The organism is Pseudomonas sp. URMO17WK12:I11 (genome assembly GCF_007677725.1).
Taxonomy (GTDB): Bacteria; Pseudomonadota; Gammaproteobacteria; order Pseudomonadales; family Pseudomonadaceae; genus Aquipseudomonas.
This window is the reverse complement of the sequence record NZ_VEDF01000008.1, coordinates 1-53,438: the sequence shown is the minus strand read 5'-3', so window position 1 is coordinate 53,438 and position 53,438 is coordinate 1. Positions and strand designations below refer to the sequence as shown.

Annotated in this window: 66 protein-coding genes, 1 tRNA gene and 1 pseudogene (1 of these 68 running past the window's edge); 13 read left to right on the top strand and 55 right to left on the bottom strand. The window is 62.0% G+C overall.

What is annotated here, in order from left to right; genetic code table 11:
* Together ispA and dxs are read left to right on the top strand one after the other, a co-directional pair.
* A protein-coding gene (gene ispA, locus FS665_RS16115) for a (2E,6E)-farnesyl diphosphate synthase (protein ID WP_145190400.1) crosses the window boundary here: on the top strand, positions 1 to 121 show its 3' portion. It extends 767 nt beyond the left edge of the window; the window shows 121 of its 888 coding nt (coding positions 768-888); the start codon falls outside the window, past its left edge; it ends in the stop codon at positions 119 to 121.
* Positions 122 to 228: 107 nt separating this feature from the next.
* Positions 229 to 2,124, top strand: a complete 1,896-nt coding sequence (gene dxs, locus FS665_RS16110; protein WP_145190397.1) for a 1-deoxy-D-xylulose-5-phosphate synthase — start codon at positions 229 to 231, stop codon at positions 2,122 to 2,124.
* Between the two features lie 238 nt (positions 2,125 to 2,362).
* Here dxs and FS665_RS16105 read toward each other — a convergent pair whose 3' ends face one another.
* The 11 genes from FS665_RS16105 to nrdR all read right to left on the bottom strand — a co-directional run bounded on the left by FS665_RS16105 (position 2,363) and on the right by nrdR (position 10,711).
* Positions 2,363 to 3,169 (bottom strand): cobalamin-binding protein, encoded by an 807-nt coding sequence (locus FS665_RS16105; RefSeq protein WP_145190880.1) that lies wholly within the window; start codon positions 3,167 to 3,169, stop codon positions 2,363 to 2,365.
* Positions 3,170 to 3,216: 47 nt separating this feature from the next.
* A complete protein-coding gene (gene ribA, locus FS665_RS16100; RefSeq protein ID WP_145190394.1) occupies positions 3,217 to 3,834 on the bottom strand; it encodes a GTP cyclohydrolase II in 618 nt (205 codons plus the stop codon).
* A gap of 141 nt (positions 3,835 to 3,975) precedes the next feature.
* Positions 3,976 to 4,719 carry an ABC transporter substrate-binding protein gene (locus FS665_RS16095; RefSeq protein ID WP_145190391.1) on the bottom strand — a complete coding sequence of 248 codons (744 nt, stop codon included), beginning with the start codon at positions 4,717 to 4,719 and terminating at the stop codon, positions 3,976 to 3,978.
* A gap of 15 nt (positions 4,720 to 4,734) precedes the next feature.
* Positions 4,735 to 5,238, bottom strand: a complete 504-nt coding sequence (locus FS665_RS16090; protein WP_145190388.1) for a phosphatidylglycerophosphatase A — start codon at positions 5,236 to 5,238, stop codon at positions 4,735 to 4,737.
* Entirely contained in the window at positions 5,235 to 6,212 is a 978-nt protein-coding gene (gene thiL / locus FS665_RS16085) for a thiamine-phosphate kinase (protein ID WP_145190385.1), read from the bottom strand. The genes FS665_RS16090 and thiL overlap by 4 nt, the downstream gene beginning before the upstream one ends.
* Positions 6,213 to 6,230: 18 nt before the next feature.
* Positions 6,231 to 6,731: a transcription antitermination factor NusB gene (nusB, locus tag FS665_RS16080; RefSeq protein ID WP_145190382.1), complete on the bottom strand. Its 501-nt coding sequence runs from the start codon at positions 6,729 to 6,731 to the stop codon at positions 6,231 to 6,233.
* A complete protein-coding gene (ribE, locus tag FS665_RS16075; protein WP_027917814.1) occupies positions 6,728 to 7,204 on the bottom strand; it encodes a 6,7-dimethyl-8-ribityllumazine synthase in 477 nt (158 codons plus the stop codon). The genes nusB and ribE overlap by 4 nt, the downstream gene beginning before the upstream one ends.
* A gap of 92 nt (positions 7,205 to 7,296) precedes the next feature.
* The gene (gene ribBA / locus FS665_RS16070; RefSeq protein ID WP_145190379.1) at positions 7,297 to 8,388 is read right to left on the bottom strand and encodes a bifunctional 3,4-dihydroxy-2-butanone-4-phosphate synthase/GTP cyclohydrolase II; all 1,092 of its coding nucleotides are present in this window, start codon (positions 8,386 to 8,388) and stop codon (positions 7,297 to 7,299) included.
* Between the two features lie 18 nt (positions 8,389 to 8,406).
* Entirely contained in the window at positions 8,407 to 9,072 is a 666-nt protein-coding gene (locus FS665_RS16065) for a riboflavin synthase (RefSeq protein WP_145190376.1), read from the bottom strand.
* 41 nt (positions 9,073 to 9,113) lie between these two features.
* Positions 9,114 to 10,244 (bottom strand): bifunctional diaminohydroxyphosphoribosylaminopyrimidine deaminase/5-amino-6-(5-phosphoribosylamino)uracil reductase RibD, encoded by a 1,131-nt coding sequence (ribD, locus tag FS665_RS16060; protein ID WP_145190373.1) that lies wholly within the window; start codon positions 10,242 to 10,244, stop codon positions 9,114 to 9,116.
* A gap of 2 nt (positions 10,245 to 10,246) precedes the next feature.
* Positions 10,247 to 10,711: a transcriptional regulator NrdR gene (nrdR, locus tag FS665_RS16055; protein WP_016393425.1), complete on the bottom strand. Its 465-nt coding sequence runs from the start codon at positions 10,709 to 10,711 to the stop codon at positions 10,247 to 10,249.
* A 105-nt stretch (positions 10,712 to 10,816) separates the two neighbouring features.
* On the opposite strand from nrdR, the gene FS665_RS16050 reads away from it, so the two are divergent.
* From FS665_RS16050 to trxA, 3 genes are read left to right on the top strand one after another with little or no spacing between them, the layout of a single operon-like run.
* The gene (locus FS665_RS16050) at positions 10,817 to 11,272 is read left to right on the top strand and encodes a YbaY family lipoprotein (protein ID WP_145190370.1); all 456 of its coding nucleotides are present in this window, start codon (positions 10,817 to 10,819) and stop codon (positions 11,270 to 11,272) included.
* Complete coding sequence (locus tag FS665_RS16045; RefSeq protein WP_145190366.1) at positions 11,273 to 11,932, top strand: methyltransferase; 660 nt, start codon at positions 11,273 to 11,275, stop codon at positions 11,930 to 11,932. It abuts the gene before it with no gap.
* Between the two features lie 31 nt (positions 11,933 to 11,963).
* Positions 11,964 to 12,836: a thioredoxin gene (trxA, locus tag FS665_RS16040; protein ID WP_145190363.1), complete on the top strand. Its 873-nt coding sequence runs from the start codon at positions 11,964 to 11,966 to the stop codon at positions 12,834 to 12,836.
* Positions 12,837 to 12,893: 57 nt separating this feature from the next.
* Here the strand turns inward: trxA and FS665_RS16035 are convergent, their stop codons facing one another.
* Complete coding sequence (locus tag FS665_RS16035) at positions 12,894 to 13,235, bottom strand: hypothetical protein (protein WP_145190878.1); 342 nt, start codon at positions 13,233 to 13,235, stop codon at positions 12,894 to 12,896.
* 129 nt (positions 13,236 to 13,364) lie between these two features.
* Here FS665_RS16035 and FS665_RS16030 point away from each other — a divergent pair, with 129 nt between their 5' ends.
* The 5 genes from FS665_RS16030 to FS665_RS16010 all read left to right on the top strand — a co-directional run bounded on the left by FS665_RS16030 (position 13,365) and on the right by FS665_RS16010 (position 17,267).
* Entirely contained in the window at positions 13,365 to 13,934 is a 570-nt protein-coding gene (locus tag FS665_RS16030; protein WP_145190360.1) for a DUF2796 domain-containing protein, read from the top strand.
* Position 13,935: 1 nt separating this feature from the next.
* Positions 13,936 to 14,646 (top strand): ABC transporter ATP-binding protein, encoded by a 711-nt coding sequence (locus tag FS665_RS16025; protein WP_145190357.1) that lies wholly within the window; start codon positions 13,936 to 13,938, stop codon positions 14,644 to 14,646.
* A complete protein-coding gene (locus FS665_RS16020) occupies positions 14,646 to 15,911 on the top strand; it encodes an FtsX-like permease family protein (RefSeq protein ID WP_145190354.1) in 1,266 nt (421 codons plus the stop codon). The genes FS665_RS16025 and FS665_RS16020 overlap by 1 nt, the downstream gene beginning before the upstream one ends.
* A gap of 11 nt (positions 15,912 to 15,922) precedes the next feature.
* Entirely contained in the window at positions 15,923 to 16,474 is a 552-nt protein-coding gene (locus FS665_RS16015) for a DUF3299 domain-containing protein (RefSeq protein WP_256675106.1), read from the top strand.
* A 109-nt stretch (positions 16,475 to 16,583) separates the two neighbouring features.
* Positions 16,584 to 17,267 carry an OmpW family protein gene (locus FS665_RS16010; protein WP_145190351.1) on the top strand — a complete coding sequence of 228 codons (684 nt, stop codon included), beginning with the start codon at positions 16,584 to 16,586 and terminating at the stop codon, positions 17,265 to 17,267.
* Between the two features lie 74 nt (positions 17,268 to 17,341).
* Here the strand turns inward: FS665_RS16010 and FS665_RS16005 are convergent, their stop codons facing one another.
* The 3 genes from FS665_RS16005 to FS665_RS15995 form a co-directional block, all read right to left on the bottom strand.
* Positions 17,342 to 18,274: an NAD-dependent epimerase/dehydratase family protein gene (locus FS665_RS16005; RefSeq protein WP_145190348.1), complete on the bottom strand. Its 933-nt coding sequence runs from the start codon at positions 18,272 to 18,274 to the stop codon at positions 17,342 to 17,344.
* Entirely contained in the window at positions 18,267 to 19,151 is an 885-nt protein-coding gene (locus FS665_RS16000) for a sugar nucleotide-binding protein (RefSeq protein WP_145190345.1), read from the bottom strand. The genes FS665_RS16005 and FS665_RS16000 overlap by 8 nt, the downstream gene beginning before the upstream one ends.
* A gap of 225 nt (positions 19,152 to 19,376) precedes the next feature.
* The gene (locus tag FS665_RS15995; protein WP_145190342.1) at positions 19,377 to 20,186 is read right to left on the bottom strand and encodes a helix-turn-helix transcriptional regulator; all 810 of its coding nucleotides are present in this window, start codon (positions 20,184 to 20,186) and stop codon (positions 19,377 to 19,379) included.
* Positions 20,187 to 20,364: 178 nt separating this feature from the next.
* Here FS665_RS15995 and FS665_RS15990 point away from each other — a divergent pair, with 178 nt between their 5' ends.
* Together FS665_RS15990 and FS665_RS15985 are read left to right on the top strand one after the other, a co-directional pair.
* Entirely contained in the window at positions 20,365 to 21,807 is a 1,443-nt protein-coding gene (locus tag FS665_RS15990; RefSeq protein ID WP_145190339.1) for a sodium:alanine symporter family protein, read from the top strand.
* Between the two features lie 72 nt (positions 21,808 to 21,879).
* Positions 21,880 to 22,866 carry an asparaginase gene (locus FS665_RS15985; protein WP_145190337.1) on the top strand — a complete coding sequence of 329 codons (987 nt, stop codon included), beginning with the start codon at positions 21,880 to 21,882 and terminating at the stop codon, positions 22,864 to 22,866.
* Positions 22,867 to 22,881: 15 nt separating this feature from the next.
* Here FS665_RS15985 and FS665_RS15980 read toward each other — a convergent pair.
* The 9 genes from FS665_RS15980 to FS665_RS15940 all read right to left on the bottom strand — a co-directional run bounded on the left by FS665_RS15980 (position 22,882) and on the right by FS665_RS15940 (position 34,241).
* Positions 22,882 to 22,977, bottom strand: a tRNA-Sec gene (locus FS665_RS15980).
* Positions 22,978 to 22,983: 6 nt separating this feature from the next.
* Positions 22,984 to 24,906: a selenocysteine-specific translation elongation factor gene (gene selB / locus FS665_RS15975; RefSeq protein WP_145190334.1), complete on the bottom strand. Its 1,923-nt coding sequence runs from the start codon at positions 24,904 to 24,906 to the stop codon at positions 22,984 to 22,986.
* Positions 24,903 to 26,330: an L-seryl-tRNA(Sec) selenium transferase gene (gene selA, locus FS665_RS15970; protein WP_145190331.1), complete on the bottom strand. Its 1,428-nt coding sequence runs from the start codon at positions 26,328 to 26,330 to the stop codon at positions 24,903 to 24,905. The genes selB and selA overlap by 4 nt, the downstream gene beginning before the upstream one ends.
* A gap of 129 nt (positions 26,331 to 26,459) precedes the next feature.
* Positions 26,460 to 27,380: a formate dehydrogenase accessory protein FdhE gene (fdhE, locus tag FS665_RS15965; protein ID WP_145190328.1), complete on the bottom strand. Its 921-nt coding sequence runs from the start codon at positions 27,378 to 27,380 to the stop codon at positions 26,460 to 26,462.
* 4 nt (positions 27,381 to 27,384) lie between these two features.
* Complete coding sequence (locus tag FS665_RS15960; RefSeq protein ID WP_145190325.1) at positions 27,385 to 28,041, bottom strand: formate dehydrogenase subunit gamma; 657 nt, start codon at positions 28,039 to 28,041, stop codon at positions 27,385 to 27,387.
* Entirely contained in the window at positions 28,038 to 28,988 is a 951-nt protein-coding gene (gene fdxH / locus FS665_RS15955; protein ID WP_145190322.1) for a formate dehydrogenase subunit beta, read from the bottom strand. The genes FS665_RS15960 and fdxH overlap by 4 nt, the downstream gene beginning before the upstream one ends.
* Positions 28,988 to 32,056 (bottom strand): formate dehydrogenase-N subunit alpha, encoded by a 3,069-nt coding sequence (gene fdnG, locus FS665_RS15950; RefSeq protein ID WP_145190319.1) that lies wholly within the window; start codon positions 32,054 to 32,056, stop codon positions 28,988 to 28,990. The genes fdxH and fdnG overlap by 1 nt, the downstream gene beginning before the upstream one ends.
* 229 nt (positions 32,057 to 32,285) lie before the next feature.
* The gene (locus tag FS665_RS15945; protein WP_145190316.1) at positions 32,286 to 32,837 is read right to left on the bottom strand and encodes a single-stranded DNA-binding protein; all 552 of its coding nucleotides are present in this window, start codon (positions 32,835 to 32,837) and stop codon (positions 32,286 to 32,288) included.
* Positions 32,838 to 32,846: 9 nt separating this feature from the next.
* Complete coding sequence (locus tag FS665_RS15940) at positions 32,847 to 34,241, bottom strand: MFS transporter (RefSeq protein ID WP_145190313.1); 1,395 nt, start codon at positions 34,239 to 34,241, stop codon at positions 32,847 to 32,849.
* 129 nt (positions 34,242 to 34,370) lie between these two features.
* On the opposite strand from FS665_RS15940, the gene uvrA reads away from it, so the two are divergent.
* Positions 34,371 to 37,205, top strand: a complete 2,835-nt coding sequence (gene uvrA / locus FS665_RS15935) for an excinuclease ABC subunit UvrA (protein ID WP_178108359.1) — start codon at positions 34,371 to 34,373, stop codon at positions 37,203 to 37,205.
* A gap of 71 nt (positions 37,206 to 37,276) precedes the next feature.
* On the opposite strand, the gene bfr is transcribed toward uvrA, so the two are convergent.
* The 31 genes and pseudogenes from bfr to FS665_RS15780 all read right to left on the bottom strand — a co-directional run.
* Positions 37,277 to 37,741: a bacterioferritin gene (bfr, locus tag FS665_RS15930; RefSeq protein ID WP_145190308.1), complete on the bottom strand. Its 465-nt coding sequence runs from the start codon at positions 37,739 to 37,741 to the stop codon at positions 37,277 to 37,279.
* Between the two features lie 163 nt (positions 37,742 to 37,904).
* The gene (locus tag FS665_RS15925) at positions 37,905 to 39,344 is read right to left on the bottom strand and encodes a catalase (protein ID WP_145190305.1); all 1,440 of its coding nucleotides are present in this window, start codon (positions 39,342 to 39,344) and stop codon (positions 37,905 to 37,907) included.
* 171 nt (positions 39,345 to 39,515) lie between these two features.
* The gene (rplQ, locus tag FS665_RS15920; RefSeq protein WP_060478900.1) at positions 39,516 to 39,902 is read right to left on the bottom strand and encodes a 50S ribosomal protein L17; all 387 of its coding nucleotides are present in this window, start codon (positions 39,900 to 39,902) and stop codon (positions 39,516 to 39,518) included.
* A 42-nt stretch (positions 39,903 to 39,944) separates the two neighbouring features.
* The gene (rpoA, locus tag FS665_RS15915) at positions 39,945 to 40,946 is read right to left on the bottom strand and encodes a DNA-directed RNA polymerase subunit alpha (protein ID WP_003255452.1); all 1,002 of its coding nucleotides are present in this window, start codon (positions 40,944 to 40,946) and stop codon (positions 39,945 to 39,947) included.
* Between the two features lie 22 nt (positions 40,947 to 40,968).
* Entirely contained in the window at positions 40,969 to 41,589 is a 621-nt protein-coding gene (rpsD, locus tag FS665_RS15910; RefSeq protein WP_012316514.1) for a 30S ribosomal protein S4, read from the bottom strand.
* A gap of 15 nt (positions 41,590 to 41,604) precedes the next feature.
* Complete coding sequence (gene rpsK / locus FS665_RS15905) at positions 41,605 to 41,994, bottom strand: 30S ribosomal protein S11 (protein WP_012270237.1); 390 nt, start codon at positions 41,992 to 41,994, stop codon at positions 41,605 to 41,607.
* Between the two features lie 18 nt (positions 41,995 to 42,012).
* Positions 42,013 to 42,369, bottom strand: coding sequence for a 30S ribosomal protein S13 (gene rpsM, locus FS665_RS15900; RefSeq protein ID WP_012316515.1), 357 nt, complete (start codon positions 42,367 to 42,369; stop codon positions 42,013 to 42,015).
* 131 nt (positions 42,370 to 42,500) lie between these two features.
* Positions 42,501 to 42,617: a 50S ribosomal protein L36 gene (gene rpmJ / locus FS665_RS15895; RefSeq protein ID WP_002555468.1), complete on the bottom strand. Its 117-nt coding sequence runs from the start codon at positions 42,615 to 42,617 to the stop codon at positions 42,501 to 42,503.
* 28 nt (positions 42,618 to 42,645) lie between these two features.
* Entirely contained in the window at positions 42,646 to 43,977 is a 1,332-nt protein-coding gene (gene secY, locus FS665_RS15890) for a preprotein translocase subunit SecY (protein ID WP_003257108.1), read from the bottom strand.
* Positions 43,978 to 44,412, bottom strand: coding sequence for a 50S ribosomal protein L15 (gene rplO / locus FS665_RS15885; protein WP_023382625.1), 435 nt, complete (start codon positions 44,410 to 44,412; stop codon positions 43,978 to 43,980).
* A 3-nt stretch (positions 44,413 to 44,415) separates the two neighbouring features.
* On the bottom strand, positions 44,416 to 44,592 hold the full coding sequence (rpmD, locus tag FS665_RS15880; protein ID WP_003255463.1) for a 50S ribosomal protein L30: 177 nt from the start codon (positions 44,590 to 44,592) through the stop codon (positions 44,416 to 44,418).
* 2 nt (positions 44,593 to 44,594) lie between these two features.
* Positions 44,595 to 45,095: a 30S ribosomal protein S5 gene (gene rpsE / locus FS665_RS15875; protein WP_003255465.1), complete on the bottom strand. Its 501-nt coding sequence runs from the start codon at positions 45,093 to 45,095 to the stop codon at positions 44,595 to 44,597.
* Between the two features lie 3 nt (positions 45,096 to 45,098).
* Positions 45,099 to 45,449, bottom strand: a complete 351-nt coding sequence (gene rplR / locus FS665_RS15870) for a 50S ribosomal protein L18 (RefSeq protein ID WP_008089801.1) — start codon at positions 45,447 to 45,449, stop codon at positions 45,099 to 45,101.
* A gap of 10 nt (positions 45,450 to 45,459) precedes the next feature.
* A complete protein-coding gene (gene rplF / locus FS665_RS15865) occupies positions 45,460 to 45,993 on the bottom strand; it encodes a 50S ribosomal protein L6 (protein WP_009681972.1) in 534 nt (177 codons plus the stop codon).
* A gap of 12 nt (positions 45,994 to 46,005) precedes the next feature.
* The gene (gene rpsH, locus FS665_RS15860) at positions 46,006 to 46,398 is read right to left on the bottom strand and encodes a 30S ribosomal protein S8 (protein ID WP_008089805.1); all 393 of its coding nucleotides are present in this window, start codon (positions 46,396 to 46,398) and stop codon (positions 46,006 to 46,008) included.
* Between the two features lie 209 nt (positions 46,399 to 46,607).
* Positions 46,608 to 46,913, bottom strand: a complete 306-nt coding sequence (gene rpsN, locus FS665_RS15855; RefSeq protein ID WP_145190302.1) for a 30S ribosomal protein S14 — start codon at positions 46,911 to 46,913, stop codon at positions 46,608 to 46,610.
* A 13-nt stretch (positions 46,914 to 46,926) separates the two neighbouring features.
* Positions 46,927 to 47,466 carry a 50S ribosomal protein L5 gene (gene rplE / locus FS665_RS15850; protein WP_012316517.1) on the bottom strand — a complete coding sequence of 180 codons (540 nt, stop codon included), beginning with the start codon at positions 47,464 to 47,466 and terminating at the stop codon, positions 46,927 to 46,929.
* Positions 47,467 to 47,486: 20 nt separating this feature from the next.
* The gene (rplX, locus tag FS665_RS15845) at positions 47,487 to 47,801 is read right to left on the bottom strand and encodes a 50S ribosomal protein L24 (RefSeq protein WP_003255476.1); all 315 of its coding nucleotides are present in this window, start codon (positions 47,799 to 47,801) and stop codon (positions 47,487 to 47,489) included.
* Between the two features lie 11 nt (positions 47,802 to 47,812).
* A complete protein-coding gene (gene rplN, locus FS665_RS15840) occupies positions 47,813 to 48,181 on the bottom strand; it encodes a 50S ribosomal protein L14 (RefSeq protein WP_008089810.1) in 369 nt (122 codons plus the stop codon).
* 23 nt (positions 48,182 to 48,204) lie between these two features.
* On the bottom strand, positions 48,205 to 48,471 hold the full coding sequence (gene rpsQ, locus FS665_RS15835) for a 30S ribosomal protein S17 (RefSeq protein ID WP_008089812.1): 267 nt from the start codon (positions 48,469 to 48,471) through the stop codon (positions 48,205 to 48,207).
* A gap of 2 nt (positions 48,472 to 48,473) precedes the next feature.
* On the bottom strand, positions 48,474 to 48,665 hold the full coding sequence (rpmC, locus tag FS665_RS15830; RefSeq protein ID WP_002555481.1) for a 50S ribosomal protein L29: 192 nt from the start codon (positions 48,663 to 48,665) through the stop codon (positions 48,474 to 48,476).
* Positions 48,665 to 49,078 carry a 50S ribosomal protein L16 gene (rplP, locus tag FS665_RS15825; protein ID WP_003255479.1) on the bottom strand — a complete coding sequence of 138 codons (414 nt, stop codon included), beginning with the start codon at positions 49,076 to 49,078 and terminating at the stop codon, positions 48,665 to 48,667. Before rplP ends, rpmC begins: the two co-directional genes overlap by 1 nt.
* A 12-nt stretch (positions 49,079 to 49,090) precedes the next feature.
* The gene (gene rpsC / locus FS665_RS15820) at positions 49,091 to 49,777 is read right to left on the bottom strand and encodes a 30S ribosomal protein S3 (protein WP_003255481.1); all 687 of its coding nucleotides are present in this window, start codon (positions 49,775 to 49,777) and stop codon (positions 49,091 to 49,093) included.
* A gap of 13 nt (positions 49,778 to 49,790) precedes the next feature.
* Positions 49,791 to 50,123: a 50S ribosomal protein L22 gene (gene rplV, locus FS665_RS15815; protein WP_003103908.1), complete on the bottom strand. Its 333-nt coding sequence runs from the start codon at positions 50,121 to 50,123 to the stop codon at positions 49,791 to 49,793.
* Positions 50,124 to 50,134: 11 nt separating this feature from the next.
* Positions 50,135 to 50,410 carry a 30S ribosomal protein S19 gene (rpsS, locus tag FS665_RS15810; RefSeq protein ID WP_003255482.1) on the bottom strand — a complete coding sequence of 92 codons (276 nt, stop codon included), beginning with the start codon at positions 50,408 to 50,410 and terminating at the stop codon, positions 50,135 to 50,137.
* 16 nt (positions 50,411 to 50,426) lie between these two features.
* The gene (gene rplB, locus FS665_RS15805; protein ID WP_003255483.1) at positions 50,427 to 51,251 is read right to left on the bottom strand and encodes a 50S ribosomal protein L2; all 825 of its coding nucleotides are present in this window, start codon (positions 51,249 to 51,251) and stop codon (positions 50,427 to 50,429) included.
* Between the two features lie 14 nt (positions 51,252 to 51,265).
* The gene (gene rplW / locus FS665_RS15800) at positions 51,266 to 51,565 is read right to left on the bottom strand and encodes a 50S ribosomal protein L23 (RefSeq protein WP_003255484.1); all 300 of its coding nucleotides are present in this window, start codon (positions 51,563 to 51,565) and stop codon (positions 51,266 to 51,268) included.
* On the bottom strand, positions 51,562 to 52,164 hold the full coding sequence (rplD, locus tag FS665_RS15795; protein WP_060509677.1) for a 50S ribosomal protein L4: 603 nt from the start codon (positions 52,162 to 52,164) through the stop codon (positions 51,562 to 51,564). Before rplD ends, rplW begins: the two co-directional genes overlap by 4 nt.
* Positions 52,165 to 52,176: 12 nt before the next feature.
* Positions 52,177 to 52,812, bottom strand: a complete 636-nt coding sequence (gene rplC, locus FS665_RS15790; RefSeq protein WP_003257089.1) for a 50S ribosomal protein L3 — start codon at positions 52,810 to 52,812, stop codon at positions 52,177 to 52,179.
* Between the two features lie 80 nt (positions 52,813 to 52,892).
* Complete coding sequence (rpsJ, locus tag FS665_RS15785; RefSeq protein WP_003186070.1) at positions 52,893 to 53,204, bottom strand: 30S ribosomal protein S10; 312 nt, start codon at positions 53,202 to 53,204, stop codon at positions 52,893 to 52,895.
* A 141-nt stretch (positions 53,205 to 53,345) separates the two neighbouring features.
* Positions 53,346 to 53,438 (bottom strand): annotated as a pseudogene (locus tag FS665_RS15780) (elongation factor Tu); the annotation flags it as partial.

The following is a 53,438-nucleotide window of genomic DNA, read 5'->3' as shown; positions in this document are numbered from 1 at the left end:
AGCAGCCAAGGCCTATGCGATCGAACTGCGCGACCAGGCGCTGGTCGCATTACAAGGGTTCGGCGAGCAGGCCGAGCCATTGCGCGCGCTGGCGCGTTATATCGTCGAACGCCGCCACTGATGGGCTGCGGCCAGCTGACGGCCGCACGCACCACCCGCATGAATGGGCAGTCTTTCCTACAATGGGGTAAACTGCCGCGTCTCAACACACCTATAACGACTCGCCTGATGCCCACGACGTTTCAAGAGATCCCCCGCGAACGCCCGGTCACGCCGTTGCTCGACCGCGCTGACACGCCTGCCGGCCTGCGCCGGCTGGCCGAAGCCGACCTGGAGAACCTGGCCGACGAGTTGCGCCAGGAATTGCTCTACACCGTCGGACAAACCGGTGGGCATTTCGGTGCAGGCCTGGGCGTCATCGAGCTGACGATCGCCCTGCACTATGTCTTCGACACCCCCGACGACCGGCTGGTGTGGGACGTGGGCCACCAGGCCTATCCGCACAAGATCCTCACCGGCCGCCGCGAGCGCATGCTCAGCCTGCGCCAGAAGGACGGTGTCGCCGCCTTCCCGCGCCGCAGCGAAAGCGAGTACGACACCTTTGGCGTCGGTCACTCCAGCACCTCGATCAGCGCCGCCCTGGGCATGGCCATCGCCGCCCGCTTGCAGAACAGCGCGCGCAAGTCGATCGCGGTGATCGGTGACGGTGCGCTGACCGCCGGCATGGCCTTCGAGGCGTTGAACCACGCCCAGGAAGTCAACGCCGACATGCTGGTGATCCTCAACGACAACGACATGTCGATTTCGCGCAACGTCGGCGGGCTGTCCAATTACCTGGCCAAGATCCTCTCCAGCCGTACCTACGCGAGCATGCGCGAGGGCAGCAAGAAGGTCCTGTCGCGTTTGCCGGGCGCCTGGGAAATCGCCCGTCGCACCGAGGAATACGCCAAGGGCATGCTGGTGCCAGGCACGCTGTTCGAAGAGCTGGGCTGGAACTACATCGGCCCGATCGACGGCCACGACCTGCCGACCATGATCGCTACCCTGCGCAACATGCGTGACCTCAAGGGCCCGCAGTTCCTGCACGTGGTGACCAAAAAGGGCAAGGGTTTCGCCCCGGCCGAAATCGACCCGATCGGCTACCACGCCATCACCAAGCTCGAGCCTGTGGATAAACCGGTGGTGCCCAAGGCCGTCAGCGGGCCGAAGTATTCGGCGGTGTTCGGTCAGTGGCTGTGCGACATGGCGGCTGCCGACAACCGCCTGGTCGGCATCACCCCGGCGATGAAGGAAGGCTCTGACCTGGTTGCGTTCAGCGAGCGCTACCCGGAGCGCTATTTCGATGTGGCGATTGCCGAGCAGCATGCGGTCACGCTGGCAGCGGGCATGGCCTGCGAAGGCAGCAAGCCGGTGGTGGCGATCTACTCGACCTTCCTGCAGCGTGCCTATGATCAGCTGATCCACGACGTCGCCGTGCAGAACCTCGATGTGCTGTTCGCCATCGACCGCGCGGGCCTGGTCGGCGAAGACGGTCCGACCCACGCCGGCAGCTACGATCTGTCGTACCTGCGCTGCATCCCCGGCATGCTGGTGATGACGCCGAGCGACGAGAACGAACTGCGCAAGATGCTCAGCACCGGCCACCACTACAACGGTCCGGCTGCCGTGCGCTATCCGCGCGGTACCGGGCCCAACGCTCCGATCAGCGGCGACCTTGATCCGCTTGAAATCGGCAAGGGCGTGGTGCGCCGCCAGGGCGAAAAGGTCGCCTTGCTGGTGTTCGGCGTGCAACTGGCCGAGGCGCTGCAGGTGGCCGAGCGCCTCAATGCGACGGTGGTCGACATGCGTTTCGTCAAGCCACTGGACGAGGCCCTGGTGCTGCAGGTGGCTGCCGAGCATGACTTGCTGGTGACCATCGAAGAAAACAGCATCATGGGCGGTGCTGGCGCTGCCGTCGGCGAATGCCTGGCCCATCATGCAGTGGTCAAGCCGCTGCTGCACCTGGGCTTGCCCGATCTCTACGTCGAGCACGCCAAGCCTGCGCAGATGCTCGCCGAGTGCGGGCTGGACGCGGCCGGCATCGAAGCGGCCGTCACCGCGCGGATGACCAGGCTCGGCCTGTAACGCCTGTTCGCAGGCAAGGCGCGGATCGACCACGCGCGTTGCCTGCGAAGTAAACGCCCCGCTCAAGGCTGTTGGAGGTGCGGCCACGGACGTCCTCGAAACGCTCGATGGTTTGGCGCTTGTGCAATCGAGCGCCGCCCGCGCGGCGCATCGCGAGCTGCGCTCGCTCCTACGATCGAGGACAGCCGCTGGAGCCGTGCGCCGTGACGACAACCAGCAATTCGGTGGCCAGACCGCGTCACTTGGACGCCGGCGCTCTAGCGGCCAGCAGCGCGCACAGGCGGGCGGTGGCTTCGATCATCTGCCCGCTGGGGCGCTCCAGGCCGTTGTCCGGCACCACCAGCAACGCATCCTGGGCCACTGCGGCGAGGTGCGGCCAGGCCTTCCAACTGGCCAACTGCGCTGGATCAGCCGCGAGGATCACCTGCGGGTCGCGCATCAGCACCGACTCGATGTTCACCTGCGGCGCCGGCTGCTGCAACTCGGCAAAGATGTTGCGCGCACCGCACACGGCGAGGGCATCAGTGACCACCTGCTGGCCGCCCAGGGTGTAGAGCGGACGGTCCCACACCTGATAGAACACCCGCAACGGCTGCGCGCGCCAGTATTGCTCACGCAGCTGCTGCAGGCGCTCGCGCAAGGCTTGCACATGCTGGCGGCCCTGCTCGGCGCGGCCAATCCGCACGGCCAGGGCTTCGATCTGCTCGAGCAGTTGCTCGAGCGTATGGGGTTCGGCGCTGTAGAGGGGAATCCCCAGGCGCTTGAGCTGATCGAGTTGCGCAGCGTTCACGCTGCCGGGCCAGAGCAGCAGCAGGTCTGGCTTGAGGCTGAGCAGGGTTTCCAGGTCCAACTGGCCCTGGCGCCCGACCGACGGCAGCGCGCGCAACGCGGGCGGACGTTCAGCGCCGTCGAGCATGCCGACCAGCACATCGTCGGCGTTCAATTCCAGCAGGATCTCGCTCATCGATGGCGCCAGGCTGACCACCCGCTGGGGTTGATCGGCCTGGGCCCAGCAGGCCGCCACGAGCGCCACGGCTGCCGTCAGGTAACGCCATGAGGCCTGCGCCAGACGACGCCAGGCCTCGGCGCCGATCACGCCTGGGGCACCTCGCCCTGGTGCTCGTTACCCAGCATGTGGCCAAGCTTGCCCGCCTTGGTCGCCAGGTAGTGGCTGTTGTGCGGGTTGTGCCCGGTGTGCAGCGGCACGCGCTCGGCCACGTGAATGTGCATATCGGTCAAGGCTTTGACCTTGCGCGGGTTGTTGGTCATCAAGCGCAGGGATTTCACCCCCAGGTGCTCGAGCATCGGCAGGCACATGGCGTAGTCACGCTGGTCTGCAGCAAAGCCCAGGCGTTCGTTGGCCTCGACGGTATCGGCGCCACCGTCTTGCAGTTCGTAGGCGCGAATCTTGTTCAGCAGGCCGATGCCACGCCCTTCCTGTCGCAGGTACAGCAACACCCCGCGACCTTCGCGGGCGATTGCCTGGAGTGCCGCTTCCAGCTGCGAGCCGCAGTCGCAGCGCTGACTGAACAAGGCATCGCCGGTCAGGCACTCGGAGTGCAGCCGCCCCAGCACCGGCTCGCCATCGCCGATATCACCCAGGCTGAGCACCACATGCTCGCGGCCAGTGGCTTCATCGAGAAAGCCATGCATGGTGAAAGTCGCAAAGGGAGTCGGGAGTTTAGAGGCGGCAACAAAGACGACGGGCACGTTGTGCTCCTGGATAAGTAGAAATTTTGCGTGGACCGATTGTATCAGCAGGTTGCCGGCTGTGCGCTCGTTGAATACCGTGGCGTGATATCGAAAAGTTCGATGGTTAGATCGGTCGGCGACGGCGGTTCATGGGCACGGTCACTGGGGCTTGCTGTCGGCCGAGAACGGATAGGGCTGTTTCCAGCGCTCGAAAATCGCTTTCAGCTCGCCGCTGCGCACAACGGCCGCCATGCGCTTGTCGAACAGATCACGCAGTGCGCGCGCCTGCTCATTGTTGGCGAATGCCAGGTACAGGGGCAGTTCGGCGAGATGAGTACTGCGAAAACGCTGGGGCTGCGAGGTTTGCCCTAGCACGTAGTCGACTTCGGTTTGAGCATCGATGTAGAAGTCCACGCGCTCATGCTCGAGCATGGGCAGTATGCCCTCACGGCGCTGAATTTCACGGTAGTTGCGCACATTGGGCAGGTAGCTGGCGTAGTCGTAGCCGCGTACCCAGGCCAGCCGGTACTCGCCAACGGTGGCCAGGCTCGGCGGCGGCTTGCCGGCCAGGCCCAGGGCATAGATATGGTCCATATCGAAATGCCAGCGCGGGTACAGGTTGTCTTCGTTCTCGTCCTTGTACGAACCGACCCAGGCGTCCGCCTCGCCCCGCTTGACCAGGCCGACTGCGCGGCTATACGGCGCGCTTTGCGTCACGACCTTGACCCCAGCGGGTTCGAAGACCTTGCGCAGCACGTCCCAGGCGACGCCGGTGCCATCGGCGTTGGTGTAGTCGAGCCAGTCCTCACTGACCAAGCGGATCTGCCTGGGCAAGGTCTCGGCGGCCATCACCCCTGAAGCGAAGCTTAGCAACATTGCCAGCAGCACAGTCCTCACGGCCATCGACTCACTCCCTGATCAGCCTACCGCCCACACCAGCAGCTGCATGCCCAGCCAGGCGAACACGCCGGCCAGGACGTCATCGAGCATGATCCCGACACCGCCGTGCACATGGCGATCGACCCAGCGAATCGGCCACGGCTTGAGGATGTCGAAGAAGCGGAACATCAGGAATCCGGCAAGGATCCACTGCCACCCATCAGGCACCAGCCAGAGGGTGATCCACATGCCGACCATCTCGTCCCAGACAATGCCCTCATGGTCGTGCACACGCAAGTCATTGGCGACTTTACCGCACAACCAGAAGCCGAACAGCATGGTGACGCCGAGCAGGAGCCAGTAGCCCCAGTCGGGCAGCATCTGCCACAACGGAATGAACGGGATCGCCACCATCGAACCCCAGGTTCCCGGGGCTTTGGGAAGGGTGCCAGAGCCAAAGCCGAAGGCGATGAAGTGCCAGGGGTTGCGCCACACCGAGGGCGGCACGAACTCCGCTGGCACCTGGTTGGGGTGGTCGGTCACGGTGTCTCCCTAAAGTGTTGATAGCCCCGTGTCGCGGGGGTTATGTCCTGACCCTGGGGGCCGCGTAGCGTCACGCCGTGGCCCTCGAGGACCTGGCCAATGACATGCACCTTGCCGAAGCCGAAATCCGCCACCCTGGCCAGCGATGCCAGCTCGGCAGGCGGCAAGGTGAAGGCCAGTACGTAGTCGTCGCCACCGCTCAGCGCCAGCTGGCGCGCGGCATCCTCGCCAAGCAGGGCCTGCAGTGCAGGAGACACTGGCACCTGGGCCAGGTTCACCTCGAGCGCCACGGCCGACGCCTTGGCGATATGCCCGCAGTCGGCGAGCAGGCCGTCGGAAATGTCCAGCGCTGCCGTGGCCTTGCCGCGCAATACCTGACCCAACGTCAGCTGCGGCATCGGCGCCCAGTACCGTGCCAGCAACGGCTCGGCCAGTTCGGCAGGCGCATCGCGCTCACCCAGCACCAGCGGCAGCGCCCCCGCTGCGTCGCCCAGTGCCCCACCGACACACAGCAGATCGCCGGGCCTGGCGCCGCTGCGACGCAGAGCCCGGCCAACGGGCACGCGGCCGAACACGGTGACGGTGATGCTCAGTGGACCACGGGTGGTATCGCCGCCGATCAGGCTCATGCGGCAACGGTGGGCCATGCGGCAGAGGCCTTGGGCGAATTCGCCGAGCCACTGGGCGCCGACATCCGGCAGGGTCAGCGCCAGGGTGAAGCCAATCGCCGTGGCGCCCATGGCCGCCAGGTCACTGACCGCCACCGCCAGCGCGCGCTGGCCTAGCAGGGAAGGATCGCAGATACGCGGGAAATGCACGCCGGCCACCAGGGTATCGGTCGACACCGCCAGCTGTTCGCCGGCTGGCAGCTCGAGCAGCGCACAGTCGTCACCGATGCCCAACGCCACGCCTTCGCCGCCCTGCGCGCAGGGCGCGGCAGCGAAGTAGTGGTTGATCAGCTCGAACTCACCCATGGGCCGGCCGCGCCAGGATCAGCGCTTGTTCGCCTTGACTTCAGCTTCACGCAGGGACGGCGCCAGCTTGTCCAGTACGCCGTTGACGAACTTGTGCCCGTCGGTGGCGCCGAATACCTTGGCCAGCTCCACGCCTTCGTTGATCACCACGCGGTACGGTACGTCGACGCGCTTGATCAGCTCCCAGGTGGACAGACGCAGCACCGCCAGCTCGACCGGATCGAGCTCATCGAGCGCGATGGTCATGCACGGCACCAGCGCCTGGTCGATTTCGCCCTTGATCGCTGGAACCCCGTGAAGGATCTCGCGGAAGTAGGCACCGTCGACATCGGTGAAATCGTTATCGACCCGGAACTGCGCTTCGATCTCGTTCAGCGAATGCTGAGCCATGTGCCATTGGTACAGGGCCTGGGTCGCGAGCTTGCGGGCTTCGCGGCGCTTGGCGCTCTTCGATGGCTTGCCGGCATCCGCAGGTTTTTGATCGCGCGGGTTGAAACGATCGCTTTCGTCGCTAATCACTTGGCCTCCAACTGCGCCAGCAGGCTGACCATTTCCAGGGCAGACAGGGCAGCTTCACCGCCTTTGTTGCCTGCCTTGGTGCCGGAGCGCTCGATGGCTTGTTCGATGGAGTCGACGGTCAGAACGCCGAAGGCCACCGGTACGCCGAACTCCATGGACACCTGGGCCAGGCCCTTGGTGCATTCGCCCGCCACGTATTCGAAGTGCGGGGTACCGCCACGGATCACTGCGCCCAGGGCGATGATCGCGTCGTATTCGCCTTGCTGGGCGACCTTCTGTGCCACCAGCGGGATTTCGAAGGCGCCCGGGGCGCGGATGATGGTGATGTCGCTTTCGCTGACACCGTGGCGCACCAGGGTATCAACGGCACCGCTTACCAGGCTTTCGACGACGAAGCTGTTGAAGCGGCCAACCACCAAAGCATAGCGACCTTTGGGGGCGATGAAGGTACCTTCGATGGTCTTCAGGGTCATTCCGATATTCTCATCTTCAAGAGCGAGGCCGCATGCAGGCGGCCTCGACAGGGGTCTGGACTCGAGCTGGAGGGCGTCAGTGCCGCCTCAAGTCACTCGGAGGGCACGTATTCTACAACTTCCAGATCGAATCCGGATATCGCATTGAACTTCATCGGCGAACTCATCAGGCGCATCTTGCGCACACCGAGGTCGCGCAGGATCTGCGAACCGGCACCGACGGTGCTGTAGGTGGTCGGGGTCTTGGTCGGGGCATCGCCTGCGCTTTCGCGGATATGCGCCAGCAGCACGTCGCCATCCAGCGGATGGCCCAGCAGCAGCACCACGCCGCTACCCGCTTCGGCCACGGCAGCCATTGCCGCGCGCAGGCTCCAGCGCCCTGGCTGCTTGACCAGCAGCAAGTCGCGCAAAGGGTCCATGTTGTGCACGCGCACCAGGGTCGGCTCTTCGGCGCGGATATCGCCCAGGGTCAGGGCCATGTGCACGTCGCCTTCCACCGCGTCGCGGTAGGTGACCAGGTTGAATTCGCCCAGCTCGCTCTCGATCGGCTGCTCGGAGACGCGCTGCACGGTGCGCTCGTGGATCATGCGGTAGTGGATGAGGTCGGCGATGGTACCGATCTTCAGGCCATGCTCGGCGGCGAATATTTCCAGTTCGGCGCGGCGCGACATGGTGCCGTCGTCGTTCATCACCTCGCAGATCACCCCGCTCGGCTCGAAGCCCGCCATGCGCGCCAGGTCGCAGGCCGCTTCGGTGTGGCCGGCGCGGGCCAGGGTGCCGCCGGGCTGGGCCATCAGCGGGAAGATATGGCCGGGGCTGACGATGTCTTCGGCCTTGGCGTCCTTGGCCGCGGCGGCCTGCACGGTGCGCGCGCGGTCAGCGGCGGAGATGCCGGTGGTGACGCCTTCGGCAGCTTCGATCGACACGGTGAACTTGGTGCCGAAGCCCGAGCCATTGCGCGGCGCCATCAGCGGCAGCTTGAGGGTCTCGCAGCGCTCGCGGGTCATGGGCATGCAGATCAGCCCGCGGGCGTGCTTGGCCATGAAGTTGATGTGCTCCGGCAGGCAGCACTCGGCGGCCATGATGATGTCGCCTTCGTTCTCGCGGTCTTCGTCATCCATCAGGATGACCATTTTGCCCTGGCGGATGTCTTCGACCAGTTCTTCGATGCTGTTGAGCGCCACGTGGCACCCCCTTCTCAATCAGGATTTCAAGAAGCCGTTGGCGGCCAGGAAGCTTTCGGTAATGCCACTGCCCTTGCTCGGTTCAGCGGCCTTGTCGCCCAGCAGCAAGCGCTCCAGGTAACGGGCCAGCAGGTCGACCTCAAGGTTAACCCGACGCCCTGCGCGGTAGTCGGCCATGATGGTTTCGGACAGGGTGTGCGGGACAATGGTCAGCTCGAACTCGGCGCCATTGACCTCGTTGACCGTCAGGCTGGTGCCATCGACGGTGATCGAGCCCTTGTGGGCGATGTACTTGGCCAGCTCGCGCGGGGCACGCACGCGGAACTGGATGGCGCGGGCGTTATCGCTGCGCGAGATGATTTCGCCGACGCCGTCGACATGGCCGCTGACCAGGTGGCCGCCCAGGCGCGTGGTCGGGGTCAGGGCTTTTTCCAGGTTGACCTTGCTGCCGCTCTTGAGGTCGACGAATGCGCTGCGCTTGAGCGTCTCGACACTGACATCGGCCCAGAACCCGTTGCCTGGCAACTCCACGGCGGTCAGGCACACGCCGTTGACGGCGATGCTGTCGCCGAGCTTGACGTCGCTCAGGTCGAGCTTGCCGGTTTCGACGTACACGCGCACGTCACCGCCCTTGGGCGTCAGGCTGCGGATGGTGCCGATGGATTCGATGATGCCGGTGAACATGGGACTTCCTCAAAAACGGATTGCGCGGGGCAAGCCGGGCATTATACGCCGGGTGCCGGCAGAGGGATGGCAGTGACCCGCCAGTCATCGCCCACCGCGCGCATTTCAGTGATTTTCAAGCGCGGCGCCTGGCTCATGCGCTGCAGCGGCCAGTCGAGCAGCGGCCGCGCCTCGGAGCCCAGGAAGGTACCGGCGACGAACAGCTGGTACTCATCGATCAAGCCCAGGCTGGCGAAGGCGCCGACCAGGCCGGCACCGGCCTCGAGCAGGATCTCGTTGACGCCGCGCTGCGCCAGTACGCGCAGCAGCGCCAGCAGGTCGACCCGGCCATTGTCGCCCGGCAGGCTCAGCAGTTCATGGCCGGCAGCGGCATAGCGCGGGTCATCCGCGACAGCGCTGATCACCAAGGCAGGCCCGGCCTGAAAGAACGGCGCCTGCAACGGCAGGCGCAAACGGCCATCGACCAGCACGCGCAGCGGCGTACGGCTCAGGGCCAAGGCCGTGGTCTCGCCGTCCAGGCCAAGTTCGGTACCGCGCACGGTCATGCGTGCGTCGTCGGCCAGCACGCTGGCGGCACTGGTCAATACCACGCTTGAACGCGCGCGCAGGCGCTGCACCGCCGAGCGCGCGGCAGGGCCGGTGATCCACTGGCTCTCACCACTGGCCATGGCGGTGCGCCCGTCCAGGCTCATTGCCAGTTTGGCGCGCACGAACGGCAGGCCACGTTCCATGCGCTTGAGGAAACCTGGATTGAGCGCACGGGCTTCGGCTTCGAGCACGCCGCTGGCGACCTCGATCCCCACCTCGGCCAGGCGCCGCAGGCCACGGCCGGCAACCTGCGGATTGGGGTCTTGCATGGCCGCGACCACCCGCGCGACGCCGGCCTTGACCAAGGCCTCGGCGCACGGCGGGGTACGGCCATGATGGCTGCAAGGCTCGAGGGTGACGTAGGCACAGGCGCCGCGCGCCAGTTCGCCGGCCTGGCGCAGGGCATGCACCTCGGCGTGCGGCTCACCGGCGCGTACGTGCCAGCCCTCACCGACCACCACGCCGTCGCGCACGATCACGCAGCCGACGCGGGGGTTGGGATGGGTGCTGTACAAGCCCTTGCGCGCCAGTTCCAGCGCACGGGCCATGTAGTGGGCGTCGAGGATCGCGGTCTGGCTGGGCATGCTCACTCTTTGGCCGGCTCGCGGGCCAGGCGGTCGATTTCTTCGCGGAACTCGTCCAGGTCCTGGAAGCGTCGATAGACCGAGGCGAAGCGGATGTAGGCGACTTCGTCGAGCTTGCGCAGCTCGGCCATGACCAGCTCGCCCACCACCAGCGACTTGACCTCGCGCTCGCCGGTGGCGCGCAGGCGGCTCTTGATGTGGGCAAGGGCCGCTTCCAGGCGCTCGACGCTCACCGGGCGTTTTTCCAGGGCGCGCTGCATGCCGGCGCGCAGCTTGTCTTCATCGAAAGGCTGGCGGGTGCCGTCCTGCTTGATCAGGCGCGGCAAGACCAGTTCGGCAGTTTCGAAGGTGGTGAAACGCTCGCCACAGGCGACGCATTCACGACGGCGACGCACCTGTTCGCCCTCGGCGACCAGACGCGAGTCGATGACCTTGGTGTCATTGGCACCGCAAAACGGACAGTGCATGGTGGCAGGCAACAAAAAAAGGGACGGCCATGGTAGCGCATTGCACTGGCAAGACAAGCCAAAGGGGTTAACATCCATACAATTCTGCCCGTGAAGGACCCACCCATGCCCGTTCGTGCGCTCCTCGTGCTGTGCTGCGCCTCCCTGCTCGTCGCCTGCGGCAGCGATCGCCCCAAGACCGCCACCGCCCCTGCCCCCGCGCCGGCCAAGGTGGCGAAAAACGCTACCGAAGCGCTCGGCCCCTTGCCTGCCTACCAGCGCGAGTTGAGCGGTACCTTGCTGGAGATCCCGGCCGGTGCCGACGTGGAGCTGGCACTGCTGGTCATCGACGAGCGTGATCGTCCGCAGCAATTGCTGGCCAGCAGCACCTTGAGCGGCAACGGCCAGGCGCTGCCCTATCGGCTGCGTTTCAACCCCGAGGCCTTCCCGGCCGGTGCTCGCGTCGAATTGCGCGGCCGCGCCAGCCGCTCCGGGCAGTTGATCATGCACCTGCCGCCGCTGCGTATCACCCAGGCCCAGACCCAGGCGACCGGCCCGCTGCGTTTCGAGAAAGCGCCGTAAGTGGCGCCGCTTGCCCTGCAACAGGCGCTCAGCGCCCTGATCGGCGAAGCGCAGCTGGCGGTCAGGGCCTTGCCTGGCTGTGCGCTGAAGCTGTGGCTGATCGATGAGCACAACATGGACCGTGCCTTCAGCAGTGAAGAGACACAGCGCATTCTTGAAGACCCGCCCTACTGGAGCTTCTGCTGGGCCAGCGGCCTGGCGATGGCGCGCTACCTGGCTGCCCATCCGCACTGGGTAGCTGGCAAGCGTGTGCTGGATTTCGGTGCAGGCTCGGGCATCGCCGGTATCGCCGCCGCCCGTGCCGGGGCCCTGGAGGTGGTGGCGTGCGACCTTGACCCCTTGGCCCTGCACGCCTGCCGCGCCAATGCCCGGCTCAATGATGTGGAACTGGGCTACAGCAGCGATTTCTTCGCCGAGGCAGACCGCTTCGATTTGATTCTGGTGGCCGACGTGCTCTACGACCGTGCCAACCTGCCTCTGCTCGATGCCTTTCTCAAGCGTGGCCGGCAAGCGCTGGTGGCCGACTCGCGCGTACGTGATTTCAGCCATCCGCTGTACCGCCACTTGGAGGTACTGCAAGCGCTGACCTTGCCAGACCTGGCCGAACCGCACGAATTCCGCCGGGTCAGCCTGTACCACGCCAGCCGCGAGCCTTTATAGTGGTGCCATTCACGGATTTGCGAGAGTCGCGATGAGCCAGGACACCCCTTACATCTTCGATGCCACCGATGCCACGTTCCAACAGCTGGTGATCGAGAATTCCTTCCACAAGCCGGTACTGGTCGACTTCTGGGCCGAATGGTGTGCGCCCTGCAAGGCGTTGATGCCACTGCTGGCGAAAATCGCCGAAGGCTACCAGGGCGAGCTGCTGCTGGCCAAGATCAACTGCGACGTCGAGCAGCAGGTGGTAGCGCAGTTCGGTATCCGCAGCCTGCCGACCGTGGTGCTGTTCAAAGATGGTCAGCCGGTCGATGGCTTTGCCGGCGCCCAGCCCGAATCGGCCATCCGCGCCATGCTCGAGCCGCACGTGCAGCTGCCGGCCCCTGCCGCGGCCTCGCCGCTCGAAGGTGCCAGGCAACTGTTCGCCGAAAGCCGATTCGCCGAAGCCGAAGCGGCGCTCAAGGCCCTGCTGGGTGAGGACAACAGCAATGCCGAAGCGTTGATCCTGTACGCCCGTTGCCTGGCCGAGCGTGGCGAGCTGGACGAGGCCGAGAGCGTGCTGCAGGCGGTCAAGTCCGACGACCACAAAGCCGCACTGGCCGGTGCCAAGGCGCAACTGACCTTCCTGCGCCAGGCCGCCAGCCTGCCGGAAGTGGCTGACCTGAAGACGCGCCTGGCGCAGAACCCGCACGACGACGAAGCGGCCTATCAGCTGAGCATTCAGCAGTTGGCACGCCAGCAGTACGAGGCGGCGCTGGAGGGTTTGCTGAAACTGTTCCAGCGCAATCGCGGGTATGAGAACGGTTTGCCGCAGAAGGCGATGCTGCAGGTGTTCGAGCTACTGGGCAGTGACCATCCGCTGGTGAGTGTGTATCGGCGGCGTTTGTCTTCGGCGATGTTCTGATGGCGCAATACTGAACCAGGTTTGCCCGCGCTCGCGGGCAGCCTGGGCAGGTGATGCTCACCCTACCCAGCGGTACACCGGTGCATCGGCGCCACTTTCCACCTTCACCTCACTGCTGTGGCGCAGGCGCACCAGCAGGCGTTTGCCGGCCGCTGTGCTGCCTGCCAGGCCTTCGAGGCGATCGAGCAGCAATGGGCCGCTCATTTGCCCGGCCAGACGCAGCAGCTCTTGTGCCGCCTGCCATTGACTGTCATCGGCGCGCGGCGCTGGGGCGACTACCACAGGCTCGACCGGTAGGCCCTGGGTCTGGACTTGCCGCCCCAGCTGCGCCCACTCGTGCGGCTCAAGCTCGATGGTCAGGTCCACTGGCCACTCACCAATCTGCCCGCGAATTCTCATGCTGATGCCCTTGTGCTCAATTGATCGGGCCATGCTACCGCAACATGAAACCTGCGCCACCCGGGCTGGCGGCTCGCTTGACATTCGTTATAACATAACCATCCCCAACCGCCTGTCTTCGGAGTCGTCATGCGTCGTCTGCTGCTTGCCCTGCCTCTCACCCTGTTGCCGCTGGCCATGGCCCACGCCCATGACGAGCACGATCATGCCCACGGCACGCTTGGTGCCCATGAACACGGCGTGGCCAAGCTCAACGCCGTGGTCGACGGCAATACCCTGGAGCTGGAACTCGACAGCCCGGCGATGAACCTGGTGGGTTTTGAACACGCCGCCAGCAGCGATGCCGACAAAGCCAAGGTCGCGGCGGTGCGCCAGCAGTTGGAGCAGCCGCTGAAGCTGTTCGGCCTGGCACCGGCTGCCGGATGCAAGGAAGACCAGCAAGCGCTGGAAAGCCCGCTGTTCGGCGACGCCGGCAAAGCGGACGCTGACGGCGACGAGCATGAGAAGGGCCACGTGCACAGCGACATCAACGCGCATTACCAATTGACCTGCGCCAACCCCGAGAAACTTGCCCAGATCGACCTGTCGCCGCTGTACAAGGCGTTCCCGGCCACGCAGAAGATCATCGTGCAATCGATCGGCGCGAATGGCCAGAAAGGCACCGAGACCTCGCCAGCCAAGGCTGTGGTCACATTCTGAGATGAGCCAGGCACTGATTGAACTGCAAGACCTGCTGTTCGCCTGGCCTGGCCAGGCTGCGCTGCTGGATATCCCGGCATTTCGCCTGGAAGCCGGCGAGGCGCTGTTTCTCAAAGGCCCCAGCGGCAGTGGCAAGACCACCCTGCTCGGGCTGCTGGGCGGGGTGAACAGGCCAGATCAGGGACGTATCCAGTTGCTCGGCCAGGACCTTGCGCTACTCGGCCAAGGCGCCCGGGACCGCTTTCGGGTCGACCACACTGGGTACATCTTTCAGCAGTTCAACCTGCTGCCGTTTCTGTCGGTGCGGGAAAATGTCGAGCTGCCCTGCCGCTTCTCGCGCAGCCGCGCCGAGCGCGCCGCGCAACGCCACGGCAGCGTCGACCAGGCTGCCCGCGAGCTGCTTGCACACCTGGGCCTGGGTGACCCGGCCCTGCTCGCACGGCGTGCCGACAGCCTGTCGATTGGCCAGCAGCAACGCGTCGCTGCGGCACGCGCGCTGATCGGCCAACCGGAACTGGTGATCGCTGACGAGCCGACTTCGGCGCTGGACGCCGACACCCGCGAGTCGTTCATCCGCCTGCTGTTCGACGAATGCCGCGGGGCAGGCTCCAGCCTGTTGTTCGTCAGCCACGACCAAAGCCTGGCGCCGCTGTTCGACCGGCACCTGTCGCTGGCCGAACTCAACCGCGCCGCCACGTCTCGGGAGGCCTGATGTACCTGCTCCGCCTTGCCCTGGCCAGCCTGGCCAACCGCCGCTTCACCGCGTTTCTCACCGCTTTCGCCATCGCCCTGTCGGTATGCCTGCTGCTGGCGGTCGAACGCGTGCGTACCGAAGCGCGCGCCAGCTTCGCCAGCACCATCAGCGGCACCGACCTGATCGTCGGGGCTCGCTCGGGCTCGGTCAATCTGTTGCTCTACTCGGTGTTCCGCATCGGTAATGCGACCAATAACATTCGCTGGGACAGCTTCCAGCATTACGCCCAGGATCGGCGGGTGAAGTGGGCGATCCCGATTTCACTGGGCGACTCGCACCGGGGCTATCGAGTGCTGGGCACCACCGGCGATTATTTCAGCCATTATCAGTACGGGCGTCGGCAGCATCTTGAACTGAGCCAGGGTCGCGCATTCGCCAGTGACCCATTCGAAGTGGTGCTCGGCGCCGAAGTGGCCGACGCCCTGCACTACACGCTTGGCGATAAAGTGGTGCTGGCCCATGGCGTCGCTGCCATCAGCCTGGTCAAGCACGACGACAAGCCGTTCACCGTGGTCGGCGTGCTCAAGCGCACCGGCACGCCCGTGGACCGCACCTTGCACATCAGCCTGGCAGGGATGGAAGCGATCCACATCGATTGGCACAACGGCGTGCCCGCCCGTGGCGCCGGGCGGATCAGCGCCGAGCAGGCCCGCACCATGGACCTGCAGCCCGCGGCCATCACCGCGTTCATGCTCGGCCTGAACAGCAAGATCGCGACCTTCAGCCTGCAGCGCGAGATCAACGACTATCGCAGCGAGCCGCTGCTGGCAATCCTTCCCGGGGTCGCCCTGCAAGAGCTGTGGAGCCTGATGGGGACTGCCGAGCAGGCGTTGTTCGTGGTGTCGTTGTTCGTCGTGCTGACGGGCTTGATCGGCATGCTCACGGCGATTCTCACCAGCCTCAACGAGCGTCGCCGGGAAATGGCCATCTTGCGCTCGGTGGGCGCACGGCCGTGGCACATCGGAGGCCTACTGGTGCTCGAAGCGCTGGCCCTGGCGCTGATCGGCATCGGCGCCGGGCTGGGCTTGCTGTACGCCGGGATCGCCCTGGCCCAGGGCTATGTGCAAGCCAACTACGGGTTGTACCTGCCGCTGGCCGCACCGAGTCCCCATGAGTGGACATTGCTGGCTATCATCCTCGGCGCAGCGCTGCTGATGGGCAGTGTGCCGGCCTGGCGTGCCTATCGGCAGTCGCTGGCCGATGGCCTGTCGATCCACCTCTGAGAACCTGTGCAATGATCCGATACTTCCATGGCCTGCTCGTGGGCAAGCCAGTGCACTTTGCGCTGGCGCTGTTGCTGTCGCTGGCCGTGCCGGCCTGGGCCGCAGAACCGCGCGAGCTGGACTGGCCGGCACTGATCCCCGAGGGCGCGCCGGTCATTGCGCCACAGCTGGCTCCCTTGCACGACATGTCCCAGCTCAGTGACGCGCTGTCGGCCGAATCGGCACCACCGGCCCATCAACAGGCGCCCAATGCTCCGGTGGTGCGAAGCCTCGACGGTCAGCAAGTGAAGATTCCGGGCTACATCGTGCCGCTGGAAGTGAGCGAGGAAGGGCGAACCACGGAGTTTCTGCTGGTGCCGTACTACGGCGCGTGCATCCATGTGCCGCCACCGCCATCGAACCAGATCGTGCACATTTTCAGCGAGATGGGCGTGCGCGTGGAGGACCTGTATCAGCCCTACTGGATCGAGGGCAAGATGCAGGTCAAAGCGTCCAGCAGCGAACTGGCCGATGCTGGTTATCAACTGGAAGCGGAGAAAATCTACGCTTATGAGCTCAAGTGAGAACTGTTTCGAATTTGTGAAGACGCTTCTTTGAGCTGGGTCAAACATTCTGTTTAGACGGCTCCGTACCATTGGACCACTTGATTACTCACGTCCTTTGGGAGCTTCCATGAACAAGTCCATGCTCGGCGCCGTGCTCGCGGCCCTTGCGCTCACCGCCCCCGTTGCCCACGCCCACCAGGCCGGCGACATCATCGTTCGCGCCGGCGCCATCACCACTGCCCCGAACGAAAGCAGCAGCGACCTCAAATTCGATGGCGCCAAGGTTTCCGGAACCAAGGCTACCCTGGACAGCGACACCCAGCTGGGCCTGACCTTCGGCTACATGCTCACCGACCACATCGGCCTTGAGCTGCTGGCAGCCACGCCGTTCCAGCACACCGTTGGGGTCAAGGGCCTGGGCGCGGGCTTGGACGGCAAACTGGCCAACATCAAGCAACTGCCACCTACCTTGTCGGTGCAGTACTACCCGATGGACCCCGGCTCGAAGTTCCAGCCCTATGCGGGCGTCGGTATCAACTACACGCTGTTCTTCGATGAAGACCTCAGCAGCACACGCAAGCAACAGGGTTTCAGCAATCTGAAGCTGCAAGACTCGGTGGGCATCGCCGGGCAACTGGGCATGGACTACATGATCACCGACAACCTGCTGGTCAATGCCTCGGTCTGGTACGTCGACATTGACACCAAGGCCAGCGTCAACGGCCCGACTGCCTTGGGCTACAGCAAGACCAAGGTGGATGTCGATGTCGACCCGTGGGTCTACATGGTCGGCCTTGGTTACAAGTTCTGAAGCGTGTGCAAAGGGCGGCCTGAGCCGCCCTTCTGTATTTCAGCCCTGCCGCAGGGCCAGGCCGAGCCTGCCGATCAGGCCTTGCCGAGCAACTTGGCCAGGCCTTCGACCATGGGCGTTGGCTGGGGAAAGGCGAAGCGTGCCAGCAGGCGTTGGTTGTCTGCCCGCGAATGGCGAATATCGCCCGAACGTGCCTGGCCATAGCTGATTGCCGGCAAACTGCCGACTACCTGCTCCAGCGCCATCAGCAACTGGTTCAGTGAGGTCGCCTGATTCAGCCCGATGTTCACCGCCCCTTCTTCGACCTGCGGCTGCTCCAGCGCCTGCACCATGACCTGCACCAGATCGCCGACGTAGAGGAAGTCACGGGTCTGTTCGCCATCGCCGAACACGGTGATCGGCAAGCCCTGGGTCGCGCGCTCGGCAAAGATGCTGATCACCCCGGAATACGGCGATGACGGGTCCTGGCGCGGACCGAAGATATTGAAGAAACGGAACACCACCGGCTCCAGGCCATGCTGGCGGCGGTAGAAGTCCAGGTATTGCTCGCTGGCCAGCTTGTCCACGGCGTAAGGCGTCAGTGGCGCCTTGGGCGTCTCTTCGCCGATCGACTGGCCCTCACCGTTGTTGCCGTACACCGCTGCGCTCGAGGCGAACAGTACGCGACGCACCCCCTGTACGCGCATGGCTTCGGCAACGTTGAGGGTGCCGATGAAGTTGCTCTGGTGGGTTTTCACCGGGTCTTCGACCGATGCCTGCACGGAGGCCACGGCGGCCAGGTGAACCACGGCCCGGCACCCGGCGGCCGCGCGCTGGACCAACGCGGCGTCGGCGACGTCGCCTTCGATCAACTCGAGCTGCGGGTGGCCCAGCTGCAGGTTGTCAGCCTTGCCGGTCGAAAGATCGTCCAGAATCCGTACGGCGTATCCTTTGTCCAACAGCGCGTCGCACAGGTGCGAGCCAATGAAGCCGGCGCCGCCGGTGATCAGGATGGGGGCATCAGCCATGGCGGTAGAATCGATCCAGTAGAGGCGGCAGACCGGCGCGCCAGGCGCGCGGCTTGATGCCGAAGGTGTGAAGAATTTTCTTGCAGGCCAGCACCGCGTGTTGCGGCTCTTCGCTTGCATCCGGGCGAGCGGCGTGGGCCTGGGCGGTCGGCGCCTGGACCGCCAGCTGGCGGTACTGCCCGGCTTCGCCGAGAATCGCCTGGCCAAGCGCCAGCGGCGTGGTCGCCTCGTTGCCGGCGTAATGGTAGGTGCCCCACAGCGGTGCGTTGCAATCCAGCTGCTTGAGTACCGACAGGATCACCCGCGCGGCGTCATCGACCGGGGTCGGGTTGCCGCGACGATCATCGGCCAGCAGCAGCTCCTGAGGCTGCTCGGCGCGGGTCAGGAAACGCCCCAGCGCACCGTCGATGCTTTCGTCGAGCAACCAGCCAAAGCGCAACAGCACATGCTGTGGGCAGGCCGCGCGCACGCTTTGTTCGATACGCCACAAGGCCTGGCCACGCAGCCCCAGCGGCACCGGTTCGTCCTTCTCGCTGTAGGCAGTGGCGCGCGAGCCGTCGAACACCCGGTAGCTCGAGGGCTGCACCAAGGTGATCTGGTGGTGCTGGCACAACTCGGCCAAGCGCTCCACCGCACGCTCCTGCTGGGCCAGGCGCTGTTCGCTGACCGACTCGGCCTGGAACCAGTCGAAGTAGTAAGCCAGGTTGACCAGGGCATCGGGGCGGTGATCGTCGAGCAACTGAGTGAGGCTTGCCGGCGCCCAGCCATCCTCCGGCGGGCGCGGCGCCAGGAACGAGATGCCCTCCTCGGCCCCAAGACGAATCAGCGCTTGCCCGAGGGCATTGCCACCACCCAACAGCATCAGGCGCATACGCATAGAGTCAGCAGATCCGAACAGAAGATTGAGGAAAAAGGCCATTTTGCGGTTTCCGGGCAGGGAAGTCCAACCTGGGCGGGTTGCGGCATAGTGTTGTGCTGGTTTTCAGATCGAGCGCCGCCCGCGCAGCGCATCGCGAGCTGCGCTCGCTCCTACGAAACAAAGGTAGGAGCGAGCGCAGCTCGCGATGCGCCGGGCGGGCGGCGCTGGATCTCCAAGCACCCTTCACTCAATCTCAAACAAACTGTTGCGCAACGGTCCCACACTCAACCTCTCGCGCACATCGTCATCGATGCGCGGGTCATCGGGCCGGTACAGCTTGACCTGGCGGTACGCGTTGATGCGGTTGATTTCCTCGCCCAGGTACTCCCACACCACCCGCGTGCAGGCCGGGTTGCGGCGGTCGCCGCTGGAGACGCCAGACTTCAAGCCATTCAAGCGAGTGATGCGGCTCTTGAAACTGGGAATCAGGATGGTCTGGCTCATCTCATTGAAGGTCAGCGACTCGTAATCGATCAGAAATACCCGGTCTTGCAACTGAAACGCCGCGCCCAGGTAGCGACAGCGCACCTCGGCGTGCTGGTCGGTGGCACTGGAGCGCTCCTGGCGTTCCTGACGCTCGAACAGAAAGCGCCCCTGCTCTTCCCACAGGTGCACCAACGACACCAGGATCGTCCCCGGCACCGACATGCAGTTGGAATATTCGAAGTAGTAGCCGCAATAGCGTGACAGGTTGCCGGCGTGCTCATGCAGAGGGCGGAACAGTTCGCTGATCGGGTCGCCGGGCTGTTCGGCAACGGTCGAGATGCGGGCGCCGATCAAGCGCTCGAACTGCTCGGCGGGCAGGTTCAGCTCGTAATCCTCGACGCCGAAGAAATCACCGATGCGCTTGAGGTTGAACGGCGTCGGCCGGCTTTGGCCACTGAGGTACTTGTTGAACTGCGCGCGGTTGATCGAGAGCTGCCGGCAAACTTCCGAAATAGAGCGGTAGTGGCTGCAGGCCAGCTTGAGGTTGGTCGCGAAATGATCGCTCATGGCGGGAACTCAGGTGAAGCGAATGGCGCAATTCTAGCATCAAGTCGCGCCAAGTGAGAGCAACCCGCGAAATTGTAACCTCAGTTGTCATGGCCAACCATGCGCCCCAACGAATAGCGGTGCGCCTGCCGTCCGCTGGTCTTTCAATGCGAAGAATAAGAATCGAGGTCATTTTCCAATGCTCGAAGCACTCAACGATTTCCTTTCCGGGAAACTCCTCATCGTGCTGATCGTCGGTCTGGGCGGTTACTTCACCATCCGTTCGCGGTTCGTACAGTTCCGTCATTTCGGCCACATGTTCGCCGTGTTCAAGGACTCGCTGCGTGGCCAGGCAGGCCAGCTGAGCTCCTTCCAGGCCCTGATGCTGAGCCTTGCCGGGCGCGTAGGCGCCGGTAACATCGCCGGTGTCGGCATCGCCGTTACCCTGGGCGGCCCAGGCGCGGTGTTCTGGATGTGGGTCACCGCCCTGGTCGGGATGGCCAGCAGCTTCTTCGAATGTACCCTGGCCCAGGTCTACAAGCGCGCCGATGGCGATGGCCTGTACCGTGGCGGTCCGGCGTACTACATCCTGCACGGCCTCAAGCGCCGCAGCATGGCCATCGTGTTCTCGATCCTGCTGCTGGTCACCTATGGCTTCGCCTTCATCGGCCTGCAGTCCTACACCGTGACCCACTCGCTGCAAAATGCCTTCGACTTCGACCCGAGCCATACCGGGATCGTCCTCGCGGTGCTGCTGGCCATTACCTTCCTCGGCGGCATCAAGCGTATCGCCGCGGTGTCGGACCTGCTGGTACCGATCAAGACCCTGGCTTACATCGGTGTGACGCTGTACGTGATCGGCACGCAGATCGACCATGTGCCGGCGATGCTGGAAACCATCTTCAAAAGCGCCTTCGGCCTTGACCCTGCATTCGCCGGCCTGCTTGGCAGCGCCATCGTCATGGGCGTCAAGCGCGGCGTGTTCGCCAACGAAGCGGGCCTGGGCAGTGCACCCAACGTGGCTGCTGTGGCAGCCGTGAAGCACCCAGGCGCGCAAGGCGTGGTGCAGGCGTTCAGCGTGTTCCTCGACACCTTCGTGATCTGCACCTGCACCGCCCTGCTGATCCTGCTGTCGGGCTTCTACACGCCGGGCTTCGAAGGTGACGGTATTGTCCTGACCCAGAACTCGCTGGCTGCGGTGGTGGGTGACTGGGGCCGTCTGTTCGTCAGCGTGGCGCTGTCGCTGTTCGTGTTCACCTGCATCCTTTACAACTACTACCTGGGCGAAAACAGCCTGCAGTTCCTGACCCGCAATCGCGGCGTGCTGCTGGCGTTCCGTGGCTTGGTGCTGGCCCTGGTGGTATGGGGCTCGATGCAGGACCTGACCACGGTGTTCGCCTTCGCCGACATCACCATGACCTGCCTGGCGTTCGTCAACCTGATCGCCCTGGCGCTGCTGTTCAAGGTCGGCCTGCGGGTGATGCGCGATTACGATGACCAGCGCAAGGCTGGGATCAAGCAGCCGGTGTTCGACGCCTCCAAGTTCGCCGACCTGGACCTGGACCGCAACGCCTGGCCAGTCAATCCTCAGGTGGACACAGCCGCTGACAAAGCAGTTGGCCAGGCTCAGCCGCAGCGCTGATACCCTCCCCTGCCCAGCCGCCCCGCTCGCGGGCGGCTGCTCACACTCCGCTCACCGCTACGGAAGCTTTCCATGCGTGCAGTCAAGAACCTCCTCGTGCTTTATACCGGTGGCACCATCGGCATGCTCGAAACCGCCGAAGGCCTCGCGCCCGCCGGTGGCTTCGAGGCGCGGATGCGCGACCACTTCGCCCAGTTGACCGATGCGCCACAAGTGCCTTGGACGCTGCACGAACTCAACCCGCTGCTCGACAGCGCGAACATGCAGCAGCACAACTGGCTGGCCATGCGCGATGCCATCGTCGCTGCCGTGGATGACGGCCACGACGGCGTGCTGATCCTGCATGGCACCGATAGCCTGGCCTACAGCGCTGCGGCATTGTCGTTCCTGTTGTTAGGGTTGCCGATCCCGGTGTTGCTGACCGGCTCCATGCTGCCTGCCGGCGCCCCAGACAGTGATGCCTGGCCGAACCTGTGCGGTGCGCTGCGCCAGTTCGAGCAGGGCTTGCAGGACGGCGTGCAGCTGTTCTTCCACGGCCAACTGCTTGGCGGGACACGCGCCTCGAAGCTGCGTAGCGAAGCATTCGATGCCTTCAAGGCACTGCCACGTCATCGCCAGGGTGAGAGGGCCGCCGAGGTGCCGAGCGCCTTGACTTACCGCCAGCGGCGCACGCGCGTCAATCTCGCGCTGATGCCGGTGTACCCAGGCTTGCAAGCCGCGCACCTGGCAGGTTTGCTCGACAGCGGCGTACAAGGGCTGTTGCTGGAATGCTATGGCAGCGGTACCGGACCTTCGGATGACCTGGCATTGCTCGAGGTGCTGCGCGCGGCGCGCCAGCGCGGCGTGCTGCTGGTAGCCATCAGCCAATGCCCGGAAGGCGCGGTGGAGTTCGACACCTATGCGGCAGGCAATCGCCTGCGTAGCGCCGGTTTGATCAGTGGCGGGGGCATGACGCGCGAAGCTGCGCTGGGCAAGATGTTCGCCTTGCTCGGGGCAGGACTGGATGTGGCAGCAGCCGAGCACTGGTTCGCCCTGGACCTGTGCGGGGAACGCGCCTGAGCGCCGCAGCGTTGATGGCGGAAGGCAGCGGGAGTCGAACCTGCCCGGGAACGGCTGCCGTCCCCAACCGGGTTTGAAGCCCGGCCGCGCCACCGGGCGCGATTGCCTTCCTTGAATTCAGTGCCCGGCGTGCTGCTGGGCCAGCGCGTTGTCGCCACGGACATGGCGCTGTTCGCCCACCCGGCGGGTCAGGCCGAGACGGTCGAAATACTCCAGGATCTGCACGCTGCGCTTGCGACCGATGCCCAACATATCGCGAAACGCAGCAACCTGCACTATCGATGTTGCACTGGCCTGCGCCAGCAGCAGCTCTGCCATGCGCCCCAGGGTAGCCTGCGGGTAGAACAGGTCGCGCACCACCTGATGCACCAACCCCAGCCGCGCCAGCTTGCGCAACAACAGGCGCACGTCCGCTTCGGTGCAGGCTTCTTCCGCCGCCAGGGTTCTGACCCACGGCGGATCATACCGGCCTTCGAGCAACCTGGGCAGCAGCCGTGCCCACAACGCGCTGTCGGCTTCACTGAGCTGTACCTGATGCTCTGGCAGATGCAACCAGGGGCCACTGCTGGCAAGCGCGCCGGCATCGAGCAATTGCGCCAGGGCACTGACGAATGCCGGTCGATCGAGCGGTAAAGCGGCAAAGCGGCGTAACCGATCACGATCAGGACCGAGCTGGTCGGGTTCCCGCTCGTGGAACCGCGCCATCGCTTGCAGCAGTTGATCTTTCAGTGACTGCCACTGGCTTTCGGCGAACAGCAGCGGACCTTGGCGGGTGTCCACGACCTTCACGTCCTGCGGCAACTGCCAGGTGTCGCGCAGGCGATTGAACTGATGCTCCAGGCGCTGCGGATCCAGCCCCCCTGGTGCACTGGCCAACAAGCCGGGCAAGGCATCCTCCAAAGCGTCGGCAGCCTCGAGCACCTGCAACTGGCGCAGGCGTTCCTCGCTGCGCCGTTTGCGGCTTGGGGCGAACGGATCGAGCACCCGGCCGCCGCCTAACGTGCGCTGGGCGCGCTGATCGCGCAGCACCAGGCGATCACCATGCACCGCCTGCAAGGGAGCGTTGAGCAGCAACTGCGCGAACATGCGCTGACCGGCAACCAGGCTCTGGCCTTCGAGCAAGGCTACCCGCGCCGTCACATCCTGAGTGCCAAGGTGCACGTGCACGGCGCTGAAGTGCTCGAGGGCACGCGTTTCGCCAGGCAGCAACTGCAAGACGATATCCACGCGCACACTGGGCGCGTGCAACCATTGCGGCACCAACCAATCGCCACGTCGCACCTGCTCCACAGCCAAGCGTTCGGCCGCAATGTTCAGCGCCACCCGCTGACCGGCCTCTGCCACCAGTGCCGCCTGGTTCTGCGCGTGCAGGCCGCGCACCCGCACGGCTCGCCCGGCCTTGCCCAGTGCCAGGGTATCGCCAGCCGTAACGCGCCCGGCGAGCGCGGTGCCGGTGACTACAACACCGGCGCCAGTTACCGCGAATACCCGGTCGACCGCCAGGCGAAAACCGCCGTGCGCGCTGCGCCGCTGGACCTGCGCCTGGCTGTGCAGCAGTGCCTGGCGCAGGTCCTCGATGCCTTGCCCGCTGACACTCGAGAGCGGAAACTGCCGCGCTTGTGCATAGGGCCCCGCCGCCAGCAACTCGCTGACTTGCGCCTGCACCTGGGCCAGACGTGCCGGCTCCACCCGATCGCACTTGCTGATCGCCACCAGCATCTGCGCGATGCCCAGCAGCTCGATGATCGCCAGGTGCTCACGGGTCTGCGGCATCACACCGTCATCGGCCGCTACCACCAACAGCACCAGGTCGATGCCATGGGCGCCGGCGAGCATGTTGTGAATGAAGCGCTCATGCCCAGGCACATCGATGAAACCCGTCAAGCCGGCGCCTTCGCCGAGTGCGGCGTAACGGTAGCCGAGGTCGATGGTCATGCCCCGAGCACGCTCTTCCTGGCGTTGATCGCCGGCCTGGCCGGTCAAGGCCTGCAGCAGCGCAGTCTTGCCGTGGTCGATATGTCCGGCGGTGCCGACAATCACGACGCCAGCCCCAGGTGCAGCGCAGGCAGCTGCGCCAGCCACTGTTGCTCGTCGTCCAGTTGCCGCAGGTCGAGCCACAGGGCGTCATCGCCGATGCGACCGAGCACTGGCACCGGTAGTTCGCGCAGGGCTCGCTCCAGGACATGCAAGCTGCGCCCGCGCAGCTTCTTCGACACATGCGCCCGCACGCACAACGCCGCACTGGGCAGACGCGCGACCGGCTGGCTGCCGCTGCCGATCATGCCCAGGGCCGGCTGCACGCTGACGTCCCAGTGCTGACCAAGGCGTGCTTGCAGGTGCGGCGCCAGGCGCTCGGCCTGCTGCTGGATGTCCGCCTGGCTGCGGGTCAGCAGGCGCAGACTCGGCAGCCGCTCAGCCAGACGGTCGGGATTGCGGTAGAGCGCCAACACCGCTTCGAGCGCGGCGAGGGTGATCTTGTCGACGCGCAATGCGCGTTTGAGCGGGTTTTTCTTGATCTTGGCGATCAGCGCCTTGCGCCCGACGATGATCCCGGCTTGCGGTCCGCCCAACAGCTTGTCGCCGCTGAACGTGACGATGTCGGCGCCGTCGGCCAGGGCCTGGCGCACCGTGGGTTCAGCAGGCAGGCCCCAGCGTGTGAGGTCGAGCAGGCTGCCGCTGCCCAGGTCTTCGAGCAACGGCAGCCCATGGCGCTGGGCAATGCTGGCCAATTCGGCAGTCGGCACCTGGTGAGTGAAGCCCTCGATGCTGTAGTTACTGCAATGCACGCGCATCAGCAGGCCGGTGCGCGGCCCGATGGCAGCTTCATAGTCACGCGCGTGGGTACGGTTGGTGGTGCCGATCTCGTGCAGCCGGACCCCGGCGCGGGCCATGATGTCGGGGATGCGGAAGGCGCCGCCGATCTCGATCAGCTCGCCCCGTGAAATGACGCCCTCCTTGCGCGCCCCCAGGCTGTTGAGCGCCAACAACACCGCCGCAGCATTGTTGTTGACCACGGTAACGGCCTCGGCGCCAGTGAGTTCGCGGATCAGGCCCTCGATCAGGTCATCGCGGTCGCCACGCTTGCCGCTGGCCAGGTCGAACTCCAGGTTCAGCGGATAACGAGCGGCGCTCTGCATGGCCTCGACCGCTTCCTCGGGCAGCAGCGCACGGCCCAGGTTGGTATGCAGCACGGTGCCGGTCAGGTTGAAGACCCGCCGCACCTGACTGCGCTGCTGAATCGCCAGCCGTTCGCCGGCACGCCCGAGCAGGACCTCCTGGGCCAGTTCGGCAGCGCTGAGCTGGCCCTGGCGGGTGGCCTCGCGCAGGTCATCGAGCAACTGCCGCAAGGTTGCCAGCACGGCATCGCGACCGTAGCGATCGATCAACGGCAGGCCGGCTGGGTGGCGCAGGAGGGTGTCGATGGAGGGCAGGCGTAGGGTGTCGCTGGTGAGGCTGGCGGGCATGCGGTACTACCTTGGACTGATCCGTTGTCTGTGAGGGCGCTCTCGCAGACGAGCCAGCGCCTGCTGGTGGGTGCAGGCGCGGGCCCATTCGCGAAAGCGGCGAACCGAGGGTCAGTGTAGCCAGTTGCACTACCCTGGCGCGAACATCAGGTTCGGTGCCAGGCGCCGATAGCCCTCCTCGTCCAGACGCAGGTCCAGGCCCAGGCTGGCCAGGTCATCGGCCAACGGTTCGGCCCAGGCATCGTTTTCCAGGTAATGCTGCTTCAGGTAACTGTGGCAATTGGGGCAGCACTCGGCTTGCAGCGGTGCCTTGCCCGGGGCGCGTCGGTCATCTTCCAGGCTGGTGTAGCGCAAGTCTTTGCTCGAATCGCAGTACACGCACTTGACGCGCACCACATGCCACTCGCAAGCGCACAGCGAACAGGCCAGGTAACGCAGGCCATTGTGCTTGCCCCGGTTACGCACCACCCCTGCCATGGCCGGCGAGCCGCAGGCCGGGCACTGGGCCAGGCTCGCGGCTGGCTTGAGTTCCGCTGCCGGCAGCGCCAGCAACCAACTCGACCAGGCCGCCTGCAAGGCGGCACCAATGAACGGCACCAGCGCTGCCGGCACGGCATCGTATTGGCCTGCCAGCAAAGCGATGCCCCAAGCCTTGCGCTGGCCTTCGTCACTGACGCGCAAATGCTGCAAGGCCTGCTCGAGCGGGCCGCTGGCGTCGGCCTCGAAGTCATCGAGCAACGCCTGCAACCACACCAGCCACGCCCCTTCACGCACCAGGCTGTCGGCCGCCAGGGGCGGCAACCCATGACTTATGCACAGGCGCTGACGCTGCTCGACCACCGGCAGCGGGCTCGGTGGGTTATCCACAAGCCGCTGCTGCACCAGGCAGAGTCTGGCGACCAGTTGCAGGTACTGACCAAGGGCATTGCCGGCTGCCAATTGCTCGAGCCGCGCTGCGCGCGCGGCGAACAGGTTGCCGGGGGGCAGGTGCAGAAACGGCGGCATGACCGCCGACGCTTCGATCTGCCCAGGTTCGAGTATGCTGCTCAACGGTTCATCCTTTTTTTCGTACGTGATCGCCCGACGGTTTATCGCCAGTCACATCGCGGTACCACAGTTCATGATGCTTGCGTGCCCAGGCGCGGCTGACCCAGCCATGCAGCATGGCGCCCACGGAGCCCTTGATCCAGATCCCCGCGTAGATGTGCACGATGATGCTGAGCACCAGCACAAAAGCCGCGAAGGCATGCAACAGCGCACTCAGGCGAATCGTGTCGATGCCGAACCAGTGACTGAAATAGGCGCGCCAGATCACCACGCCACTGACCAGCAGGACCAGCATGCACACCAGCAACGTCCAGAACAGCAGCTTCTGTCCGGCGTTGTACTTGCCGATCGCCGGCACCCCCTCTTCTTTGTTGAGCATGACTCGATCGATACGGCGCAGCCACAGGCGGTCATTGGCGTTGATGAAGTTCGCTCGCCAGAAACGCACCACCAGGCCGATGAAGAACACGAACATCGCCACGCCCAGAAACGGGTGCAGGATGCGCGTCCAAGGCCCACCACCGAACAGATGGCTGAGCCAGAACAGCGCCGGATGAAACAGCGCCAGCCCGGACAGCGCGGCAGTCATGAACAGGATCGCCACGATCCAGTGGTTGGTGCGCTCGTTGGCGGTATAGCGCAGGATCGGTTTATCGTCGTTCATGGCCGCTGCTCCCCTTGCCCACCGGGTTTGGTCGGATCGTAGACATGCACTGCAGGATCCACCTCATGCACACTCGCATCGGCGGGCAGTGGGTGCTCATCCTCCTCCACCCGCTGCGGACCGACCCGCACATAGTGGAAGAACCCGGCCACCACTGCCGCGCCCATCGCCAGCAGGGCCAGCGGTTTGGTGAAGCCTTTCCACAACCCTACCAATGGGCTGATCACCGGTTGGTCCGGCAGGCCGGCGTACAGCTTGGGCGTGTCGGCATGATGCAGCACATACATGACATGGGTGCCGCCGACACCGTCGGGGTCATACAGCCCGGCGTTGTCGTAGCCACGCGACTGCAAATCGACGATGCGCTCGGCAGCATGCACCTTCATCTCGTCCTTGGTGCCAAAGACGATGGCGCCGGTCGGGCAGGTTTTCACACAGGCCGGCTCCAGGCCTACGCTGACCCGGTCCGAGCACAAGGTGCATTTGTAGGCCTTGTGGTCCTTCTGCGAGATGCGTGGAATGTTGAACGGGCAGCCGGTGATGCAGTAACCGCAACCGATGCAGTGGTCCTGATTGAAATCGACGATGCCGTTGGCATGCTTGATGATCGCGCCCGGGCTTGGGCAGGCTTTCAGGCAGCCGGGCTCGGCGCAATGCATGCAGCCATCCTTGCGGATCAACCACTCCAGGTTGCCATCGTCACGCTCATGTTCGGTAAAGCGCATCAGGGTCCAGGTTTCGGCCGTAAGGTCCTGGGGGTTGTCGTAGGTGCCGTGGTTGTGGCCGACCTCGTCACGCAGTTCGTTCCACTCCGAACACGCCACCTGGCAGGCCTTGCAGCCAATGCACTTGGTGGTGTCGATGAGCTTGGCGACTTGATCGACCTGGCGTACCGAGGGCGGCACGGTGGTGGTGGCCGAGCGGGCAATGATGTCTTGGCTGGCCATCAGAGTTTCTCCACTTTGACGAGGAACGACTTGGACTCCGGCGTCTGCGTGTTGCCATCACCGAGGAACGGTACCAAGGTGTTGGTCAGGTAGCCGTGCCGTGTGGCGCCGGTGAAGCCCCAGTGCAAGGGGATGCCGATCTGGTGCACGGTCTGATTGTTCACCTGCAACGGACGTATTCGCTTGGTCACCACCGCGACCGCATCGATGTGCCCGCGTTTGCTCGACACGCGCACCCGGTCACCCGCCTTGATCCCCTTCTCGTTGGCCAGCACCTCGCCGATCTCGACAAATTGCTCGGGCTGGGCGATTGCATTGAGGCGGCAGTGCTTGCTCCAGAAGTGGAAGTGCTCGGTCAGGCGGTAGGTGGTCGCTGCGTAGGGGAACTCGTCATGCTTGCCCAGCGTCTGCCATACCGAATCGAAGATCCGCCCGGCTGGGTTGCTGGTGGCCTTCTTGTTGTGCGGATGCAGCGGGTTGATGCCAATCGGCGTTTCGAACGGCTCGTAGTGCTCGGGGAATGGCCCCTCGGCCATCTTGTCGATGGCGAAGAACCGCGCCACGCCCTCGGGGTTCATGATGAACGGGTTCATGCCTGCCTCAGGCGGCGAGTCGACCTTGAAGTCGGGCACGTCGGTACCGGTCCAGGCCTTGCCGTTCCACCACACCAGGCGCTTTTTCTCTGCATCCCAAGGTTTACCCTGCGGGTCGCTGGAGGCGCGGTTGTAGAGAATGCGCCGGTTGGCCGGCCAGGCCCAGGCCCAGTTCTGCACCTGATGCATGCCGTACGGGTCGCTGTTGTCACGACGAGCCATCTGGTTACCCTGCTCGGTCCAGCAACCGGCGAAGATCCAGCAGCCCGATGCAGTACTGCCATCGTCCTTGAGCTGCCCGAAGCCCGCCAGCTGTTGGCCCGACTTGATCAGCGCACCGGTTGGATCGGTCACGTCGGTCACCGCCCAGCCGTTCATTTCCTTGGCCAGCTCTTCCGGGGACGGCTCGTCGGCGATCCTGTACGGCCAATGGATGTTCATGATTGGGTCGGGGTACGCCCCGCCTTCTGCCTGATAACGCTGGCGCAGGCGTATGAACAATTCGCTCATGATTTGCACGTCGGTGCGCGTCTCGCCGGGCCCATCAGCGCCTTTCCAGTGCCATTGCAGCCAACGGCTGCTGTTGACCAACGAGCCATCCTCCTCGGCGAAGCAGGTTGTGGGCAGGCGGATCACTTCGGTCTGGATGCTGGCGGTGTCGACGTCGTTGTAGGGGCCGGCGTTGCGCCAGAACTCAGAGGTTTCGGTCGCCAATGGGTCCATCACCACCAACCACTTGAGCTTGCCAAGGGCGGCGGTGACGCGGTTTTTGTCCGGCAACGCGGCGATCGGGTTGAAGCCCTGGCACATGTAGCCATTGACCTTGCCCTGGCTCATCATCTCGAACATGCGCAGCACGTCGTAAGCCGGCACATCGAGCTTGGGCAGCCAATCGTAGCCCCAGTTGTTCTCGGCGGTGGCGTTCGGCCCGTACCAGGCCTTCATCAGGCTGACGTGGAATTTGCCGTAGTTCTGCCAGTACGAGAGTTGCCCTGGCCGCAACGGCTTGGAGGCACGCTTGTCGATATAAGCGGTGTAGTCCTGCTCGGCATCACCCGCCAGGGTCAGGTAGCCCGGCAGCGAATTGGACAGCAGGCCCAGGTCGGTCAGGCCCTGGATATTGGAGTGGCCACGCAGGGCGTTGACGCCCCCACCGGGCATGCCAACGTTGCCCAGCAGCAGCTGGACCATGGCCGCACTGCGGATGATCTGCGCGCCAATCGAATGCTGCGTCCAGCCCAGCGCGTACAGGATCGTCATAGTCTTGCCCGGTACCGAGCAGGTAGCGATCTCTTCCCAGACTTTCATCATGGCGTCCTGCGGCATGCCGCAGGTCATGCTCGCCAGCTCCGGGGTGTAGCGACTGTAGTGCTGCTTCATCAGCTGGAACACGCAGCGCGGGTGCTGCAGGGTTGGGTCGACCTTGGCAAAGCCATCTTCACCCAACTCATAGCCCCAGCCCGACTTGTCGGCATACACGCGCTTGGCCTCGTCATAGCCGCTGAACAGGCCATCTTCGAAGCCGTAACCCTCTTTGACGATGAACGTCACGTCGGTGTAGTTGCGCACGTATTCGTGCTGGATCTGATCGGTGCTCAGCAGGTAATTGATCAGCCCGCCCATGAAAGCGATGTCGGTGCCGGTGCGGATCGGTGCGTAGTAATCGGCCACCGAAGCGGTACGGGTAAACCTTGGGTCGACCACGATCAGCCGCGCCTTGTTGTGCGCCTTGGCCTCGGTCACCCATTTGAAGCCGCACGGATGCGCTTCTGCTGCGTTGCCGCCCATCACCAGGACCAGATTCGCATTGGCGATATCGGACCAGTGATTGGTCATGGCGCCACGGCCGTACGTCGGGGCAAGACTTGCCACCGTCGGGCCGTGTCAGACACGCGCTTGGTTATCGAACCCCAGCATGCCAGTTGCGCGAACGACCTTGTGGGTCAGGTAGCCAGCTTCGCTGGAGGCCGCAGAGGCTGCGAGGAAGCCGGTGGTAAGCCAGCGATTGACCGTCTGCCCCTGGGCGTTCTTCTCGATGAAGTTGGCGTCGCGGTCCTCTTTCATCAGGTGCGCGACACGCTCGAGCGCCTCGTCCCAGCTGACCTGCACCCACTCGTTGCTGCCAGGCTTGCGCAGCTGCGGGTATTTCAACCGGCTCTCGCTGTGGATGAAGTCGAGCAGGCCGGCACCTTTGGGGCACAACGTGCCGCGGTTGACCGGGTGATCGGCATCGCCTTCGATGTGAATGATGTTCTGTTTGACGTTTTTGCCCGCATCGCCCTGGCTGTACATGATCAGGCCGCAGCCGACCGAGCAGTAGGGGCAGGTGTTGCGCGTTTCTTTGGTATGCGCCAGCTTGAAGTGGCGCACCTGCTCGGCGAAGGCTGGGGTCGGGGCCATGCCCAACGCCGCCAGGCTCGAGCCTCCAAGGCCGATCGCGGCGACCTTGAAGAACTGCCGACGGTTGAGATCCATCGTGCACTCCTGATCAGTTGCGGACGCACGGAGCTTGGCCGGCGCCTCTTGGTAATCACGGTTGGCGGCCGGTTGAAGGCTACCAACAGGTAAGACTAGTCAAGAATTGAAAAGGTGCGATGACATGCGTCACAGCGACCGTCGATTCAAACTTTACGCCCCAAAATGAAAAAGCCCCCGCAAAGCAGGGGCTCCAGACATCATCTTTACAAAATGTCTCAGCTATATCCTAGAACGGGATATCGTCATCGAAGCTGTCGAAGTCAGCCGCCGGCTGCGGGGCTGGCTGCTGAGGTGCCGGGCGCTGTTGCTGCTGCTGCGGGCGCTGGGCCTGCTGGCGAGGTGGCGCCTGGTTGTACTGCTGCTGGCCGCCACCTTGGTTGTAGTTGCCGCCAGCCTGGTTGTACGGATCACCGCCACCTTGCTGTTGGCCTTGCGGACGGCCGCCGAGCAATTGCATGGTGCCGTTGATGTCGACGATGATTTCCGTGGTGTAGCGCTTGATGCCGTCCTTTTCCCATTCACGGGTCTGCAGCTTGCCCTCGATGTAGCACTGCGAGCCCTTGCGCAGGTACTCGCCAGCGATCTCGGCAACCTTGCCGAACAGCGACACACGGTGCCACTCGGTACGCTCGACCTTCTGGCCGGATTGCTTGTCGGTCCACTGCTCGCTGGTGGCCAGGCTCAGGTTGGTCACGGCGTTACCGTTGGGCAGGTAGCGGACTTCGGGATCCTGACCGCAGGTGCCGACCAGAATGACTTTGTTAACCCCACGGGCCATAACGTTCTCCTAGGCTTCGCACGCCGATGAGGCTGGATTCACCAGTCGCTCGAGGGTCGCGCGGTCCAAAATTTTCGTATCCAGTTTGATATAGATGGCGGCTTCGTCTTGCACCACCACCGCGTCGGTCACACCCGGCACGGCCAGCAAGCGCTCAGTCAGGCCAACCTCCTGCAGCGCTTGCGGCGTCAACGGCAGGCGCAGGCTGGTCACATAGGGCGGCTCGTTCATGCCCAGGGCGACGATCAGCCAGATGGCGCACAACACCGCGCAGCCAAGGAACACCGTATTCAGCCCACCATGCTGAAACAACCAGCCGCCGAGGATGCCGCCCAGCGCCGCACCCAGGAACTGGCTGGTGGAATACACCCCCATCGCCGTTCCCTTGCCGCCGGCAGGCGACACCTTGCTGACCAGCGAGGGCAGCGAAGCTTCCAACAGGTTGAATGCGGTGAAGAATACCACGGTGCCAAGCACCAGTCCGCGCAAACCGTCAGCCCACTCCCAGAAGTATATCTCCGTGAGCAGCAAGACAGTCACCGCACCGGCCAATACGCGTTTCATCTTGCGTTTTTTTTCGCCGTAAATGATGAACGGTACCATTGCAAAAAATGAGACGAACAACGCGGTCAGGTACACCCACCAATGCTCCTCCTTGGGCAGGCCGCCACGCTCGACGAACGCCAGCGGTAGCGCCACGAAGCTGGCCATGAGGATGGCGTGCAGCACGAAAATGCTCACATCCAGGCGCAAAAGGTCCGGATGACGCAGGGTCGGGCCGAGTGCCTGGCGGGCCACGCCCGATTCGCGGTGCTGCAGGGTGCTGTGCGATGTGGGCACGACGAAGGCGATCAGCAGGATGCCGACCAGGGCGAGTCCTGCAGTGGTCAGGAATAATCCTGACAACCCGAAGGCGCTGGTCAACAGCGGGCCGACGACCATCGCCACGGCGAACGATAACCCGATGCTCATGCCGATCATGGCCATGGCCTTGGTCCGGTGCTGCTCGCGGGTGAGGTCGGAGAGCAACGCCATGACCGCAGCTGAAATCGCCCCGGCGCCCTGCAGGATGCGCCCGGCGATCACGCCCCAGATGGAATCGGCCTGGGCCGCCAGCACGCTGCCCAAGGCAAACACCAGCAAGCCCAGGTAGATCACCGGACGGCGGCCGATGCGATCGGAAATCATCCCGAACGGGATCTGCAGCACGGCCTGGGTCAGGCCATAGGCGCCAATGGCAAGGCCGATCAGCGCAGGCGTGGCACCTGCCAGGTCCATGCCGTAGGTAGCCAGCACGGGCAATACCATGAACATGCCCAGCATACGAAAGGCAAAGACCAAGGCCAGGCCGCCTGCAGCGCGGGTTTCGCCGCTGCTCATGCGCTCGTTGTGGGTGTCGTGCATGGATAAACCTCGTGTGAACCGGCGGCGATTCTATCAGTCCGACAGCTTGACGGCATCTACGCGACGCTTTGCCGCGTGATGGCAGCGCGCCGTATAATTCGTTGTTTATGCCCGCCGAGCGAGGTCGCAGTGGACAAGATCCTGATTCGTGGGGCACGTACCCACAACCTGAAGAACATCGACCTGACCCTGCCGCGGGACAAGCTGATCGTGATCACCGGCCTGTCGGGTTCCGGCAAGTCTTCGCTGGCGTTCGATACGCTATACGCCGAAGGCCAGCGCCGGTATGTGGAATCGCTTTCGGCCTACGCGCGGCAGTTCCTGTCGATGATGGAAAAGCCTGACGTCGATACCATCGAAGGCCTGTCGCCGGCTATTTCCATCGAACAGAAGTCGACCTCGCATAACCCGCGTTCGACGGTCGGCACCATCACCGAAATCTACGACTATCTGCGCCTGCTATACGCCCGCGTCGGCACGCCGCGCTGCCCGGACCACGATATTCCGCTGGAAGCGCAAACGGTCAGCCAGATGGTCGACCTGGTGCTGGAGCTACCTGAAGGCAGCAAGCTGATGCTGCTGGCGCCGGTCGTACGCGAACGCAAGGGCGAGCACCTGGCCGTGTTCGATGAAATGCGCGCCCAAGGGTTCGTGCGTGCGCGGGTCAACGGCAAGCTCTACGAGCTCGACGAACTGCCCAAGCTGGACAAACAGAAGAAGCACAGCATCGATGTGGTGGTGGACCGCTTCAAAGTGCGCGCCGACCTCCAGCAGCGCCTGGCCGAGTCGTTCGAGACCGCGCTCAAGCTGGCGGACGGCATCGCCCTGGTGGCACCAATGGACGATCAGGAAGGCGATGAGATCATCTTCTCCGCGCGCTTTGCCTGCCCGGTTTGCGGTCATGCCATCAGCGAGCTGGAGCCCAAGCTGTTCTCCTTCAACAACCCCGCTGGCGCTTGCCCGACGTGCGACGGCCTGGGGGTCAAGCAATTCTTCGACACCAAACGCCTGGTCAACAGCGAGCTGACCTTGGCCGAAGGCGCGATCCGCGGCTGGGATCGTCGTAACGTGTACTACTTCCAGATGCTGGGCTCACTGGCCGCCCATTATGGCTTCAGCCTTGAAGAGCCGTTCGGCGAGCTGTCGGCCGAACACCAGAAGGTGATTCTGCAAGGCAGCGGCAAGCACAGCGTCGATTTCAAATACCTCAATGACCGCGGCGACATCGTCAAGCGCTCGCACCCGTTCGAAGGCATCGTGCCGAACCTGGAGCGCCGCTACCGCGAAACCGAGTCAGCTACCGTGCGCGAGGAACTGGCCAAGTTCCTCGGCACGCAGCCCTGCCCGGACTGCCGCGGCACCCGTTTGCGCCGCGAGGCACGACATGTCTGGGTCGGTGAGAAAACCTTGCCGGCGGTGACCAACCTGCCGATCGGCGACGCGAGCAGCTATTTTGCCGACTTGAGCCTGACCGGTCGGCGCGGCGAGATCGCGGCAAAGATTCTCAAGGAAATTTGCGAGCGTTTGCAGTTCCTGGTCAATGTCGGCCTCGACTACCTGACGCTGGACCGCAGCGCCGATACCTTGTCCGGCGGTGAAGCGCAGCGGATCCGCCTGGCCAGCCAGATCGGCGCTGGCCTGGTCGGGGTGATGTACATCCTCGATGAACCGTCGATCGGCCTTCACCAGCGCGATAACGACCGTTTGCTGGCAACCCTCAACCATCTGCGCGACCTGGGCAATACGGTGATCGTCGTCGAACACGACGAAGATGCCATTCGCCTGGCTGACTACGTGGTCGATATCGGCCCTGGTGCAGGGGTGCATGGCGGCAAGATCGTCGCAGAAGGCACGCCGCAGGAGGTCATGGACCACCCTGACTCGCTGACCGGCAAGTACCTGTCGGGGCGCAAGAAGATTGTCGTGCCAGCCAAGCGCACCGCGCGCAACAAGAAGCTGCAACTCAAGCTCAAGGGCGCGCGCGGCAACAACCTGCAAAATGTCGACCTGGAGATCCCGATTGGCTTGCTGACCTGCGTGACCGGCGTTTCGGGTTCGGGTAAATCGACGCTGATCAACAACACCCTGTTCCCCCTGGCTGCCACCGCCCTCAATGGCGCCAGCAGCCACGAGGCCGCTGCGCACACCAGCATGGATGGCCTGCAGCACCTGGACAAGGTGGTAGACATCGACCAGAGCCCGATCGGCCGCACGCCGCGCTCCAACCCAGCCACCTATACCGGCATCTTCACCCCCATCCGCGAGCTGTTTTCCGGCGTGCCAGAGTCGCGCTCGCGTGGTTACGGGCCGGGTCGCTTCTCGTTCAACGTCAAGGGCGGGCGCTGCGAAGCTTGCCAAGGTGACGGTCTGATCAAGGTCGAGATGCACTTCCTGCCCGACATCTACGTGCCGTGCGACGTGTGCAAGAGCAAGCGTTACAACCGCGAAACCCTGGAGATCAAGTACAAGGGCAAGAATATCCACGAGGTGCTGGAAATGACCATCGAGGATGCCCGCGCATTCTTCGATGCCGTACCGGCTTTGGCCCGCAAGCTGCAAACCTTGATGGACGTCGGCTTGTCCTACATCAAGCTGGGGCAGTCGGCGACTACCTTGTCCGGTGGTGAGGCGCAGCGGGTCAAGCTGTCGCGTGAGCTGTCCAAGCGCGATACTGGCAAGACCCTGTACATCCTCGACGAGCCCACTACCGGTCTGCACTTTGCCGACATCCAGCAGCTGCTGGACGTGCTGCATCGCCTGCGCGACCACGGCAACACCGTGGTGGTCATCGAACACAACCTGGACGTGATCAAGACCGCTGACTGGCTGGTGGACCTGGGCCCGGAAGGCGGTTCCAAAGGCGGTCAGATCATTGCGTGCGGCACGCCGGAAGAGCTCACCAAGATGAAGCAGTCCTATACCGGCCACTACCTCAAGCCGTTACTTGAGCGTGATCGGGCCTGAAGCAGCGGTGATGTAAAAAAGCCCCTGGGACCGTCGGATACCAGGGGCTTTTTCATGATGCTGTGGATAACCTACATCTGCGACTGCAAGTAGTTCTGCAGACCAATGGCCTTGATCAGGCCCTGCTGCTTCTCCAGCCAATAGGTGTGATCTTCTTCGGTGTCGGCCAGCTGAGCGCGCAGGATATCGCGGCTGACATAGTCCTTGTGCAGCTCGCACAGCTCGATGCCCTTGCACAAGGCGGCACGCACTTTGTACTCGAGCTTGAGGTCGGCCTCGATCATCTCGGGCACGGTGGTACCCACTTCCAGGTCATCGGCACGCATGTCCGGAGTGCCTTCGAGCATGAGGATACGCCGCATCAGGGCATCGGCGTGCTGAGCCTCTTCTTCCATTTCGTGATTGATACGCTCGTAGAGCTTGGTCAAGCCCCAATCTTCATACATGCGGGAATGGATGAAGTACTGATCGCGCGCTGCGAGTTCGCCCTTGAGCAACGTGACGAGGTAATTGATGACGTCCGGGTGACCTTGCATCGCCCTGCTTCTCCCTGTGATACGACTGAATGCACATAGTGTGAACCAGGTTTTGCCCGCGGTCACTGAAAAATGGGCAATTGAAGGCAAAAAATCGGCTAAAAAGTAGTGATATTCATTGAAAAACCGCCCAAATGAGGGCGGTTCTTCTTATCACTTCGACTTAGGCGAGGTTCAGCCCGAGCGCTTTGGCGACGCCTTCACCATACGCGGGGTCTGCCTTGAAGAAGTAGTGCAGCTGGCGCAGCACCACATCTTCGCTGACGCCCGCCATGGCCCCGGCGATGTTGCTGATCAACAGCGCCCGCTGCTCCGGGTTCATCAGACGGAACAGCGCACCGGCATGGCTGTAGTAGTCGTCGTCTACCCGGTGGTCGTGGCGGTCGGCATCACCACTGAGCGCCAGGGCAGGCTCTGCATGGCGAGGCGACTGCTTGGGCGCATCGGCGTAGCTGTTAGGCTCGTAGTTGGGTGCACTGCCATAGCTGCCCAGGGCCATCGAACCATCACGCTGATAGCTGTTGACCGGGCAACGCGGGGCGTTGACTGGCAGCTGTTGATGGTTGGTACCCACACGGTAGCGGTGGGCGTCGGCGTAAGCGAAGACGCGGCCTTGCAGCATGCGGTCCGGTGACAGGCCAACGCCTGGAACCATATTGCTCGGGCCGAAGGCCGCTTGCTCAACCTCTGCGAAATAGTTCAGCGGGTTGCGATTGAGCTCGAGCACACCGACTTCGATCAACGGGAACTCCTTCTGCGACCAGGTCTTGGTCACGTCAAACGGATTCTCGTCACGATTAGCCGCTTCGGCCTCAGTCATTACCTGGATGCACACCGTCCAACGTGGATAGTCACCACGTTCGATCGCCTCGAACAGGTCGCGCTGGGCGTAATCAGGCTCGGTACCGGCCAAGCGGGCAGCGTCAGCAGGGGCCAGGTTCTTGATACCTTGCTGGGTTTTGAAGTGCCACTTGACCCAGGTCCGCTGACCTTGGGCACTGATCAGGCTGTAGGTATGGCTGCCGAAGCCGTGCATGTGCCGGTAGCCATCCGGGATGCCGCGGTCCGAGAACAGGATCGTGACCTGGTGCAGCGCCTCGGGCGAATGCGACCAGAAATCCCACATCATCTGGGCGCTCTTCAGGTTGCTCTGCGGCTGACGCTTCTGCGTGTGGATAAAGTCGGGGAATTTCAGCGGGTCGCGGATGAAGAACACCGGCGTGTTATTGCCGACGATGTCCCAGTTACCTTCTTCGGTATAGAACTTGACGGCGAAGCCTCGCGGATCACGCTCAGTGTCAGCCGACCCGCGCTCGCCACCCACCGTGGAGAAGCGCAGGAAGGTCTCGGTCTGCTTACCGACCTGTTCGAACAACTTGGCGCTGGTGTACTGGGTGATGTCGCGGGTGACGGTGAACGTGCCATACGCACCAGAACCCTTGGCGTGAACGCGGCGCTCCGGGATGTTCTCGCGATTGAAATGAGCGAGCTTTTCGATCAGGTGGAAGTCGTCGAGCAGCAACGGGCCGCGCGGGCCAGCGGAACGGGAATTCTGGTTGTCTGCAACAGGTGCACCGCTGGCGGTGGTGAGAATCTTGCTCATGGGCTCTCCAAGTCTTCTTACGTTGCCGGCTGATCGGCTTGACGAGGAGTATCGACGAACGGTCGACAATGAACAAATTCATTGCGTGACTTGTATCAATAGAAAGAAACAATACCTGCGCGCACAAAAAACCGGGCACTAGGCCCGGTTTCTTGTAGCAGACGGAACGTCTTACTCAGCAGCTTCTACAGCGCCGCCGACAGGACGATCAACCAGCTCGACGTACGCCATAGGCGCGTTGTCGCCAGCGCGGAAACCGCACTTCAGGATACGCAGGTAGCCGCCCTGACGGGTGGCGTAGCGCTTGCCCAGGTCATTGAACAGTTTGCCAACAGCGGTCTTCGAACGGGTACGGTCGAAGGCCAGACGACGGTTAGCAACGCTGTCTTCCTTGGCCAGGGTGATCAGCGGCTCGGCAACGCGGCGCAGTTCCTTGGCTTTCGGCAGGGTGGTTTTGATCAGCTCGTGCTCGATCAACGACACTGCCATGTTCTGGAACATAGCCTTGCGGTGAGAGCTGGTACGGCTCAGGTGACGTCCACTTTTACGATGACGCATGATTCATTCCTTACCAAACACTACGTTCGGTGATTACGACGATCAGGCGGTCGCCTTGTCGTCTTTCTTAAGACTTGCAGGCGGCCAGTTGTCGAGGCGCATGCCGAGAGACAGACCACGAGAGGCCAGGACGTCCTTGATTTCAGTCAGGGACTTCTTGCCAAGGTTAGGAGTTTTCAACAACTCTACTTCGGTACGCTGAATCAGGTCGCCGATGTAGTAGATGTTCTCCGCCTTGAGGCAGTTGGCCGAACGTACAGTCAGTTCCAGGTCGTCAACCGGACGCAGCAGGATCGGATCGATCTCGTCTTCCTGCTCGACTACTACAGGCTCACTGTCACCCTTGAGGTCGACGAACGCGGCCAGCTGCTGTTGCAGGATGGTCGCAGCGCGGCGGATAGCCTCTTCAGGATCCAGGGTGCCGTTGGTTTCCAGATCAATGACCAGCTTGTCCAGGTTGGTACGCTGTTCAACACGGGCGTTCTCGACCACATAGGCGATACGACGCACCGGGCTGAACGAAGCGTCCAGCTGCAGACGGCCAATGCTACGGCTTTCGTCTTCGTCGGTTTGACGGGAGTCAGCCGGCTCGTAACCGCGACCACGAGCTACGGTGAGCTTCATGTTCAGGGCGCCGTTGGACGCCAGGTTCGCGATTACGTGATCGGGGTTGACGATCTCGACATCGTGATCCAGCTGAATATCGGCAGCGGTAACCACCCCCGAACCCTTTTTCGACAAGGTCAGCGTAACTTCGTCACGACCGTGCAGTTTGATAGCCAGGCCTTTCAGGTTCAACAGGATTTCAATGACGTCTTCCTGAACACCTTCGATCGCGGAGTACTCATGGAGTACGCCATCGATCTCGGCCTCGACTACTGCACAGCCAGGCATGGAGGACAACAGGATGCGGCGCAGCGCGTTGCCCAGGGTATGGCCGAAACCACGCTCGAGAGGCTCGAGCGTAATCTTGGCGCGGGTCGGACTGACTACCTGCACATCAATGTGGCGGGGAGTCAGGAACTCATTTACCGAAATCTGCATGGATGCACCTATTTTCTAGCCCTTACTTGGAGTAGAGCTCGACAATCAGGTTTTCGTTGATGTCGGCAGACAGGTCGCCACGAGCTGGAACGTTTTTGAAAACGCCCGACTTCTTAGCGGAATCAACGTCTACCCACTCAACGCGGCCACGCTGGGCGCACAGTTCAAGGGCTTGAACAATGCGCAGCTGGTTCGACGACTTCTCGCGAACCGCGACCACGTCACCCGGACGAACTTGGTAGGATGGAATGTTTACAGTCTTACCGTTGACGCTGATCGCTTTGTGCGAAACCAGCTGACGGGACTCGGAACGAGTCGAGCCAAAGCCCATACGGTAAACGACGTTATCCAGACGGCACTCGAGCAGTTGCAGCAGGTTCTCACCGGTTGCGCCTTTTTTCGAGGCTGCAGCTTGGTAGTAACCGCGGAACTGACGCTCCAGAACACCGTAGATACGACGGACTTTTTGTTTCTCGCGCAGCTGGGTACCGTAGTCGGACTGACGGCCACGGCGCTGGCCGTGGATACCTGGGGCTGCTTCGATGTTGCACTTCGATTCCAGAGCGCGAACGCCGCTCTTCAGGAACAGGTCAGTGCCTTCACGACGAGACAGTTTGCATTTTGGACCAATGTAACGTGCCATTCTTCTGTCTCCTGATTACACGCGACGCTTCTTCGGCGGACGGCACCCGTTATGCGGGATTGGCGTCACGTCGGTGATGCTGGCGATCTTGTAGCCGCAGCTGTTCAATGCACGAACGGCGGACTCGCGACCTGGACCTGGACCCTTGACGTTGACGTCGAGGTTCTTCAGACCATATTCCAGCGCAGCTTGACCAGCACGCTCAGCAGCGATCTGAGCTGCGAACGGGGTGGATTTGCGCGAACCACGGAAACCCGAACCACCGGAGGTCGCCCAGGACAAAGCATTGCCCTGACGATCGGTGATGGTCACGATGGTGTTGTTGAAAGAAGCGTGGATGTGGGCGATGCCATCAACCACTGTCTTTTTGATTTTCTTACGAGGACGAGCAGCAGGTTTTGCCATGTCTATATTCCTGGGCGATTACTTGCGGATCGGCTTACGCGGGCCCTTACGGGTGCGTGCGTTGGTCTTGGTGCGCTGACCGCGAACCGGCAGACCTTTACGATGACGCAGGCCGCGGTAGCAACCCAGGTCCATCAAGCGCTTGATCTTCATGTTGACGTCACGACGCAGGTCACCTTCGGTGGTGAACTTCGCGACTTCGCCACGCAGGGTTTCGATTTGCTCGTCGCTCAGATCCTTGATCTTAGCGGCTGGGTTTACACCAGCGTCTGCACAAATCTTCTGTGCAGTAGTGCGACCGACACCATAGATGTAGGTCAGCGAGATAACAGTATGCTTGTTATCTGGAATGTTGACGCCTGCAATACGGGCCATTCAGTGGGACTCCAATTGACAGCTACCTACGCCCCGGAAGCCAAGAAATAGGGCGCGAGATAATATCGCTGTAGAAACGAATAATCAACCCAGCAGCACACTAGCTGCTGGGTTTGAAGCGCAGATCACACTCAGCCTTGGCGCTGTTTGTGACGCGGTTCCGCGCTGCAGATCACTCGTACGACGCCTTCGCGACGGATGATCTTGCAGTTACGGCACAGCTTTTTCACCGATGCACGAACTTTCATTACCGACTCCTCGAACCTTAGGGGCGTATCAGCGCAGCAAACCGCTGCCACCGTAGCCTTTCAGGTTGGCTTTCTTCATCAGGGATTCGTACTGGTGCGAAACGAGGTGCGATTGTACTTGGGACATGAAGTCCATCACAACCACTACCACAATCAGCAACGAGGTCCCGCCAAGGTAGAACGGCACATTTGCAGCCACCACCAGGAACTGGGGCAGAAGGCAGACGGCCATCATGTAAAGAGCACCGAACATGGTCAGACGAGTCAGAACGCCATCAATGTAGCGCGCCGACTGCTCACCAGGACGGATACCCGGAATAAAGGCACCGGACTTCTTCAGGTTTTCCGCTACGTCTTTCGGGTTGAACATCAACGCTGTGTAGAAGAAGCAGAAGAAAATGATCCCTGCACTAAACAGCAGAATGTTCAACGGCTGACCAGGAGCGATCGACTGCGAGATGTCCTGCAGCCAGCCCATACCTTCGGACTGACCGAACCAGGCACCCAGCGAAGCCGGGAACAGCAGAATGCTGCTCGCGAAAATGGCCGGGATGACCCCCGCCATGTTCACTTTCAGCGGCAAGTGGCTAGTCTGCGCAGCAAACACCTTGCGGCCTTGCTGACGCTTGGCGTAGTGAACGGCGATACGACGCTGACCACGCTCAATGAACACCACGAAACCGATAATCGCTACTGCAAGCAAACCGATAGCGACCAGGGCGAAGATGTTGATATCGCCTGTGCGCGCAGACTCGAAAGACTGCCCGATTGCTCTCGGAAGACCGGCAACGATACCTGCGAAGATCAACATCGAGATACCGTTGCCCACACCGCGCTCGGTGATCTGCTCACCCAGCCACATCATGAACATTGCGCCTGCCACGAAAGTGGAGACGGCAACGACATGGAAGCCGAGGCCTACAGAAAACGCCACGCCCTGGTTGGCCAGGCCAATGGACATGCCAATGGCTTGAACCAGTGCCAGGATAACGGTGCCGTAGCGGGTGTACTGGCTGATCTTGCGACGGCCAGCTTCACCTTCCTTCTTCAACTGCTCCAGTTGCGGGCTGACCGCTGTCATCAGCTGCATGATGATCGATGCCGAAATGTACGGCATGATCCCCAGTGCAAAGATGCTCATGCGTTCGAGCGCGCCACCGGAAAACATGTTGAACAAGCTAAGAATGGTCCCCTCATTCTGCCGAAACAGATCCGCCAGACGGTCCGGATTGATGCCTGGAACCGGGATATGCGCACCTATCCGATAGACGATGATCGCCATGAACAGAAAGCGCAGACGAGCCCAGAGTTCCGACATCCCGCCCTTACCGAGCGAAGAGAGAGCACCTTGCTTAGCCATTTATTCCTCGAATTTGCCGCCAGCTGCTTCGATAGCCGCACGCGCACCCTTGGTGGCTGCGATACCCTTGATGGTGACTGCGCGAGTGACTTCGCCAGACAGCATGATTTTCACACGCTGTACGTTCTGGCCGATCACGTTGGCATCCTTCAGGGATTGCACGGAAACCACGTCGCCTTCCACTTTGGCCAGCTCGGACAGACGCACTTCTGCGCGATCCATGGCTTTCAGGGAAACGAAGCCGAACTTCGGCAGACGACGGTGCAGCGGCTGTTGACCGCCTTCGAAGCCAGGAGCGATCGAACCACCCGAACGGGAAGTCTGACCTTTGTGGCCACGGCCGCCGGTCTTACCCAGACCGCTACCGATACCACGACCTGGACGATGCTTCTCGCGACGGGAACCCGGCGCTGGACTCAGATCATTGAGTTTCATCGATTAACCCTCGACCTTCAGCATGTAGTAAGCCTTGTTGATCATCCCGCGGTTCTCGGGAGTATCCTGGACTTCTACAGTGTGACCGATGCGACGCAGACCCAGGCCTTTAACGCACAGTTTGTGGTTAGGCAGGCGGCCCGAGACGCTCTTGATCAGCGTAACTTTTACGGTTGCCATGATTAGAAGATCTCCTCAACGCTCTTGCCGCGCTTGGCAGCAATGGACTCAGGAGATTGCATGGCTTTCAGACCCTTGAAGGTGGCGTAAACCACGTTCACTGGGTTGGTCGAACCGTAGCACTTGGCCAGGACGTTCTGAACGCCAGCAACTTCCAGGACGGCACGCATTGCGCCGCCGGCGATGATACCGGTACCTTCCGAAGCAGGCTGCATGTAAACCTTCGAGGCGCCGTGGGCGGCCTTGGTGGCGTACTGCAGGGTGGTGCCTTTCAGGTCAACCTGGATCATGTTGCGACGAGCAGCTTCCATGGCTTTCTGGATCGCGGCAGGTACTTCGCGCGACTTGCCACGGCCGAAACCAACGCGACCCTTGCCATCACCTACCACGGTCAACGCGGTGAAGGTGAAGATACGGCCGCCTTTAACGGTTTTAGCTACGCGGTTAACTTGAACCAGCTTCTCGATGTAGCCTTCGTCGCGCTTTTGATCGTTATTTGCCATAACTTAGAACTCCAGCCCGCCTTCACGAGCAGCATCAGCCAGCGCTTTGACGCGGCCATGGTACTTGAAGCCGGAACGGTCAAAGGCAACTTGAGATACACCGGCGGCTTTCGCACGCTCAGCTACCAGCTTGCCAACCTTAGTGGCCGCGTCGATGTTGCCAGTGGCGCCATCACGCAGGTCTTTGTCCAAGGTCGAGGCGCTTGCCAGAACCTTGCTGCCGTCGGCCGAAATGACCTGGGCGTAGATGTGCTGCGAGGAGCGGAACACGCACAGGCGCACGACTTCGAGTTCGTGCATCTTGAGACGTGCTTTGCGAGCGCGACGCAGTCGAGTAACTTTTTTGTCGGTCATTTGCTAGGCCCTACTTCTTCTTGGCTTCTTTACGACGGACTACTTCGTCCGCGTAACGCACACCCTTGCCTTTGTAAGGCTCTGGCGGACGGAAATCGCGGATTTCAGCCGCCACCTGACCTACCAGCTGCTTATCGATACCCTTGATCAGGATGTCGGTTTGGCTAGGCGTTTCAGCAGTGATACCGGCTGGCAGTTCGTAGTCCACTGGGTGCGAGAAGCCCAGAGCCAGGTTCAGGACGGTGCCTTTAGCCTGTGCCTTGTAACCAACACCGACCAGCTGGAGCTTACGCTCGAAGCCTTGGCTTACGCCTTGGACCATGTTGTTCACCAGAGCGCGGGTGGTACCGGCCATGGCGCGAGCTTGCTGATCACCGTTACGAGCGACGAAACGCAGCTCGCCAGACTCTTCGGTAACTTCAACAGACGAGTGAACGTTCAGTTCGAGAGTGCCTTTGGCACCCTTCACCGAAAGCTGTTGGCCGGCGAATTTTACTTCGACGCCAGCGGGCAGCTTTACGGGGTTCTTAGCGACGCGAGACATGCCTATCTCCCCTTAGAACACTGTGCACAGAACTTCGCCGCCGACACCGGCAGCGCGCGCAGCGCGATCAGTCATCACACCTTTGTTGGTGGAGACGATAGACACGCCCAGACCGCCACGTACTTTCGGCAGATCTGTGACGGACTTGTACTGGCGCAGGCCTGGACGGCTGGAGCGCTTCAGTTCCTCGATGACCGGACGGCCTTCGAAGTACTTCAGTTCGATCGACAGAGAAGGCTTGGCCTCACCAGTTACCTGGTAGCCAGCGATGTAACCTTCGTCTTTCAGAACTTTGGCAACCGCGACCTTCAGGGTGGAGGAAGGCATGCTTACGACGGACTTTTCAGCCATCTGGGCATTACGGATGCGAGTTAGCATGTCCGCTAACGGGTCCTGCATACTCATGGGCTAGATGCTCCTGATACAAGAATTATTAGCCTTGCGGCTATCACAACCACCCTTGCGAGCAGGGTCAATGACCCAGGCTCGGGTGAGCCGGTCATTCTAGACACAAGCCAGAAACGAAACAAGCCCCACGAGGGGGCTTGTTTGTTGGCGAGGTCACCGACGGTCGGAAGATTGCGCCTCGACCGTCGGGATCACACCGGCAGCGCTTACCAGGAGGCCTTGACCAGACCTGGTACGTCGCCGCGCATTGCCGCTTGACGCAGCATGTTACGGCCCAGGCCGAACTTACGGTATACACCGTGAGGACGACCGGTCAGGCGGCAACGGTTGCGCAGACGGGCAGCGCTAGCGTCGCGTGGCTGCTTCTGAAGGGCGACAACGGCAGCGAAACGCTCTTCAGGAGAGGCGTTCTGGTTGACGATGGTCGCTTTCAGCTCAGCACGCTTCTTAGCGAACTTGGCTACCGTGAGCTGACGCTTCAGCTCGCGGTTTTTCATGCTCTTCTTGGCCATTTTCCTACTCCAATCAGTTGCGGAACGGGAATTTGAATGCACGCAGCAGAGCGCGGCCTTCGTCATCCGAACGAGCAGTGGTGGTCAGGGTGATGTCCAAACCGCGCAGAGCATCGATCTTGTCGTAGTCGATTTCCGGGAAGATGATCTGCTCTTTCACGCCCATGCTGTAGTTGCCACGACCATCGAAGGACTTGGCATTCAGGCCGCGGAAGTCGCGAACCCGAGGCAGGGAGATCGCCAGCAGGCGGTCCAGGAACTCGTACATTTTTTCGCGACGCAGGGTCACCTTGACACCGATCGGCCAGCCTTCACGGACTTTGAAGCCCGCGATGGATTTACGAGCGAAGGTCACAACTGGCTTTTGACCAGTGATCTTTTCCAGGTCGGCAACAGCGTGCTCGATGACTTTCTTGTCACCGATCGCTTCGCCCAGACCCATGTTCAGGGTGATCTTGGTAACGCGCGGAACTTCCATCACGTTCGACAGCTTAAGTTCTTCCTTAAGCTTAGGAGCGATTTCGTTCCGGTAAATCTCTTTCAGTCGTGCCATGGTCTTCTACCTAGCAGTGTTCAAGCATCAACCGCTTTTTGGGTCGACTTGAAGACACGAATTTTCTTACCGTCTTCAACTTTGAAGCCAACGCGGTCAGCCTTGTTGGTTTCGCCATTGAAGATGGCAACGTTGGAAGCGTGCAGAGGCGCTTCTTTTTCGACGATACCGCCCTGTACGCCCGCCATCGGGTTAGGCTTGGTATGACGCTTGACCAGGTTCACACCACCGATGACCAGACGGTCGTCAGCGAGAACCTTCAGCACCTTACCGCGCTTACCTTTGTCTTTGCCGGCGATCACGATGATCTCGTCGTCACGACGAATCTTTTGCATGTCGGATCTCCTTACAGCACTTCAGGGGCGAGCGAGACGATCTTCATGAACTTCTCAGTACGAAGTTCACGGGTCACTGGCCCGAAGATGCGAGTGCCGATCGGCTCTTGCTTGGTGTTCAGCAGAACAGCAGCGTTGCCGTCGAAACGAATGATGGAACCGTCAGCGCGACGTACACCGTGACGGGTACGTACGACAACAGCGGTCATCACCTGGCCTTTTTTGACCTTACCGCGCGGAATGGCTTCCTTGACGGTTACTTTGATGATGTCACCGATGCCGGCATAACGACGGTGCGAACCGCCGAGTACCTTGATGCACATGACGCGACGAGCGCCGCTGTTATCGGCCACATCGAGCATGGATTGAGTCTGAATCATAAAATTTCTCCGACCCCTAGCCCTTAGACTTCAACAGCGCGTTCGAGGACTTCAACCAGTGCCCAGGACTTGGTCTTGGCCAGCGGACGGGTTTCACGAATGGAAACCTTGTCGCCGATTTTGCACTGGTTGGATTCGTCGTGCGCGTGCAGCTTAGTCGAACGCTTAACGTATTTACCGTAGATCGGGTGCTTGACGCGACGCTCGATCAGAACGGTGATGGTCTTGTCCATTTTGTCGCTGACGACACGGCCAGTCAGCGTACGGACGGTTTTTTCAGCTTCAGCCATGATCACTTACCTGCCTGCTGGTTGAGCACAGTTTTCACGCGAGCGATGTCACGCTTAACTTGCGAGAGCAGGTGCGACTGACCCAACTGGCCAGTTGCTTTCTGCATACGCAGATTGAACTGGTCGCGCAGCAAGCCGAGCAGTTGCTCATTCAGTTGCTGTGCAGATTTTTCACGAAGTTCATTCGCTTTCATCACATCACCGTCCGCTTAACAAAGGAGGTGGCGAGAGGCAGCTTTGCAGCAGCCAGGGCGAAAGCTTCGCGCGCCAGCTCTTCAGAAACACCCTCGATCTCGTACAGGACTTTGCCTGGCTGGATCTGGGCAACCCAGTATTCCACGGAACCTTTACCTTTACCCATACGAACCTCGAGAGGCTTCTTGGAGATCGGCTTGTCCGGGAACACACGGATCCAGATCTTGCCGCCACGCTTGACGTGACGGGTCAGCGCACGACGTGCGGACTCGATCTGGCGAGCGGTGAGGCGACCGCGAGCAACAGCTTTCAGGGCGAATTCGCCGAAGCTGACTTTGCTACCGCGCAGTGCCAGACCACGGTTGTGGCCGGTCATCTGCTTACGGAATTTTGTACGCTTTGGTTGCAACATTTGGCGTACCCCTTACTTAGCAGCTTTTTTACGAGGCGCTGGTGCTTGTGGTTTCAGTTCTTCTTGGCGACCACCAATAACTTCGCCTTTGAAGATCCAAACCTTCACACCGATCACACCGTAAGTGGTGTGAGCTTCGTAGGTGTTGTAGTCGATATCGGCACGCAGGGTGTGCAGCGGCACACGACCTTCGCGATACCACTCGGTACGAGCAATCTCAGCACCGCCGAGACGACCGCTCACCTGGATCTTGATGCCCTTGGCACCAATACGCATGGCGTTCTGTACGGCGCGCTTCATGGCGCGACGGAACATTACGCGGCGTTCCAGCTGCTGAGCTACGCTCTGCGCAACCAGCATGGCGTCGAGTTCCGGCTTGCGGATCTCTTCGATGTTGATGTGCACAGGCACACCCATCTGCTTGGTCAGGTCCTGACGCAGCTTCTCGACATCCTCACCCTTCTTACCGATAACGATACCGGGACGAGCGGTGTGGATGGTGATGCGTGCAGTTTGAGCCGGACGATGAATATCGATACGGCTTACGGACGCGCTTTTTAGTTTGTCTTGGAGGTACTCACGCGTTTTCAGATCCTTCAACAGGTAATCTGCGTAAGTAGCACCGTCTGCGTACCAGACGGAGGTGTGCTCCTTGACGATTCCCAGGCGAATGCCAGTGGGATGTACTTTCTGACCCATCTGATCGACTCCGTTACTTGTCCGCAACCTTGACAGTGATATGGCAAGACCGCTTGACGATGCGATCAGCACGGCCTTTGGCACGTGGCATGATGCGCTTCAGCGAACGCCCTTCGTTGACGAAGACGGTGGAGACCTTCAGGTCATCAACGTCTGCGCCTTCGTTGTGTTCGGCGTTGGCTACGGCCGACTCGAGGACTTTCTTCATGATTTCAGCGGCTTTTTTGCTGCTGAAGGCCAACAGGTTGAGCGCTTCGCCCACCTTCTTCCCGCGGATCTGGTCGGCGACCAAGCGGGCTTTCTGGGCGGAGATGCGAGCGCCCGACAACTTAGCGGCTACTTCCATTTCCTTACCCCTTAACGCTTGGCTTTCTTGTCAGCCACGTGCCCGCGGTAGGTGCGGGTACCGGCGAACTCGCCCAGTTTGTGGCCGACCATGTCTTCGTTCACGAGAACTGGGACGTGTTGACGACCGTTGTGTACGGCGATGGTCAGACCGACCATTTGTGGCAGGATCATCGAACGGCGCGACCAGGTTTTAACTGGCTTGCGATCGTTCTTCTCCACCGCCACTTCGACCTTCTTCAGCAGGTGAAGATCGATAAAAGGACCTTTTTTCAGAGAACGTGGCACTGTCGTATCCCTCTAGTTACTTGCGACGACGGACGATCATGTTGTCGGTACGCTTATTACCACGGGTTTTAGCACCCTTGGTTGGGAAGCCCCATGGCGATACCGGATGACGACCACCGGAGGTACGACCTTCACCACCACCATGTGGGTGGTCAACCGGGTTCATGGCAACACCACGAACGGTTGGGCGAACGCCGCGCCAGCGTTTGGCACCAGCTTTACCCAGCGAACGCAGGCTGTGCTCGGAGTTCGAGACTTCACCCAGGGTCGCACGGCACTCAGCCAGGACTTTACGCATTTCACCAGAGCGCAGACGCAGGGTCACATAGACACCTTCGCGAGCGATCAGCTGAGCCGAAGCACCAGCAGAACGAGCGATCTGTGCACCTTTACCCGGCTTCAATTCGATGCCGTGAATGGTGCTACCCACTGGAATGTTGCGCAGTTGCAGGGAGTTACCGGCCTTGATTGGGGCCAGGGCACCTGCGATCAGCTGGTCGCCAGCGCTCACGCCCTTAGGCGCGATGATGTAGCGACGCTCGCCGTCTGCGTAGCACAGCAGGGCGATGTGAGCAGTACGGTTTGGATCGTATTCGATACGCTCGACAGTGGCTGGGATGCCATCTTTGTCGTTGCGACGGAAGTCGACCAGACGGTAATGCTGCTTGTGACCACCACCAACGTGACGAGTGGTAATGCGGCCATTGTTGTTACGACCACCAGACTTCGATTTTTTCTCGATCAGCGGTGCGTGAGGAGCGCCTTTGTGCAGCTCCTTGTTGACCACCTTGACCACGAAACGGCGGCCAGGGGAAGTCGGTTTGCATTTAACGATTGCCATGATGCACCCCTTCCTTACTCAGCACTGCTGCTGAAATCGAGATCTTGGCCTGGCTGAAGGGAGACAATTGCCTTCTTCCAGTCATTACGCTTGCCCAGACCACGTGCGGTACGCTTGGTTTTACCCAGAACGTTAACAGTCGACACGTTTTCAACTTTTACGTTGAACAGGCCTTCGACAGCTTTCTTGATTTCCAGCTTGGTTGCATCGGTAGCAACCTTGAATACGAACTGGCCTTTTTTCTCAGCCAGAACGGTAGCCTTCTCGGAAACGTGCGGGCCAAGGAGGACTTTGAATACGCGTTCCTGGTTCATCCCAGCAGCTCCTCGAATTTCTTCACGGCCGAGACGGTGATCAACACCTTCTCGTATGCGATCAGACTGACCGGGTCGGAACCTTGAACGTCACGTACATCGACGTGCGGCAGGTTGCGAGCAGCCAGGTACAGGTTCTGATCAACAGCGTCCGAAACGATCAATACATCGCTCAGACCCATGCCGTTCAGCTTGTTCAGCAGGTCTTTGGTTTTTGGCGCTTCAACAGCGAAGTCCTGAACCACGACCAGACGGTCGCTACGCACCAGCTCAGCGAGGATGGAGCGCAGGGCTGCGCGGTACATCTTCTTGTTGAGCTTCTGCGAGTGATCTTGAGGACGAGCTGCGAAGGTTACACCACCGCCACGCCAGATCGGACCACGAGTAGTACCAGCACGAGCACGGCCAGTACCCTTCTGACGCCATGGGCGCTTACCGCCACCAGCCACGTCGGAACGGGTCTTTTGCTGCTTGGTGCCCTGACGGCCGCCAGCCATGTAGGCTACGACTGCTTGGTGTACCAGCGTCTCGTTGAATTCGCCACCGAAAGCCAGTTCGGAAACTTCGATCGCCTGAGCGTCATTTACATTGAGTTGCATGTCAGTTTCCCCTTAACCGCGAGCCTTGACAGCTGGACGTACAACCACGTCGCCGCCAGTAGCGCCAGGAACGGCACCCTTGACCAGCAGCAGGTTGCGCTCAGCGTCTACGCGAACAACTTCCAGGGACTGAACAGTCACGCGCTCGGCGCCCATGTGACCGGACATTTTCTTGCCCTTGAACACACGACCAGGAGTCTGGCACTGGCCGATGGAACCTGGGACACGGTGCGACACGGAGTTACCGTGGGTGTTGTCCTGGCCACGGAAGTTCCAGCGCTTGATGGTACCGGCGAAGCCTTTACCTTTGGACTGACCAGTAACGTCTACCAGCTGGCCTGCAGTGAAGAGTTCAGCTTTGATCAGATCGCCAGCCTGGAAATCGCCTTCTTCAAGACGGAACTCCCAAACACCGCGACCAGCGGCAACGTTAGCCTTGGCGAAGTGGCCTGCCTGAGCGGCAGTCACACGCGAAGCACGACGCTCACCGACAGTGACTTGCACTGCACGGTAGCCATCGGTTTCTTCAGTTTTGAACTGGGTGACGCGATTCGGTTCGATCTCAATGACCGTGACCGGAATGGAGACACCTTCTTCGGTGAAAATGCGGGTCATACCGCACTTGCGACCGATTACACCAATAGTCATGTTGTAAACCTCATGAGTGTACGGGGCTTTCACCCGCTATGGCCGCCCATTTCAGAGCGTTACACGACCAGACCGAAGTCTTAGCCGAGGCTGATCTGTACTTCCACACCTGCCGCCAGATCAAGCTTCATCAGCGCATCAACGGTTTTATCCGTTGGCTGGACGATGTCCAGAACACGCTTATGAGTGCGAATCTCGTACTGGTCACGCGCGTCTTTGTTGACGTGCGGGGAGACCAGAACGGTGAAACGCTCTTTGCGGGTAGGCAGTGGAATAGGACCACGCACTTGTGCACCAGTACGTTTCGCGGTTTCCACGATTTCCTGGGTGGATTGGTCGATCAGGCGATGGTCGAAAGCCTTCAACCTGATACGGATTTGCTGATTTTGCATTGGATTTCAGACTCCAGGCTGTTCCCAACGGACGCACTACGCCCGCTAAAAGGAGGCGTGATTCTATAGACGCCCCCATTTAGTGTCAACCCAATAAAAAAAACCCCCGCTGAGCGGGGGTTTTTTCAATCGGTCGAGTGATTACTCGATGATTTTGGCTACGACGCCGGCGCCGACGGTACGACCGCCTTCACGGATAGCGAAGCGCAGACCGTCTTCCATTGCGATGGTCTT

Excerpts from the sequence above, each read along its gene's own strand:
- dxs (WP_145190397.1), top strand. The coding sequence starts at position 229 with ATGCCCACGACGTTTCAAGAGATCCCCCGCGAACGCCCGGTCACGCCG.
- FS665_RS16095 (WP_145190391.1), bottom strand. The coding sequence starts at position 4,719 with ATGGCCGTGAGGACTGTGCTGCTGGCAATGTTGCTAAGCTTCGCTTCA.
- thiL (WP_145190385.1), bottom strand. The coding sequence starts at position 6,212 with ATGGGTGAGTTCGAGCTGATCAACCACTACTTCGCTGCCGCGCCCTGC.
- ribE (WP_027917814.1), bottom strand. The coding sequence starts at position 7,204 with ATGACCCTGAAGACCATCGAAGGTACCTTCATCGCCCCCAAAGGTCGC.
- FS665_RS16065 (WP_145190376.1), bottom strand. The coding sequence starts at position 9,072 with ATGTTCACCGGCATCATCGAATCCATCGGCACCATCCGCAGCCTGACG.
- ribD (WP_145190373.1), bottom strand. The coding sequence starts at position 10,244 with ATGCCCAGCCAGACCGCGATCCTCGACGCCCACTACATGGCCCGTGCG.
- nrdR (WP_016393425.1), bottom strand. The coding sequence starts at position 10,711 with ATGCACTGTCCGTTTTGCGGTGCCAATGACACCAAGGTCATCGACTCG.
- FS665_RS16050 (WP_145190370.1), top strand. The coding sequence starts at position 10,817 with ATGCCCGTTCGTGCGCTCCTCGTGCTGTGCTGCGCCTCCCTGCTCGTC.
- trxA (WP_145190363.1), top strand. The coding sequence starts at position 11,964 with ATGAGCCAGGACACCCCTTACATCTTCGATGCCACCGATGCCACGTTC.
- FS665_RS16035 (WP_145190878.1), bottom strand. The coding sequence starts at position 13,235 with ATGAGAATTCGCGGGCAGATTGGTGAGTGGCCAGTGGACCTGACCATC.
- FS665_RS16030 (WP_145190360.1), top strand. The coding sequence starts at position 13,365 with ATGCGTCGTCTGCTGCTTGCCCTGCCTCTCACCCTGTTGCCGCTGGCC.
- FS665_RS16025 (WP_145190357.1), top strand. The coding sequence starts at position 13,936 with ATGAGCCAGGCACTGATTGAACTGCAAGACCTGCTGTTCGCCTGGCCT.
- FS665_RS16020 (WP_145190354.1), top strand. The coding sequence starts at position 14,646 with ATGTACCTGCTCCGCCTTGCCCTGGCCAGCCTGGCCAACCGCCGCTTC.
- FS665_RS16015 (WP_256675106.1), top strand. The coding sequence starts at position 15,923 with ATGATCCGATACTTCCATGGCCTGCTCGTGGGCAAGCCAGTGCACTTT.
- FS665_RS16010 (WP_145190351.1), top strand. The coding sequence starts at position 16,584 with ATGAACAAGTCCATGCTCGGCGCCGTGCTCGCGGCCCTTGCGCTCACC.
- FS665_RS16005 (WP_145190348.1), bottom strand. The coding sequence starts at position 18,274 with ATGGCTGATGCCCCCATCCTGATCACCGGCGGCGCCGGCTTCATTGGC.
- FS665_RS16000 (WP_145190345.1), bottom strand. The coding sequence starts at position 19,151 with ATGCGTATGCGCCTGATGCTGTTGGGTGGTGGCAATGCCCTCGGGCAA.
- FS665_RS15995 (WP_145190342.1), bottom strand. The coding sequence starts at position 20,186 with ATGAGCGATCATTTCGCGACCAACCTCAAGCTGGCCTGCAGCCACTAC.
- FS665_RS15990 (WP_145190339.1), top strand. The coding sequence starts at position 20,365 with ATGCTCGAAGCACTCAACGATTTCCTTTCCGGGAAACTCCTCATCGTG.
- FS665_RS15985 (WP_145190337.1), top strand. The coding sequence starts at position 21,880 with ATGCGTGCAGTCAAGAACCTCCTCGTGCTTTATACCGGTGGCACCATC.
- selA (WP_145190331.1), bottom strand. The coding sequence starts at position 26,330 with ATGCCCGCCAGCCTCACCAGCGACACCCTACGCCTGCCCTCCATCGAC.
- FS665_RS15960 (WP_145190325.1), bottom strand. The coding sequence starts at position 28,041 with ATGAACGACGATAAACCGATCCTGCGCTATACCGCCAACGAGCGCACC.
- fdxH (WP_145190322.1), bottom strand. The coding sequence starts at position 28,988 with ATGGCCAGCCAAGACATCATTGCCCGCTCGGCCACCACCACCGTGCCG.
- FS665_RS15945 (WP_145190316.1), bottom strand. The coding sequence starts at position 32,837 with ATGGCCCGTGGGGTTAACAAAGTCATTCTGGTCGGCACCTGCGGTCAG.
- FS665_RS15940 (WP_145190313.1), bottom strand. The coding sequence starts at position 34,241 with ATGCACGACACCCACAACGAGCGCATGAGCAGCGGCGAAACCCGCGCT.
- bfr (WP_145190308.1), bottom strand. The coding sequence starts at position 37,741 with ATGCAAGGTCACCCGGACGTCATCAATTACCTCGTCACGTTGCTCAAG.
- FS665_RS15925 (WP_145190305.1), bottom strand. The coding sequence starts at position 39,344 with ATGAGCAAGATTCTCACCACCGCCAGCGGTGCACCTGTTGCAGACAAC.
- rplQ (WP_060478900.1), bottom strand. The coding sequence starts at position 39,902 with ATGCGTCATCGTAAAAGTGGACGTCACCTGAGCCGTACCAGCTCTCAC.
- rpoA (WP_003255452.1), bottom strand. The coding sequence starts at position 40,946 with ATGCAGATTTCGGTAAATGAGTTCCTGACTCCCCGCCACATTGATGTG.
- rpsD (WP_012316514.1), bottom strand. The coding sequence starts at position 41,589 with ATGGCACGTTACATTGGTCCAAAATGCAAACTGTCTCGTCGTGAAGGC.
- rpsK (WP_012270237.1), bottom strand. The coding sequence starts at position 41,994 with ATGGCAAAACCTGCTGCTCGTCCTCGTAAGAAAATCAAAAAGACAGTG.
- rpsM (WP_012316515.1), bottom strand. The coding sequence starts at position 42,369 with ATGGCCCGTATTGCAGGCGTCAACATTCCAGATAACAAGCATACTGTT.
- rpmJ (WP_002555468.1), bottom strand. The coding sequence starts at position 42,617 with ATGAAAGTTCGTGCATCGGTGAAAAAGCTGTGCCGTAACTGCAAGATC.
- secY (WP_003257108.1), bottom strand. The coding sequence starts at position 43,977 with ATGGCTAAGCAAGGTGCTCTCTCTTCGCTCGGTAAGGGCGGGATGTCG.
- rplO (WP_023382625.1), bottom strand. The coding sequence starts at position 44,412 with ATGAAACTCAATGATCTGAGTCCAGCGCCGGGTTCCCGTCGCGAGAAG.
- rpmD (WP_003255463.1), bottom strand. The coding sequence starts at position 44,592 with ATGGCAACCGTAAAAGTTACGCTGATCAAGAGCGTCTCGGGCCGCCTG.
- rpsE (WP_003255465.1), bottom strand. The coding sequence starts at position 45,095 with ATGGCAAATAACGATCAAAAGCGCGACGAAGGCTACATCGAGAAGCTG.
- rplR (WP_008089801.1), bottom strand. The coding sequence starts at position 45,449 with ATGACCGACAAAAAAGTTACTCGACTGCGTCGCGCTCGCAAAGCACGT.
- rplF (WP_009681972.1), bottom strand. The coding sequence starts at position 45,993 with ATGTCTCGCGTCGCTAAGAACCCCGTAAAGCTGCCCGCTGGCGTCGAA.
- rpsH (WP_008089805.1), bottom strand. The coding sequence starts at position 46,398 with ATGAGTATGCAGGACCCGTTAGCGGACATGCTAACTCGCATCCGTAAT.
- rpsN (WP_145190302.1), bottom strand. The coding sequence starts at position 46,913 with ATGGCCAAGAAGAGCATGAAAAACCGCGAGCTGAAGCGTCAGCTCACG.
- rplE (WP_012316517.1), bottom strand. The coding sequence starts at position 47,466 with ATGGCACGACTGAAAGAGATTTACCGGAACGAAATCGCTCCTAAGCTT.
- rplX (WP_003255476.1), bottom strand. The coding sequence starts at position 47,801 with ATGCAAAAGATTCGTCGTGACGACGAGATCATCGTGATCGCCGGCAAA.
- rplN (WP_008089810.1), bottom strand. The coding sequence starts at position 48,181 with ATGATTCAGACTCAATCCATGCTCGATGTGGCCGATAACAGCGGCGCT.
- rpsQ (WP_008089812.1), bottom strand. The coding sequence starts at position 48,471 with ATGGCTGAAGCTGAAAAAACCGTCCGTACGCTGACTGGCCGTGTCGTC.
- rpmC (WP_002555481.1), bottom strand. The coding sequence starts at position 48,665 with ATGAAAGCGAATGAACTTCGTGAAAAATCTGCACAGCAACTGAATGAG.
- rplP (WP_003255479.1), bottom strand. The coding sequence starts at position 49,078 with ATGTTGCAACCAAAGCGTACAAAATTCCGTAAGCAGATGACCGGCCAC.
- rpsC (WP_003255481.1), bottom strand. The coding sequence starts at position 49,777 with ATGGGTCAGAAAGTACATCCCACTGGCATTCGCCTGGGAATCGTCAAG.
- rplV (WP_003103908.1), bottom strand. The coding sequence starts at position 50,123 with ATGGAAGTAGCCGCTAAGTTGTCGGGCGCTCGCATCTCCGCCCAGAAA.
- rplB (WP_003255483.1), bottom strand. The coding sequence starts at position 51,251 with ATGGCAATCGTTAAATGCAAACCGACTTCCCCTGGCCGCCGTTTCGTG.
- rplW (WP_003255484.1), bottom strand. The coding sequence starts at position 51,565 with ATGAACCAGGAACGCGTATTCAAAGTCCTCCTTGGCCCGCACGTTTCC.
- rplD (WP_060509677.1), bottom strand. The coding sequence starts at position 52,164 with ATGCAACTCAATGTAAATGACGCTCAGGCGATCGAAGTTTCCGAACTG.
- rplC (WP_003257089.1), bottom strand. The coding sequence starts at position 52,812 with ATGACTATTGGTGTAATCGGTCGCAAGTGCGGTATGACCCGCATTTTC.
- rpsJ (WP_003186070.1), bottom strand. The coding sequence starts at position 53,204 with ATGCAAAATCAGCAAATCCGTATCAGGTTGAAGGCTTTCGACCATCGC.